Annotated in this window: 46 protein-coding genes, 2 tRNA genes, 3 rRNA genes, 1 pseudogene and 1 riboswitch (1 of these 53 cut by a window edge); of the genes and pseudogenes, 24 read left to right on the top strand and 28 right to left on the bottom strand. The window is 72.5% G+C overall.

The genetic code is table 11. From position 1 onward, the window contains the following. Nucleotides 1-100 precede the first annotated feature (100 nt). Nucleotides 101-880 carry an NRDE family protein gene (locus CRP52_RS14285; protein ID WP_097236741.1) on the bottom strand — a complete coding sequence of 260 codons (780 nt, stop codon included), beginning with the start codon at nt 878-880 and terminating at the stop codon, nt 101-103. Between the two features lie 129 nt (nt 881-1,009). Between CRP52_RS14285 and CRP52_RS14280 the strand changes: the two genes are divergently transcribed. Further along, the gene (locus tag CRP52_RS14280) at nt 1,010-1,522 is read left to right on the top strand and encodes a carboxymuconolactone decarboxylase family protein (RefSeq protein ID WP_097236740.1); all 513 of its coding nucleotides are present in this window, start codon (nt 1,010-1,012) and stop codon (nt 1,520-1,522) included. A gap of 11 nt (nt 1,523-1,533) precedes the next feature. Continuing rightward, complete coding sequence (locus tag CRP52_RS14275) at nt 1,534-2,343, top strand: isocitrate lyase/PEP mutase family protein (protein ID WP_097236739.1); 810 nt, start codon at nt 1,534-1,536, stop codon at nt 2,341-2,343. 92 nt (nt 2,344-2,435) lie between these two features. On the opposite strand, the gene CRP52_RS14270 is transcribed toward CRP52_RS14275, so the two are convergent. The 11 genes from CRP52_RS14270 to CRP52_RS14225 form a co-directional block, all read right to left on the bottom strand. Continuing rightward, entirely contained in the window at nt 2,436-2,750 is a 315-nt protein-coding gene (locus CRP52_RS14270; protein ID WP_097236738.1) for a hypothetical protein, read from the bottom strand. 30 nt (nt 2,751-2,780) lie between these two features. After that, entirely contained in the window at nt 2,781-3,914 is a 1,134-nt protein-coding gene (locus CRP52_RS14265) for a cytochrome P450 family protein (protein ID WP_257032475.1), read from the bottom strand. Further along, nucleotides 3,878-5,389, bottom strand: coding sequence for a cytochrome P450 (locus CRP52_RS39525; RefSeq protein ID WP_257032474.1), 1,512 nt, complete (start codon nt 5,387-5,389; stop codon nt 3,878-3,880). The genes CRP52_RS14265 and CRP52_RS39525 overlap by 37 nt, the downstream gene beginning before the upstream one ends. Next, complete coding sequence (locus CRP52_RS14260; RefSeq protein WP_257033065.1) at nt 5,386-5,955, bottom strand: GTP-binding protein; 570 nt, start codon at nt 5,953-5,955, stop codon at nt 5,386-5,388. Before CRP52_RS14260 ends, CRP52_RS39525 begins: the two co-directional genes overlap by 4 nt. A 73-nt stretch (nt 5,956-6,028) precedes the next feature. Continuing rightward, nucleotides 6,029-6,394: a DUF742 domain-containing protein gene (locus CRP52_RS14255; protein WP_097236735.1), complete on the bottom strand. Its 366-nt coding sequence runs from the start codon at nt 6,392-6,394 to the stop codon at nt 6,029-6,031. Next, nucleotides 6,391-6,804 carry a roadblock/LC7 domain-containing protein gene (locus CRP52_RS14250; RefSeq protein WP_097236734.1) on the bottom strand — a complete coding sequence of 138 codons (414 nt, stop codon included), beginning with the start codon at nt 6,802-6,804 and terminating at the stop codon, nt 6,391-6,393. Before CRP52_RS14250 ends, CRP52_RS14255 begins: the two co-directional genes overlap by 4 nt. Then, nucleotides 6,788-8,119: an ATP-binding protein gene (locus CRP52_RS14245; protein ID WP_097236733.1), complete on the bottom strand. Its 1,332-nt coding sequence runs from the start codon at nt 8,117-8,119 to the stop codon at nt 6,788-6,790. The genes CRP52_RS14250 and CRP52_RS14245 overlap by 17 nt, the downstream gene beginning before the upstream one ends. Nucleotides 8,120-8,389: 270 nt before the next feature. Then, nucleotides 8,390-9,517: a PP2C family protein-serine/threonine phosphatase gene (locus CRP52_RS14240; protein ID WP_143685738.1), complete on the bottom strand. Its 1,128-nt coding sequence runs from the start codon at nt 9,515-9,517 to the stop codon at nt 8,390-8,392. A gap of 521 nt (nt 9,518-10,038) precedes the next feature. Next, complete coding sequence (locus tag CRP52_RS14235; protein WP_097236731.1) at nt 10,039-10,605, bottom strand: TetR/AcrR family transcriptional regulator; 567 nt, start codon at nt 10,603-10,605, stop codon at nt 10,039-10,041. 55 nt (nt 10,606-10,660) lie between these two features. Beyond that, a complete protein-coding gene (locus CRP52_RS14230) occupies nt 10,661-11,488 on the bottom strand; it encodes an alpha/beta fold hydrolase (protein ID WP_097236730.1) in 828 nt (275 codons plus the stop codon). Between the two features lie 127 nt (nt 11,489-11,615). Continuing rightward, nucleotides 11,616-11,906: a YiaA/YiaB family inner membrane protein gene (locus tag CRP52_RS14225; RefSeq protein ID WP_097240085.1), complete on the bottom strand. Its 291-nt coding sequence runs from the start codon at nt 11,904-11,906 to the stop codon at nt 11,616-11,618. Nucleotides 11,907-12,116: 210 nt separating this feature from the next. Continuing rightward, a riboswitch (cyclic di-AMP (ydaO/yuaA leader) is annotated at nt 12,117-12,275 on the top strand. A gap of 12 nt (nt 12,276-12,287) precedes the next feature. On the opposite strand from CRP52_RS14225, the gene CRP52_RS14220 reads away from it, so the two are divergent. Next, nucleotides 12,288-13,121 carry a M23 family metallopeptidase gene (locus tag CRP52_RS14220; protein WP_257032473.1) on the top strand — a complete coding sequence of 278 codons (834 nt, stop codon included), beginning with the start codon at nt 12,288-12,290 and terminating at the stop codon, nt 13,119-13,121. A gap of 85 nt (nt 13,122-13,206) precedes the next feature. Here CRP52_RS14220 and CRP52_RS14215 read toward each other — a convergent pair whose 3' ends face one another. Further along, nucleotides 13,207-14,082 (bottom strand): hypothetical protein, encoded by an 876-nt coding sequence (locus CRP52_RS14215; protein WP_097236729.1) that lies wholly within the window; start codon nt 14,080-14,082, stop codon nt 13,207-13,209. Nucleotides 14,083-14,124: 42 nt separating this feature from the next. Between CRP52_RS14215 and CRP52_RS14210 the strand changes: the two genes are divergently transcribed. The 4 genes from CRP52_RS14210 (at nt 14,125) to CRP52_RS14195 (ending at nt 17,007) form a co-directional block, all read left to right on the top strand. After that, nucleotides 14,125-14,784 (top strand): GNAT family N-acetyltransferase, encoded by a 660-nt coding sequence (locus CRP52_RS14210; protein WP_097236728.1) that lies wholly within the window; start codon nt 14,125-14,127, stop codon nt 14,782-14,784. A 113-nt stretch (nt 14,785-14,897) separates the two neighbouring features. Then, entirely contained in the window at nt 14,898-15,641 is a 744-nt protein-coding gene (locus CRP52_RS14205; RefSeq protein ID WP_097236727.1) for a sensor domain-containing protein, read from the top strand. A 134-nt stretch (nt 15,642-15,775) separates the two neighbouring features. Then, on the top strand, nt 15,776-16,537 hold the full coding sequence (locus CRP52_RS14200) for a hypothetical protein (protein ID WP_097236726.1): 762 nt from the start codon (nt 15,776-15,778) through the stop codon (nt 16,535-16,537). Between the two features lie 26 nt (nt 16,538-16,563). Continuing rightward, nucleotides 16,564-17,007, top strand: a complete 444-nt coding sequence (locus CRP52_RS14195) for a GNAT family N-acetyltransferase (protein WP_097236725.1) — start codon at nt 16,564-16,566, stop codon at nt 17,005-17,007. Nucleotide 17,008: 1 nt separating this feature from the next. Here CRP52_RS14195 and CRP52_RS14190 read toward each other — a convergent pair whose 3' ends face one another. The 9 genes from CRP52_RS14190 to CRP52_RS14155 form a co-directional block, all read right to left on the bottom strand. Continuing rightward, nucleotides 17,009-18,133, bottom strand: coding sequence for a hypothetical protein (locus CRP52_RS14190; protein ID WP_097236724.1), 1,125 nt, complete (start codon nt 18,131-18,133; stop codon nt 17,009-17,011). Nucleotides 18,134-18,623: 490 nt separating this feature from the next. Beyond that, nucleotides 18,624-19,424: a hypothetical protein gene (locus CRP52_RS14185; RefSeq protein ID WP_097236723.1), complete on the bottom strand. Its 801-nt coding sequence runs from the start codon at nt 19,422-19,424 to the stop codon at nt 18,624-18,626. A gap of 199 nt (nt 19,425-19,623) precedes the next feature. Next, nucleotides 19,624-19,697: transfer RNA gene (locus CRP52_RS14180), tRNA-Met, on the bottom strand. Between the two features lie 97 nt (nt 19,698-19,794). Continuing rightward, nucleotides 19,795-20,898, bottom strand: coding sequence for a PrsW family intramembrane metalloprotease (locus tag CRP52_RS14175; RefSeq protein WP_179852796.1), 1,104 nt, complete (start codon nt 20,896-20,898; stop codon nt 19,795-19,797). 368 nt (nt 20,899-21,266) lie between these two features. Next, nucleotides 21,267-22,097, bottom strand: coding sequence for a tRNA (guanosine(46)-N7)-methyltransferase TrmB (gene trmB / locus CRP52_RS14170; RefSeq protein WP_257032472.1), 831 nt, complete (start codon nt 22,095-22,097; stop codon nt 21,267-21,269). A 98-nt stretch (nt 22,098-22,195) separates the two neighbouring features. Beyond that, a complete protein-coding gene (gene lhgO / locus CRP52_RS14165) occupies nt 22,196-23,431 on the bottom strand; it encodes an L-2-hydroxyglutarate oxidase (protein ID WP_097236721.1) in 1,236 nt (411 codons plus the stop codon). Nucleotides 23,432-23,655: 224 nt separating this feature from the next. Continuing rightward, nucleotides 23,656-25,245 (bottom strand): TROVE domain-containing protein, encoded by a 1,590-nt coding sequence (locus CRP52_RS14160; RefSeq protein ID WP_097236720.1) that lies wholly within the window; start codon nt 25,243-25,245, stop codon nt 23,656-23,658. 440 nt (nt 25,246-25,685) lie between these two features. Beyond that, nucleotides 25,686-25,786 (bottom strand) — tRNA-Ser (locus CRP52_RS38190). 64 nt (nt 25,787-25,850) lie between these two features. Beyond that, the gene (locus tag CRP52_RS14155; protein ID WP_097236719.1) at nt 25,851-27,278 is read right to left on the bottom strand and encodes an MFS transporter; all 1,428 of its coding nucleotides are present in this window, start codon (nt 27,276-27,278) and stop codon (nt 25,851-25,853) included. Between the two features lie 860 nt (nt 27,279-28,138). On the opposite strand from CRP52_RS14155, the gene CRP52_RS37380 reads away from it, so the two are divergent. The 3 genes from CRP52_RS37380 to CRP52_RS14140 all read left to right on the top strand — a co-directional run bounded on the left by CRP52_RS37380 (nt 28,139) and on the right by CRP52_RS14140 (nt 31,636). Further along, the gene (locus CRP52_RS37380; protein ID WP_257032471.1) at nt 28,139-30,151 is read left to right on the top strand and encodes an asparagine synthase-related protein; all 2,013 of its coding nucleotides are present in this window, start codon (nt 28,139-28,141) and stop codon (nt 30,149-30,151) included. A gap of 161 nt (nt 30,152-30,312) precedes the next feature. Beyond that, the gene (locus CRP52_RS14145) at nt 30,313-30,834 is read left to right on the top strand and encodes a universal stress protein (protein ID WP_179852795.1); all 522 of its coding nucleotides are present in this window, start codon (nt 30,313-30,315) and stop codon (nt 30,832-30,834) included. Between the two features lie 97 nt (nt 30,835-30,931). Further along, nucleotides 30,932-31,636 (top strand): DsbA family oxidoreductase, encoded by a 705-nt coding sequence (locus tag CRP52_RS14140; RefSeq protein ID WP_097236717.1) that lies wholly within the window; start codon nt 30,932-30,934, stop codon nt 31,634-31,636. Nucleotides 31,637-31,687: 51 nt separating this feature from the next. Here the strand turns inward: CRP52_RS14140 and CRP52_RS14135 are convergent, their stop codons facing one another. Both CRP52_RS14135 and CRP52_RS14130 read right to left on the bottom strand, forming a co-directional pair. Beyond that, the gene (locus CRP52_RS14135) at nt 31,688-33,742 is read right to left on the bottom strand and encodes a sigma-70 family RNA polymerase sigma factor (RefSeq protein WP_257032470.1); all 2,055 of its coding nucleotides are present in this window, start codon (nt 33,740-33,742) and stop codon (nt 31,688-31,690) included. Between the two features lie 559 nt (nt 33,743-34,301). Then, nucleotides 34,302-35,252 (bottom strand): TetR/AcrR family transcriptional regulator, encoded by a 951-nt coding sequence (locus CRP52_RS14130; RefSeq protein ID WP_306458861.1) that lies wholly within the window; start codon nt 35,250-35,252, stop codon nt 34,302-34,304. 478 nt (nt 35,253-35,730) lie between these two features. On the opposite strand from CRP52_RS14130, the gene CRP52_RS14125 reads away from it, so the two are divergent. From CRP52_RS14125 to pstB, 13 genes and pseudogenes are all read left to right on the top strand, one after another. Beyond that, the gene (locus CRP52_RS14125; protein WP_097240080.1) at nt 35,731-37,176 is read left to right on the top strand and encodes an NAD(P)/FAD-dependent oxidoreductase; all 1,446 of its coding nucleotides are present in this window, start codon (nt 35,731-35,733) and stop codon (nt 37,174-37,176) included. 190 nt (nt 37,177-37,366) lie between these two features. Then, a pseudogene (locus CRP52_RS14120) lies at nt 37,367-38,671 on the top strand (SpoIIE family protein phosphatase); the annotation flags it as partial. Nucleotides 38,672-39,237: 566 nt separating this feature from the next. Further along, nucleotides 39,238-40,761: ribosomal RNA gene (locus CRP52_RS14110) — 16S ribosomal RNA — on the top strand. Between the two features lie 258 nt (nt 40,762-41,019). Beyond that, nucleotides 41,020-44,140, top strand: a 23S ribosomal RNA gene (locus CRP52_RS14105). Between the two features lie 71 nt (nt 44,141-44,211). Further along, nucleotides 44,212-44,328 (top strand): 5S ribosomal RNA (gene rrf / locus CRP52_RS14100). The 16S, 23S and 5S rRNA genes sit together here, the layout of an rRNA operon. Nucleotides 44,329-44,400: 72 nt before the next feature. Then, entirely contained in the window at nt 44,401-45,414 is a 1,014-nt protein-coding gene (gene mshD / locus CRP52_RS14095; RefSeq protein ID WP_097236714.1) for a mycothiol synthase, read from the top strand. A gap of 364 nt (nt 45,415-45,778) precedes the next feature. Further along, nucleotides 45,779-47,956, top strand: coding sequence for an RNA degradosome polyphosphate kinase (locus tag CRP52_RS14090; protein ID WP_097236713.1), 2,178 nt, complete (start codon nt 45,779-45,781; stop codon nt 47,954-47,956). A gap of 121 nt (nt 47,957-48,077) precedes the next feature. Next, the gene (locus CRP52_RS14085) at nt 48,078-49,166 is read left to right on the top strand and encodes a CHAD domain-containing protein (RefSeq protein WP_097236712.1); all 1,089 of its coding nucleotides are present in this window, start codon (nt 48,078-48,080) and stop codon (nt 49,164-49,166) included. A gap of 37 nt (nt 49,167-49,203) precedes the next feature. Then, a complete protein-coding gene (locus tag CRP52_RS14080; protein WP_097240079.1) occupies nt 49,204-49,701 on the top strand; it encodes an NUDIX hydrolase in 498 nt (165 codons plus the stop codon). Between the two features lie 245 nt (nt 49,702-49,946). Next, nucleotides 49,947-51,086 carry a phosphate ABC transporter substrate-binding protein PstS gene (gene pstS / locus CRP52_RS14075; protein WP_179852794.1) on the top strand — a complete coding sequence of 380 codons (1,140 nt, stop codon included), beginning with the start codon at nt 49,947-49,949 and terminating at the stop codon, nt 51,084-51,086. A 151-nt stretch (nt 51,087-51,237) separates the two neighbouring features. Beyond that, nucleotides 51,238-52,215 carry a phosphate ABC transporter permease subunit PstC gene (gene pstC, locus CRP52_RS14070; protein ID WP_097236711.1) on the top strand — a complete coding sequence of 326 codons (978 nt, stop codon included), beginning with the start codon at nt 51,238-51,240 and terminating at the stop codon, nt 52,213-52,215. Next, nucleotides 52,212-53,279: a phosphate ABC transporter permease PstA gene (gene pstA / locus CRP52_RS14065; protein WP_097236710.1), complete on the top strand. Its 1,068-nt coding sequence runs from the start codon at nt 52,212-52,214 to the stop codon at nt 53,277-53,279. Before pstC ends, pstA begins: the two co-directional genes overlap by 4 nt. A 42-nt stretch (nt 53,280-53,321) precedes the next feature. Next, on the top strand, nt 53,322-54,098 hold the full coding sequence (pstB, locus tag CRP52_RS14060) for a phosphate ABC transporter ATP-binding protein PstB (RefSeq protein ID WP_097236709.1): 777 nt from the start codon (nt 53,322-53,324) through the stop codon (nt 54,096-54,098). Nucleotides 54,099-54,231: 133 nt separating this feature from the next. On the opposite strand, the gene CRP52_RS14055 is transcribed toward pstB, so the two are convergent. Both CRP52_RS14055 and CRP52_RS14050 read right to left on the bottom strand, forming a co-directional pair. Beyond that, entirely contained in the window at nt 54,232-55,227 is a 996-nt protein-coding gene (locus CRP52_RS14055) for an inorganic phosphate transporter (RefSeq protein WP_097236708.1), read from the bottom strand. Between the two features lie 5 nt (nt 55,228-55,232). Then, complete coding sequence (locus CRP52_RS14050) at nt 55,233-55,853, bottom strand: DUF47 domain-containing protein (RefSeq protein ID WP_030059626.1); 621 nt, start codon at nt 55,851-55,853, stop codon at nt 55,233-55,235. Nucleotides 55,854-56,213: 360 nt separating this feature from the next. Here CRP52_RS14050 and CRP52_RS14045 point away from each other — a divergent pair, with 360 nt between their 5' ends. Continuing rightward, nucleotides 56,214-56,606, top strand: a complete 393-nt coding sequence (locus CRP52_RS14045; RefSeq protein ID WP_097236707.1) for a metal-sensitive transcriptional regulator — start codon at nt 56,214-56,216, stop codon at nt 56,604-56,606. A gap of 66 nt (nt 56,607-56,672) precedes the next feature. Here CRP52_RS14045 and CRP52_RS14040 read toward each other — a convergent pair whose 3' ends face one another. Both CRP52_RS14040 and CRP52_RS14035 read right to left on the bottom strand, forming a co-directional pair. After that, the gene (locus tag CRP52_RS14040; RefSeq protein WP_373560490.1) at nt 56,673-56,861 is read right to left on the bottom strand and encodes a hypothetical protein; all 189 of its coding nucleotides are present in this window, start codon (nt 56,859-56,861) and stop codon (nt 56,673-56,675) included. A gap of 196 nt (nt 56,862-57,057) precedes the next feature. Continuing rightward, nucleotides 57,058-57,671, bottom strand: partial view of a hypothetical protein gene (locus CRP52_RS14035; protein ID WP_097236705.1) — the 3' portion only. The gene runs 286 nt beyond the window's last position; 614 of the gene's 900 nt are visible here — the last part of the coding sequence; its start codon lies off the right edge, out of view; it ends in the stop codon at nt 57,058-57,060.

Here is a 57,671-nt window from a genome sequence, read left to right as displayed (position 1 = left end):
CGGGCATGTAGACGTTCGGCAGGCCCGCTGTCAGAAGTTCACCGACCGTACGCCTGCGGGACACCGGGGCCCGGCTGTGCGACCGACGCCCCCGCTGGGGTCAGTCCGCCACCCGCCGCCAGCCCACCCCGTCCGCGCCCACCGGCGCCGCCGCGAAGTCGTAGCGCAGCCCGTCCGGCCCGAGCGCGAGCAGCGAGATCGAGGAGGAGCCCCAGATCCGCCCGTTGCCGAAGTCCCGCCGCTGGACCAGCGCGGCGTCCTCGTCCAGCGCCAGCCCGTCGCCGGTGACGATCGGCAGCCAGGCGCCCCAGGCCCGCTCGGCCGGCCCGTCGCCGGTCGGCTCAGGCCGGGGTGCGGCGGCGAAGCGGGCCCGGAAGTGGTCGGCGCGCGAGGCCATCAGGGCGCTGATCCGCTCGGAATCGGCCCGGTTGGCGGCCCGGCCCTCCAGCCCGTCGTTGAGCACCACGCTGAGCCCGGCGGGCAGTTCGCGCCGTTCCGCCCGCACGCCGTCCCAGCTGGTGACGGCGACGCCGTCCGGCCGGGCCAGCAGGAGGTGGAAGGGGTCGTACGGGGTGAGGTCGAGGTGGCCGGTGCCGCCCTCGGTGACGGCGGTGAGCGGAAGGCGGCCGCGGGTGCGGCGGGTGTCGGCGGGGGCGGCCGGGCCGAAGCCGTTGAGCAGGCAGGCGGCGGTGCGCCGGGCGGGGTCGACGGCCAGCCAGGTGCCGCCGGCCGCGAGGTCGAGCCCGCCGAGCAGTCCGGGCCGGTCCGGCCAGTGGCGGCCCGGCGGCAGCCAGGCGCGCCCCAGGTACTCGTCCCGGACGGAGAGCAGCAGCACCGGTACCGCCGCTGCGGGTTCGATGCTGACGAATGCCGTGCACACGAGCCTGTTCCCCCTGACCTCGTCCTGCCTGCGATCCTCGCACGGCTGTTCGTGCACCGGAAGTGGCCCAAGGAACCGGGTGCCGAATGCACCAGACCCCTGGTCCACCGGCTGCCTAGGCTGGCTGCCATGACGACGACGAACGAGACCGTGACGACGACGGACGGGACGGGAGCCCACCCCCACGCCCATGTGCCGGCCCCCGCCCTGCGCCTCCCGCTGGGGAAGCTGGCCCCCGCCTTCTACCGGGCCATGGTGGCCGTGGACGAGGCCGCCCGGACGGGCCTCGACCCGGTGATCGTCGAGCTGGTCAAGTTGCACGCGTCGGTGATCAACGGCTGCGCCTACTGCATCGACAAGCACTCCACCGACGCCCGCGAGCTGGGCGAGCGGGAGCACCGCCTGCTCTCCCTCCCGGCCTGGCGCGAGACCCCGTGGTTCACCGCCCGGGAGCGCGCCGCGCTGGCCCTCACCGAGTCGGTCACCCTGCTGACCCAGGGCCACGTGCCGGACGCGGTGTGGGCGGAGGCCGCCGAGCAGTTCGACGAGACGGAGCTGGCCCAGCTGGTCGCGCTGACCGCCACCATCAACGCCTGGAACCGGATCGGCGTGAGCACCCGCATGTCGCCGGCCGCGAAGTGAGGATCGCAGACATGACGACGCAGCAGGAGAAGGCCCGGCTGCTCCGGGAACTGCACCGCGCGGGCGATCCGCTGGTGCTGGCCAACGTGTGGGACGCGGCCTCCGCCCGGCTGGTGGCCGTCGCCGGGGCGCGGGCGGTGGCCACGGCCAGCGCGAGCGTCTGCTGGTCGCTCGGCAGCCCGGACGGCGGCGGCGCCGACCGCGAGCAGGTGCTGGCCCGGACCGCCGAGGTGGTCCGCGCCGTCGACCTGCCGGTCACCGCGGACCTGGAGCACGGCTACGCGGACACCGCAGCCGGCGTCGGCGAGACGGTCGCCGCGCTGCTCGCCACCGGCGCGGTCGGGGTGAACCTGGAGGACGAGGGCCGCCCGGTGGCGGAGGCCGCCGAGCGGATCGCGGCGGCCCGGGCGGCGGCGGACGCGGCCGGCGTCCCACTGTTCGTCAACGGGCGTACCGACGTGTTCCTGTACGGGCTCGGCGCCCCGGAGGAGCGGCTGGACGAGGCGGTCCGCCGGCTGCGGGCGTACGTCGAGGCGGGCGCGGACGGTGTGTTCGTTCCCGGCGTCGCGGACCCGGAGACCATCGCCGCGCTGGTCGCGGCCGTCCCGGTGCCGCTGAACGTGCTGGCCGGGCCCGGCTCCCCGTCGGTCGCCGAGCTGGCGAAGCTGGGCGTCGGCCGGATCAGCCTCGGCCCGGGCCTGGCCAAGGTGGCCTACGCGGCCGTCCGCCGGGCCGCCGAGGAGGTGTACGGGAGCGGCACGTACGCCGCCCTCGACGGCGGGCTGACCTACCCGGAGCTCAACGGGCTCTTCGCGGGCTGAGGCCGGGGCCCGAGGCCTGAGCCCGGGATCAGGCCTCGGGCTCAGGCCCGGGCGGCCGGTCGGACGGGGGTCGGCCGGCCGCCCGCCCGCCGTCAGCCGATCTGCCCGCTGAGCCCCGGGTGGCTCATCTGGTTGGTGCCGACGGCCTCCACCTCGTTGGCGGTGTGCCCGACCACCGGGAGCTTGCCCACGGTCTGCAGGGCGATGTCGGCGGGGGACAGGTTGAGGCCGTCGGTCAGGCCGCCGGTGGCGTCCGGCGAGGAGGCGACCTGGCTGGTGGCGGAGGCCGCCGGGGCGGCCATGGCGAGGCCCGCCATGGTGAGGGCGGCCAGGGTGGCGAGCTTCCGCCCGTGGCGGCGCAGGCCGGGGGTGTCCGCGCGGTGGGTGTTCGTGCCGTGGTTCGTCATGCACTGCCGAACGACCCGGCCGCCCTCAGGTCACCGGGTGGCGTCGACCGTCACCCACAGGGTCTTCACGCCGTTGCTGACGAACGAGGCGATCGGCTCGTTGCTCCGCCCCTCGGCCGCGGCCAGCCCGGGGAAGCGGTCGAACAGGTGCCGCAGCGCCGTCTCGGCCTCCAGCCGGGCCAGCCCGGAGCCCAGGCAGAAGTGCGGGCCGTGGCCGAGCGAGAGGTGCCGGGCAGGCTGCCGGGTGAGGTCGAAGCGGTCGGCGTCGGGGTGGTGCCCCGCGTCGCGCCCGGCCGCCGCGTACGACGCGAGCAGCGCCTCGCCGCGCCGGATCACGACGTCGCCGACCTCGATGTCCTCGATCGCGTAGCGCAGCGGGAACTGCCCGACCGGCGCGTCGTAGCGCAGCGTCTCCTCGACCACCGCCGACCACGGCACGACGCCGTCCAGGACGAGCCGCAGCTGGTCGGGGTGGGCGAGCAGGGCGCGCACCGCGTTGGTGATCAGGTTGAGCGTGGTCTCGTGCCCGGCGACCAGCATCAGCAGCAGGGTGCCGACGAGTTCGGCCTCGCTGAGCCGCTGCTGTCCGGGCCCGTGGCCGTCCTCGCGGGCGGCGATCAGGTCGGTGGTCAGGTCGTCGCCGGGCTCGGCCCGCTTGGCCGCCACCACCGAGGCGAGCAGGGCGTTCAGGTCCCGTTGGGCGGCCATCGCGGCCTGCGGGGTGGCCGAGCTGGAGACCAGGGTGTCGGACAGCTCGTGCAGCTCGTCCTGCTGCTCCACCGCGAGGCCGAGCAGTTCGCCGATCACCTGCATGGGCAGCGGGTAGGCGAAGTGCTGCTTCAGGTCGAACTCGCCCTCCAGCTTCGCGACGTCGTCCAGCAGGGCGATCGCCCGGGCCTCGATGGCGGGGGCCAGGGCGGCGATCCGGCGCGGGGTGAAGGCCTGGGAGACCAGTCCGCGCAGCCGCCGGTGGTCCTCGCCGTCGGCGGTGACCATGCCGGGGACGGCGATGAAGTTGAGCAGCGGCCAGCCCTCCGGCAGCCGGCCCTCGCGGAAGGTCGTCCACAGCCGGGCGTCCTTGCCGACCCGGGGGTCGGCCAGCACCGACTGGAGGGCGTCGTGGTGGGTTATCGCCCAGACCACCACCCCGCCAGGGAGCTCCACCAGGACCGCGGGGCCGGCCGCTCGGAGCCGGGCGTTCTCTCCGTGCTGGTCCTGTCCGAAGGGGTCGAGTCGGACGGGTTCGGGTCGGGCTCCGGGGCTGTCGACGGCGGTGTCCATGCGGGCCTCTCGGGGGCTGGCGGGCGGGGCGGGGTGAAGGCGCTGTACAACACGGGCAGGGCGGTCAGGGCCCGCGACCACGGGGACGGGCGCCAGGCCAGTTCGCCCGGGGGAACGGCGAGTTGGAGGTCGGGCAGGCGGTGCAGCAGGGTCTCGACGGCGGTCTCGACGATGATCCGGGCCGGGTGCTGGGCCGGGCAGACGTGCCGCCCGGCGCCCCAGGCGAGGTGCGCCCGGTTGCCGCCGAGCGAGCCCTGGGCGGCGGCGGAGACGCCCTGGGCGGCCGGGTCGGCGTTGGCCGCGGCCAGGCCGAGGACGAGCATGTCGCCGGCGCTGATGTACTGGCCGCCGAGCACGGTGTCGCCGGTGGCCCAGCGGCCGGGGAAGTTCTGCGTCGGCGGGTCGCGCCAGAGCACCTCCTCCAGCGCGTCGGAGACGGTGAGCCGGCCGCCGGTGAGGGTGGCCCGGAAGCGCCGGTCGGTGAGCAGCAGCCGCAGGCTGTTGCCGGTCCAGTTGATCGAGGTCTCGTTGCCCGCGACCATCAGCACCACCAGGTGGTGCACCGCCTCCTCGTCGGTCAGCCCGGCGGGGTGGGCGAGCAGCCAGGAGGTGAGGTCGGCGCTCGGCGCTTCGCGGCGGCGCCGGACGAGGTCGACCAGGATCGCCTGGAACTCGGCGCCGGCGCGCTGGGACTGCGCGCTGCTGTCCACGAAGTGGCTGATCAGCTCGACGAGTCGGGGCCCGGCCTCGGCGGGCAGGCCGACCAGCTGGGTGAAGACCAGCAGCGGCAGCGCCCGGGCGTACTGGGCGATCAGGTCGGCGGTGCCGTCCGGCCCCCAGCTGTCGATCAGGCCGTTGGCGGCGGCCTCGGTGGTGCCGCGCAGCTGGTGGTGGTCGATCTGGGCGAGGGTGTCCGAGACGGCGGAGCGCAGCCGCTGGTGCTCGGCGCCGTCCAGGTTGAGCAGGGTGGGCCGCCACGAGGTCATCGTCAGCAGCCGGGAGCCGGCCGACAGCCGGCCCTCGGCGGGCACCCGCCAGCGGCGCGAGTCCTTGGAGAACAGCGCCTCGTTGCGGGTGAGTTCGAGCAGTTCGGCGTAGCCGAGGACGAGCCAGGCCTCGACGCCGGGCTCCAGCTCGATCGGGGCGACCGGGCCGTAGTGCGCGCGCAGCCGGGCGTACAGGCCGTGCGGGTCCTCGGCGACGGCCGGGCCGTACAGCGGGGTCAGCGGGACGCCGACGGGCAGGCCGCCGCCGTGGCCGGGCCCGCCGACGGGCAGGCCGCCGCCGTGCGCGACGGGGCAGCCGGCCGGGGGGGTGGGGCCGGCCGGGCCGACGGGACCGGGGTCGGGGGCGCTCATCCCTGCAGCTCCAGGATCGAGTTGCGGTGCAGGTGGTCGACGAAGTCGATCAGCAGGTCGTAGGACTGTCGCCGGTCGCGCGCGTCGCAGAACAGGATCGGTACGTCCGGCAGCAGGTCCAGCGCCGAGCGCAGCTCCTCCTCCGGGTAACTCGGCGTGTCCGGGAAGGTGTTGACCGCCACCGCGAACGGGATGCGCTGCTCCTCCAGCCGGCCGAGGACGTCGAAGCTCTCGTCCGGGCGGCGCAGGTCGACCATGGCGATCGCACCGAGCGCGCCGCGCGACAGGTCGTCCCACAGCGGCCAGAACCGCTGCTGCCCGGGCGTGCCGAACAGGTACAGCGCGAGCCGCGGGTTGAGCGTGATCCGGCCGAAGTCCAGCGCGACCGTGGTGGTGGTCTTGCCACCGCGCCCGGTGAGGTCGTCGACGCCGCTGCTGGCGGCGGTCATGGTCTCCTCGGTGCGCAGCGGGGTGATCTCGCTGAGCGAGCCGACCAGGGTGGTCTTGCCGACCCCGAACGGGCCGGTGACCAGGATCTTGACCGCGCCCTGCACCGAGGACGGCAGGTACTGCGGCCCGTCGGCGGACCCGGCGGACCCGGGGGATCCGGCGGCGGACCCGGGGGCCCCGGGGGTGGCTTCAGCGGAGTTGGCGGAGGCCAACGAGCACCTCTTCCAGAAGGGTTGCGGGCAGGCGTTCGGCCTGCGGAACGGGCGGGAGCACCTGCACGGCGCCGAGGTCCCAGAGGTCCCCGACCAGCACCTTGACGACGCCGAGCGGCAGCCCCAGGTGGGCCGCCACCTCGGCGATGGACAGCAGGCTGTGGCAGAGCGCGAGGATGCGCCGGTGCTCCCGGTTCAGCAGCGCGTGCTCGGGCAGGACCGGCGGTTCGGGCAGTTCCGGTCGTCCGGGTAAGGCGCTGACCAGGCTCTCCACGGCCAGCTCGGCCCGGGTGGAGCGGCTGCGCCCACCGGTGATGACGTACGGGCGGACCGGCCCGCTCACCGGTGGCCCCCCGCCGCGTGGTCGACACGCGGCGGGCTGGTGAGGTGGCTGCCGATCCGCTCGACCAGGACCTGCATCTGGTACGCGACCAGGCCGGCGTCCACCGCCTCGCTGGTCACCACGGCCAGGTGCGCCCCGGCCCCGGCGGCGACGATGAAGAGGTAGCCGCCGCCGTACTCGATGATGATCTGCCGGGTGGCGCTGCCGGGGCCGCCGAAGCCCGTCGCGACGCCGCGGGCCAGCGACTGCAGTCCGGAGCAGGCGGCGGCGAGCCGTTCGGCGTCCTCGCGCGCGATGCCGGTGCTGCGGCCGATCTCCAGGCCGTCGTTGGAGACGACGACGGCGTGCTGGACCTGCGGGACGGCGATGATGTCGGCGAGCAGCCAGCCGAGATCAGGGGTGGTGGTCATGGAACTCTCCGGAGCGCTGGGGAAGTCGGGGGGACGGGGGAAGGGAAGGGTCGAACCGGGCCTGGGCCTGGAGCTGGGTGTGAGCCTGAAGCTGGGCCTGGGCCTGGGCCTGGACCTGGGCCTGGGCGTGGGCCTGGGCGGCCGATCGACCGCTGGCGGTCCCGGCCTGGAACATCGCCATGAACGCCTGGGCGTCCCGGGCCGAGCGGTACGGCGGCGCGGGAGGCGCTGGGGGAGCGGCGTGTTGGGCGGGGCGGTGGGCGCGGTCGCGCCGGTGGCTCCGACGGGGCAGTGGCGGCGGGGTGTCGCCGGTGACGGGGGGCCGGCCGGGCGGCGGGGTCTCCAGCAGCGGGTGCTCGGCAGGAGCGGCCGGTCGGGGGTGGGGGGTGAACGCCCGGTCGTCCGGCCCGAGGCCGGGAACGGTGGGCGGCAGCGGCTCGGTGAGCAGCGCGTTCGGCAGCAGCACGACCACGCGCACGCCGCCGTACGGTGAGGGGGCCGAGCTGAGGGTGACCCGGAAGCCGTACTGCTCGGCCAGCCGGCCGACCGCGGCGAGGCCCAACTGCGGTACCTCGCCCAGCCGGGAGACCTCCAGGGTGCTGCCGCCGGCCAGCGCGGCGGCCGCCTTGGCGATGGCCTGCTCGGGCATGCCGACGCCGCCGTCGTCGATCTCGATGACGGCGCCGTTGTGCACCGGCATCAGGGTGACGAACACCTGGGTGCTGGGCGGGGAGTAGCGGGTCGCGTTGTCCAGCAGCTCGGCGATGGCGTGGATCAGGGCCTCGGCCGCGGCGCCGACCACCGCGGTCTCGATCCGGCTGCGCACGACCACGCGCTGGAACGGCAGGATGCGGGACTGCGCGCCGCGGACGACGTCCTCCAGGGTGACCGGTTCCGGCCAGTGCCGGCCGGCCCGCGCGCCGCACAGCACGGCCAGGGTCTGGGCCAGTCGGGCCTGTTGGGCGGCCGCGTGGTCGGCCTTGAGCAGGCCCTCCAGCAACGCCGGGTCGTCGTGGGTGCGTTCCATCTCGTCCAGCAGCGCCTGCTGGTCGTGGGCCATCACCAGGATCCGGCGGGCGACGCTGAGGAAGGCCCGCTGGGTGGAGGCGGTGAGCTCCTGCTCCTGCTGGACGACGGCCAGTTCGGCGCCGCGGCGGCAGAGTTCGGCGTCGAGCCGCTCCTGGAGCCGGGCGAGCTCCTGCTGCATCCGGTCGGCGCGGCCGCGGTGGGTGACGGACACGGCGCGGTACCGCGCGGCGGCCACGAGGGCGAGGACGGCGAGCACGCCGGTTGCCGTTACGGACCACTGAGTCATCGTCACGCGGCGAATTCTAGGGTGATGATCCTACGAAGGTGTGAACGGATCTCGCCATGTGACCGGATCTCGTCAATATCGAGTCAATCCGGCCTCAAACCCGCCTCGTTCGACCCCAATCGCCGCACCTGACGAGGCCCCGGGTCGTCCGGCTTGGTCCGTTGTCGAACTTCCCCGCCACCCGTGGTGGCCGAAACACGTCCCGGGATGTGTGGGACGTGTGTGCAGGGTGTCGCGGAAGGGGCGCCGTCCGGTGCAGGGGCAGCCGACTCAGAACCCCGGCTCCCCAGAAGGCGGATGGTCGCCCAGCCGCCGCACCAGCACCAGGGTCCGGTCGTCCGCGACCTGCCCCGCCACCGCGTGCACCAGCCGCTGCGCCGCCCCCCGGTCCGGCCGCTGCTGCGTCCGGTGCGCGCGCACCACCGGCTCGGCGGCGGCCAGCAGCCGGCCCACCCCGTCGTCCAGGTCCCGGCCGGGCACCTCCACCAGCCCGTCGCTGAACAGCAGCAGCGAGTCCCCGCGCCCCAGCCGCCCGGCCACCGCCGGGTACCGCGCCCCCGGCACCAGGCCCAGCGCCGGGCCGCCGTGCTCGGACGCCTCCCAGCCGCCCCCGCGGCAGTACCGCACCGGCGACGGGTGGCCCGCGTTGAACAGCCGGTAGCGGCCGGTCGCCGGATGCAGCGCCAGGTGGACGGCGGTGGCGAAGTGGTCCTCCCAGCCCATCCGGACCAGGTGGTCGTTGGCGGCCGGCAGGAACGCCTCCGGCGGCACCCGGCCCAGCAGCATCGCGAACGCACCGGACAGATGGGTCGAACGGGCCGCCGCCCGGCTGCCCTTGCCCGACACGTCCACCAGCACCAGCTCCAGCAGGTCCTCCTCGGGGCGGTGGGCGCACAGCAGGAAGTCCCCGGAGAACGAGGCACCGCCGGCCGGGGCCAGTGCGCTGTCGAAGTGCCAGTCCAGCAGGCGCTCCGGCAGCCGGGCCAGCGTCCGGTTGTGCTCGGCCAGCTCCAGCAGCATCGAGTCGCCCTGCGTGCCGCGCAGCCCCAGCCGGTGCCGGAACCGGTTCGCCGTCAGCACCGTCGCCCCCGTAACGGCCAGCACCGCCGTCACCCCCAGCCGCACCCCGCGCGGGTCCTGCACCACCGCCCCCAGCACGCTGCCCGCCACTGCCGCGCCCACCAGCACCCGCAACTGCCCGCGCCGCAGCACCAGCCCGCCACCCACCACCGGCAGCACCAGCGCCGACGGCGGCCACCCGTACGGCATCAGGATCGGCAGCACGCTCAGCCCGGCGGTCCCCCCGAGCAGCACCCCCAACGCCACCCGCCCGGCCCGCACGTCCCCGTCCAGCAGCCGCCCGTACCACCGCCGCACCCTCGCTATCAGTGCGGGCACCTACGACCTCCGGCCAGGGGGCGGTCCCCGGTCATGACCACCAATCAGACCGGTCACACTAACCCCTCACCCCCCACCCCACCCCGCCCCCTCACCAGCACCGCCTCCCCCTCCACCACCCCGCCGGCCCCCTCGCCCACACGAGAAGTCGGCCCATCCGACTTCCTGCGCCTCCGCCTCCCGCGTCAGCCCCGCTCGCCGCCGAGCGTCCCCGCCCCCCGCTGCAGCGGACGCCGGAAGTCGGCAGATCCGACTTCCGGCGCGGCTTTCTCCGTCGCATTGCCCCACGTGCCTCGCCCGCGCCGTCCTTCCTGGCTGAGCTTCCCTCCTCCAGCCCCTTGCCCGCGCGAGAAGTCGGCCGGGCCGACTTCTCGCGCGGGCCTCCCGCGTCAGCTCGCTCGCCGCTTCCTTCGTGCCGGCGGCCAGCGTGGACAGCCCCTCCCGCTCAAGCTGCGCGAGAAGTCGGCGGGTCCGACTTCTCGTGAAGGGTCACTCCGTGAGGTGTCGGCTCGGCCGGCCCTCTAGGCCGGCCAGGTGCGGAGGCCGGTGGTGAGGGTGGTGATGAGGCGGTCGTGGGTGGTGGTGAGGTCTTCGGCGAGTTGGAAGGCGCCGGCGGTGGTGAGGGAGGCGAAGCCGTGGGCGAGGGAGCGGACGGTGCGGGCGGCGTGGATCGCCTCGGAGCCGTCGAGGCCGTACTCCCGCAGGACGGCGATGATCACGCCGACGAGTCGCCCGGCCGCCCGGGCCAGGTCGTCGTCGGGCTGCGGGGCCTGGGGGAGGGCGTTGTAGCGGTGCGGGTGTTCGGTGGCGTACGCGTGGTACGCCCGCAGGACGGCGGCGACGGCGTCGTCCCCGCTGCGGCCGACCGCGGCGTCGGCGAGCCGGCCGGCCAGTTCGTCGGTGACCCGGACGGCTATCAGCCGCCGCAGTTCGGCGAGCCCACCGCTGACGTGCTTGTACAGGGAGGGGGTGGCGACCCCGGCCCGGGCGGCGACGGCGGCCAGGGTGAGGGCGTCGGCCCCCTGTTCGTCGATGACAGCGAGGGCGTGGTCGACGACCTGGTCGGGGGTCAGTCCTACGCGGGGCATGGCTTCGGGTTCTCCGTGGGGAAGGTGGGGCGTCGGGCGGGCAGGAGCGCGGCGGTCAGCCGATCTCGGCGAGGAAGGGCAGCAGGGCGTCGGCGGTGGCCTGCGGGTTGTCGGCCATCGGGTAGTGCCCGGACCCTTCGATCATCGCCTTTCGCGCGTCGAGTGCCGCGGCCTGCCGGTCGGCGACGAGTTCGGGCTTCGGGAAGTCGGGGTCCTTGCTGCCCATGACGACCAGCGCCGGGCACCGTACGGCGGCGGTCCAGCCGGTCGGTGCCGAGTCCCCGGTGACGTACCCGCGGGTGGCGGTCTTGCGGCCGGGGGTGCGCAGTGCGGCGACCAGCCCGTTCACGTACTCGTCGAAGTCGGCGGGCTTGGCGCCGGGGAAGGCCATCCGGCGCAGGTAGAGGCCCCAGACGGCCGGCCAGTGGACGATCGCCGCGCCCATCAGCCCCATGACGCCGCGCATCAGGGCGTTCGGCCGCGGGCTCTCGACGAAGGCGTCGAGGAGGGCGATCCCGGCGACCCGTTCGGGCGCGTTGCCGGCGGCCTTGACGACGGTGGCCCCGGTGTACGAGCTGCCGACGAGGACGGCGCGGTCGATGCCGAGGTGGTCGAGCAGGGCGAGGACGTCGTCGGCGAGGGCGGCGGGGCCGTAGTCGTCCCAGGTGATGGAGGACTCGCCGAAGCCGCGCAGGTCCATGGTGACGACCCGGTGGCCGGCGGCGACGAGCAGCGGGCGGAGGTGCCGGTACGCGGCCCGGCTGTCGAGCATGCCGGGGAGCAGGACGACGGGGGTGCCGTCGCCCTGCCGGGTGTCGTCGAAGGCGATCCGCCCGCCGGGGACGGTGAGGTACTGGGTGTTCGGGGTGCCGGTGCCGTTCATGGTGGGCCCTCCTCGGTCCGCCGCTGCTGCGAGCTATCGGCGAGTGCTGCCGATAGCCATAAAGCTAAGGCTAATAGCCTTAGCCGTCAAGCGCGCCGGAGCCGGAATCCCAGGACCCTCGCCCGCCTCAGGCTCCCTCGACCCGGAACGGGTCGTGCTCGCTGAGCAACTTCTCCAGCCGGGCCTGGTCGACCCGGTTGACGATCTCGTTCGACTCGTGCCGGTCCCGGATCACCTTCGCCAGCGTGAACGCAGAGGTCACGGTGTAGAGGAGGCCGATCCCGAGGAAGGCCCGGGTCCAGCCGTCGACCGGCAGGTAGGCGATCCCCACGGCGAGGGCGGTGCCCGACAGGGCGAAGGAGAGGAGGGCCTGGACGTAGTACGCGGCCGTCGTGCGGTGCTGCATCGGTTGGCTCATGGCGTCAGGATGCGGCTGCCGGATCGGGTCGCACATGAGTAGGAGTACTCAGCTGGAGTGCTCAGGTGGAGTGCTCGCATTGAGGGGTCGTTCGTTGACGTCTGATCACCTGCTCCCCAGCGGTCCCGGACGGATGGCTTGGAATCAGAGCCTCCTAGGATTAACGTTTGATAACGCAGCGCGGTTGTCAACGCCGTACCCAGACGGCACCGTGCGCCGTCGCCTAATCCCGCCGGCCGGCCTCCGGGCAGGCCAGGGAGCCGGGGAACCACGTTCCTTGGGGTGAATCGGCGGGGCCCCGGCCCGGCCGTAGGAGACCTTCCTGCTCCGAACCCGTCAGCTAACCCGGTAGGCGCGAAGGAAGGAAAGGAGCGCGCCTCCGTGGCGTCGACGCACACCCCGGCACACCCGGCCGGCCCCGCAGCCGGTACCCAGCTCCTCGACCACCCCGGCGCGGACGGCCCCGAGGCCTACGGCCCGGAGGCCGAGACCAACCGCCACCGGATGCCGCGTCAGGCCCGCGGAGCCTCCCCGCTGCTCGGCGTCACCGCCGTCGCGGCCACCCTCGGCGCCACCGGCTTCGCCTCCGCCACCCCGGCCGCCGCCCCCGCCGTCGAGGCCCCGGACGAGGCGCCGGTCGTCCTCGCCGCCGACCCCGGCCTCGCGCTCGCCGCCCGCATCCAGCAGCAGGCTGACAGCCAGCGCACCGCCGCCGAGGAGAGCGCCCGCGTGCAGGCCGCGCAGGAGGCCGAGGCCAAGGCCGCCGCCAAGGAGGCCGAGGCCAAGCGCGCCGCCGAGGAGGCCGAGGCGAAGGCCGCCGCCGCCCTCACCCTCCCGGTGAAGGACTACCGGCTCTCCGCCCACTACGGCCAGAGCGCCCGCTACTGGGCCAACCTGCACACCGGCCTGGACTTCGCCGCCGACACCGGCACCCCGGTCTACGCGCTCGGCCAGGGCACCATCACCTCGGCCGGCTGGTCCGGCTCCTACGGCTACCGGATCGTCGAGACGCTGCCCGACGGCACCGAGATCTGGTACTGCCACCTCTCCTCGATCATCAAGGGCTCCGGCAAGGTCGCCTCCGGCCAGCAGATCGGCAAGGTCGGCGCGACCGGCAACGTCACCGGCCCGCACCTGCACCTGGAGGTCCGCCCCGGCGGCGGCGCCCCGGTCGACCCCGAGCCCTGGCTCGAACAGCGCGGCCTCACCCCCTGACACCGGGGACGCACGGGAGCCCCCGACCGCCGGCAACCGCCGTACGGCCGGGGGCTCCCGCCTCAGCGCCTCTCTCCACAGCGCCTCACTCCTCCGCGGGCAGCTGCGCCAGGTACGCCTCGATCTCCTCCCGGCCCGGCTCCGGCGCCAGCTCGGGGAACTCCTCCACCAGCAGCCGCGGCAGACCCGGCACCGTCCACTCGCCGAACAGGTCGAGCGCCGCCCCGGCCGCCGCCTCCTCGAACTGCCCGAAGTCCCCGGCCAGTTCGTCCGGCATCGGCCGCCCCTGCGCGGTCAGCTCGGCCAGGTTGCGGTAGCTGCGCCGCATCAGGCCCTGCTCCAGCAGCCGCCGCGCGCCGTCGGTGGCCATGCCGACCGACAGCAGCCGGCCCGGCCCCCAGCCCTCGGCGTCCGGCTCGTCCAGCCAGCCGGCCGGCACCAGCGCCTCGTACGCGGCCGTCCGCTCCTCCGGCGCCAGCTCGCCGAAGCCGGCCAGCCAGGCCCGCACCGCCTCCTCGTCGGCGACGTCCACCCCGTACGCGTGCAGCAGCAGCGCGTACAGCCGGGGCCAGGTCACCAGGTCGGCGCGGCGCAGCAGCCCGGCCGCGACCTCGCCCTGCCACTCGGCCTCCGCGTGCAGCCGCTCCTGGCGCTTGGCATTGAGCCGCCGGGAGGCCCGCTGGTGGTCGATCAGCAGCCGGACGGCGTCGCCGTACGCGAGCGGGTCCTCCCCGGGCGCCGGTTGGACGTACAGGTGGAGCCGCTCGTACAGCAGGTGCTCCACCGCGTTCGAGGTCAGTTCGGGCCAGCCGTCGTGCATCCTGCCCTCGCCCAGCTCCAGCAGCGCCAGCACCGTGCGCAGGGGGCCCTCGGCCACCGGCGCGCGGTCCTGCTCGGCCGCCCAGGCGAGCAGGTCGGCGGCCCTGGTGCGCGGGGCGAGCCGCAGGTCTTCGTCGTTCATAGTCCGAACGGTAGCCGCCGGGCGCGGGTAGGGTCGGCAGCCATGGTCCCCGTACGACTCCTCGGCCCCCGGCTGGCCATCCGCGAGTACCGCCACACCGAGGGCGACGTGGACGCGCTGCACGCGCTGTTCGGCGACCCCGAGGTCACCCGCTACCTGCCCTTCGGGCCGAGCGACCGCGAGACCTGCGCCGACCAGATCGAGCTCTACCTGGAGGAGGCGATGGCCGAGCAGCGGGACACCTACCGGCTCGCCGTCACCAGGCGCGCCGAGGCCGACACCGATGCCCACGCCGAGGCCGAGGCCGACACCTGCCCCGACCCCTACGACTGCGCCGACGACCCGCAGGACGCGACGCCGATCGCGCACGCCTCGCTCACCCTCGGCGAGTTCCGCTCCGCCTCGCTCGGCTACGTCCTGCGCCGCGACGTCTGGGGCCGCGGCTACGCGGGCGAGATCGTCGGCCTGCTCTGCGACTTCGCCTTCCGCACCCTGGACCTGCACCGGCTGGCCGCCCGCGTCGACGTGGACAACACGGCCTCCGCCCGGGTGCTGACCCGGCTCGGGTTCCGGCTGGAGGGGCGGGAGCGGCACGACCGGTTCAAGGCGGGCGTCTGGTCCGACTCGTACCGCTACTCGCTGCTCGCCGACGAGTGGCCGGGCGCGGCGGCCGACCGCCGCCGAGCGGGCGAGGGGGGTTAACCCCACCCCCGATCCGCCAGGCCTCCGGATCCCGCCGGACCGGCTCCCCGACCAGACTGGACGACGTCAACGAACGCGAACGACCGTCAGGACGAGGGACCGGGGGCCGGGACATGAGCAGCAGCCGAAGCACGCAGGACCACGAGTGGGACGTCCTGGGCGGTTACGGCGACGAGCCCCGCGCCGCCGCCCGGGCCCGCCGGACCGAGCAGCCGCCGCCGTCCTGGCTCGCCCCGCTCTCCCGGCACCACTTCCGCGAGATCGGCTACGTGCTCACCGGCCTGCCGGTGGCGATCGCCGGCTTCACCGTCGCGATCACCCTGTTCTGCCTCGGCCTCGGTACCTTCGTGACCGTCCTCGGCCTGCCCGTGCTGGCCGGTCTGACCACCGCGGCCCGCGGGCTCGGCCGGCTGGAGCGGGCCCGGGTGCGCGGCATGCTGGCCCTGGACATCCCGGGCCCGAAGCCGGTGCGCCAGGCCCGGCAGGGCACCTGGGGCGCGATCACCGCGCGGCTGGCGGACGGCTCGGGCTGGAAGGCCGCGCTGTACCAGGTGGTGATGTTCCCCTGGGCGGTCTTCAGCTTCGGCATGACGCTGGTGTTCCTGCTGCTCGGCTGGTCGATGGCGCTCTACCCGGTCTACCACTGGGTCTTCCCGACCTACACCTCCTGGCGTGGGTACCGGGTGTTCGACTTCACCGACAGCCACCACGTCCGGCACGTCTACTACATCGAGGGGACGTGGCAGATCGCCGCGTTCTCGGCGGTCGGGCTGCTGCTGGTGTTCCTCACCGCGCAGCTGGTCCACGGCCTGACCAACGTCAACCGGGCTGCCGCCCAGGGCCTGCTCGGCCGCTGACCGGGACCTCCCGCCGTCCGCGCCCGGCCCCGTCCGCCCCGCCCCAGTCCGGCCCCGTCCGGCCCCGTCCGCCCCCGTCCGCCCCCGTTCGCGCTCCGGGTGCGGGCGGGGCCGCCGCGTGTTCGGATGACCGGGTGGCCGCCCCCGGCATTCCCCCCGCACCCCCCGAGGTCCTCGTCACCTCCCGCCCGCTCGACGAGTACTGCGCGCTGTTCGGCCTCACCCGGGCCCGGTTCGCCGCCCTCTCCGGGCCGCTGCTGGACTGCCCCGGCGGCGCGGCCGGCCTGGCCGCCGAGGCGCGCGAACTGGGCTGCCGGGTGATCGCCGTCGACCCGGCGTACGCGCTGCCGCCGCCCGTGGTCGCGGCCCGCGCCCGGGCCGCCCGGGCGGCGATGGCCGCCGCGATGGCCGCCCGGCCGCACCTCTACCCGGCGCCCCGCCCGCACCGCGTCGACCGCTACCTGCGCAGCTGGGACCGCGCCCACCGGCTGTTCGCCGCCGACTCCGCCGCGCACCCGCAGCGGTACGTGGCCGCCGAGCTGCCTCGACTGCCCTTCGCGGACGGCACCTTCGCCCTCACCCTGAGCGGCCACCTGGTCTTCGCCTACCCCGAACTGTTCGGCCCGGAGCGCCAGTTGGCCGCCCTGGCCGAGCTGGTCCGGGTCACCTCCCCGGACGGCGAGGTCCGCGTCCAGCCGCTGTGCGACGGGTACGGCCGCCGCTGCGGCCACCTCGACCCGCTGCGGTACGCGCTCGGCGAGCGCCGGATCACCAGCGAGGTCCACCGCTACCCCGTGGCCGAGGGCGTCCGCACCCACCGCGTCCTGGTGCTGCGGGCCGCCGACCACCGCCGTCGGGCGGAGGCCCGGCAGGCACCACTCTGTAATGGTCACTGAGCTAGTTCACTCCTATACTCACCCGTATGACCGAGACGACGATCCGGCGTGCCGACGCGGCCGACGCCGACCGGCTCACCGAGCTGATCCAGGCCTCCGCCGCCTACCGCGGCGCGTACTTCGCGATGATCGACGGGTACCGGGTGACGCCCGACTACCTCGCACGGCACGAGGTGCGGCTGGCCGTGAGCGCCGACGACCGACTGCTCGGCTTCTACGCGCTGATCCGCGAACCGGCCGAACTGGACCTGATGTTCGTCGCCGACGAAGCCCAGGGCCTGGGCCTCGGACGGCTGCTGATCACGGACATGCTCGACCGCGCCCGGGAGGCCGGGATCGCCGCCGTCAAGGTCGTCTCGCACCCGCCCGCCGAACACTTCTACCTGCGGATGGGCGCCCGCCGCACCGGCACCCGGCCGCCGCAGGCCAGGACCCCCTGGGAACAGCCCGAGCTGCACTTCACCGTCTGACTCAGGAACCGCTCCCGGCCGACGGAGCCGGCGAACCGTTCGCGTCAGGAGCGGCGGGAGTGCCGGGCTGCGCCGGGAGGAAGGCCACCGCCTGCAGCCGGGACAGGATCTTCTCCGCCAGCCAGCTGCGGTCCGACCCGTACGGAATGCCCTGCGGGTCGACCAACTGCGCCGCCACCGCGTCCCGCAGCCGCTGCGCCTCGGCGGCCGGCAGCCGGGAGAGCAGCCCTCGGGCGGCCAACAGGGCGTGGTACTGCTCGAAGCCCGAGCGCGGGTGCAGGATCGCGTCCAGCACGCTCTCCAGGTCCGCCAGCGCCGGATCGCCCTGCATCAGGGCGAGCGCCTGGATCCGCCGCCCCTCCGAGCCGTCCGCGAACAGGGCCCGCACCTGGTCGGCGGTCAGCGCCGAGCGCTTCGCGGTCGAGCGGACCTCGGCCACCACCCCCTCCGGCCCGGACGGCGCACCCGAGGACGGCGGCAGCTGCGCGGCCAGTTCGGCGGGGTGGTCCGCGCTGCCGCCCAGTATCCCGAGCTGCTGCATGGCGCGGACCCGCAGGTCGTCCGCGCCCACCCGGTCCCCGTGCCGGTCGCGGTCCTGCCCGGCGAGGAAGAGGTCCAGCGCCTGGTCGGCGTCGTTGAGCACCCGCGGCAGCGCGAGCCTGGTCACCAGCCAGCCCGCCAGGAACCCGAAGACCAGGAAGTACAGCACCAGCGCCGCCGCGAACGGCACCGCGGCCTCGCCCCCGCCGAGCACGGGCGCCAGCGCCGCCCCGAGCTCGTGCAGCCGCTCGCCGAGCGAGCCGATCTGGGTCAGCCCGACGCCCAGCAGCACCTTGGTCAGCCAGTCCGAGACCTGCTCCAGATTGGTGTTCGGCGCGTACGAGCCCTGCGGTTCGCCCGAGCCGCCGCGCACCCGCGGCACCCCGAACAGGAAGCCCAGCCCGCCACCGAGCACTGTCGAGGCCCCGGCGATCACCAGTCCGCCGCCCAGCGCCTGCCAGGCCTGGTCCCGGCCGAGCGCGAACAGCAGCAGCCCGACCAGCCCCGTCCCGGCCGCCACCCCGGCGGCGCCCCACTGCGCCGTCCGCACCGTCGGCCCGCTGCCCGGCCGTCGCACCTTCGCCATCGCCTACCCCCTGTGCCCGCGCCGCTCCGCTCCGGAAACCCGCGCCGACTCTAGCGCCGGGCCCTCACCACGGAAACGCCCCGGGCCCGCCCCGGCTACGACACGGGGAGCCCGGTTCCGGGCAGAGACGGGGAGGCCGCACCTCACGGGGGAGGCCCCACCTCACGGGGGAGGCCCCACCTCACGGGGAAAAACGCAGACGGCCCGCAGGCTGCTCCTCCGCGCCGGCCCGTGCACTGGCCAGGCGCCGAGGCACCGGGGATGTACCGGTGAGCCTGCGGGCCGGGTGACTGCTATGGATTTCGCCTGCCGGAGGCCAGGGGCCTCACCCTGCGCAGGCAGGGGCGGCTCTAGCGAGCAGCCACCTCACGCATCCTGATGGAACTCAATTCAGGATCACCTCCTTTCAGTGTGCCGCCACTGTAGGCAGCCCACCGCGGGGAGGGCAACGGATTTATTCGCGGCCTCCGTCGGCGGCCGGCGCCGCCGTTCAGGCGGTCTTGATCTGGTCCTTGAACTTGGTGAAGTCGATCGTGTTGTCGGCCGACGGGGCCTGGATGGTCAGCGGCTTGTCGAAGTCGCTGAAGTCGATCTGGCCGTTGCCGTCCTTGGCGCCGGTGTGCTCGATCCGGACCGGGTACGGCTTGCCCTCGGTGGCGACGCTGATGGTCGACACCTCGCCCTTGTCGTCGGTGGCCTTGAGGCTGAAGGTCTTCACGCCGTTGACGTTGCCGGCGGTGCCCTTCTCGACCTTGCTGCTCTTGTTGTCGTCCTCGGTGATCTTCTTGCTGAAGTCGGCGAGGTTGCAGACGCTGGTGAGCGAGCTCATCGACGGGTCGCTCTCGAAGCCGGTCAGGTAGCGGCCCTTGAACAGCTCGGCGGCCTTGGCACCGTTCGGGCCGCCCATGTTGGTCCAGAACTCCTTGTCCGGCTTGACGTACGAGGTCTTGCCGTCGCTGATGATCTCGAAGCTGCCCATGCCCGGCATCGTCATGGTGCCGGTGCACTGGCTCTTGTTGTCCAGCGTCAGGTTCATCTGCATCTTGCCGTCGTCGCTGGCGATGGTGCCGGACATCTTGAGCGAGGTGGCGCTCGCCAGGGCGTCCTTGGCCTGCTTCTCGATGTCCTGGGCGCTGAGCTTGTCGGTGTCGAGCTTCTGCGGGGCGGCCGCCTTGCCGCCGTCGGTCTTCGCGTCGCTCGTGCCGCCGCCCTTGTTGTCGCCGCAAGCGGCGGTGCCGGCTGCCAGGACGAGGCAGATCGCGGCGGTGCTGACCAGGCGCTTCGACAGCATGTGGTGCTTCCTGTCCGGGGGCGGCCCGAGCCTCCCCCCAATGAGATGAATTTTTCCTCAGTATGGTTCAGGCGCCTGACAGCGGATCTTGGATTCGGTCGCTGTTACAGCTTCGTGGCAGGACCGTGTTGTTTCCCCGTACCCGGAAAACGCGAAAGGCCCGGAGGACGGATCCTCCGGGCCTTTCGTTGCTACTGAGTAGCGGGGACAGGATTTGAACCTGCGACCTCTGGGTTATGAGCCCAGCGAGCTACCGAGCTGCTCCACCCCGCGTCGGTGAACACAACAATACGTGGAAGTCACCGAGATGGGAAATCGGTTCTGCAGCAGCCCCCGCAGCAGCCTCCCGGTGGCCCCCGCAGCAGCCCCCTCAGCACCCCCGGCCCCGGGCCGCGTGCCGGGCCGAGCGGGCCCTCGCCCAGGCCGCGAAGCAGACCAGCGCGGCGAAGCAGGGCACCATCAGCACCCCGTACACCACCAGGAAGCCGTGCGTACCGAGGTCCGCGGCGGCGTTCCAGGTGCCGTGCAGCACCATCGCGAGCAGCAGCCCGGTCGGGGCGGCCAGCCGGGCGAGCCAGCGCCGCCCGGTGGTGAGGGTGACGGCCAGGCCGATCCCGGTGAGCGCGGTGAACAGCGGGTGGGCGAAGGGGGAGAGCAGGGCGCGCAGCACGAAGGTCTGCACGGTGCTGTCGAAGTCGCGCAGGCTGGGCGGGTCGCCGAGGCCGATGCTGTCCAGCCGCTGCCGCTGGTCGCTGGTGAAGGCCCGGCCCAGGTAGAGGGCGTTCTCGACGAAGGCGAAGCCGCAGGCGGCCATCCCGCCGAGGACGACTCCGGCGGCCAGGGTGCGCGGCCGGGAGCGGCGGTGCGGCCCGCCGCCGGTCGGCGGGGCCGGGCAGAGGTAGGGCAGCGGCCGCAGGTACGGGCGCAGCCGCAGCCGCCCCCGGGCGTGCGGTCCGGCGGGGCGGCGCTGGTAGGGGCGAGGGCGCCGGGGCGCGGGCGACCGGCGCAGCAGCGGCGCGCAGGGGCGCCCGGTGCGGCGGCCGTGGCAGCGCAGCCGTTGGCCGAGCGGCAGCAGCAGCACCAGCAGGGCGGTGGCCTTGGCGCTCTCCTCGATCACCGGGGTGGCGAGGCCGGCGCCGAGCAGCCGGCCGAGCTGGCCCTGGTGCCTGATCAGGTAGCCGGCCGTCCAGTTGTTGGCCAGGATGGCGACGGTGGTCGCGGCGCAGGCGCCCCAGCCGAGGCAGAACAGGGTGTGGCGCAGCGGCACCCGGGCGCTGAGGTTGAGCCAGGCCAGGCCGCCGAGTACGAACGGGAGCGGCACCATGGCCAGGCCCAAGCCGACCAGCAGGCCGACCGTGCCGGTCTGCCGCTGGATGAGGTGCAGGATCAGCACCCCACAGCCGATCAGGGTCAGGACGGCGGTCGCGGTGACCGAGGAGAGCGCCACCGAGCGGCTGCGGCCCGAAGGCGGCACGGGTACGGGCGCCGGCGCGGGTGGGAGCGGCGCGGATACGGGCGGCGCCGAGGGTGCGGAGGCCGCGGCCGTCCCGGCGCCCGGCGGCGTACTGCGGCCCGGCCGGGACAGCAGCCGGTGGGCCCGGCGCCTCCGGGGCCCCGGGATGGTCCGGGTGTCACCCGTGCGCGGGGCCGTCTCCGGTGCGTCGGCGGCGGCCTGAACGGTCCCCCGAACGGTCGGCCGGGGCCCGCCGCCGGACGGGCTGCCCATGCGGCACAGGGTAGGCCACGGCGGCCGCCCGCCGGGAGGACTCGGGACGAATCGTCCGTCCCGGCCCCGCCCGTGCGGTCAGCGCGCCCCCGCCCGTTCGAAGGGCTGACGGTCGGTCAGCGGCGGCGGAACAGCAGGTCGTGGACCACGTGGCCCTTGGCGATCCCGGCGCGTTCGAACTTGGTGACCGGCCGCCAGTCCGGTCGCGGCGCGTAGCCGGGGATGCTGCCGTCCGGGTGGTCCGCGGGCTCCAGCCAGCCCGTCCCGTCACCCTCGGGGTGCAGGTTCTCCAGCTCCGGCGAGGCGGACAGCACGGCGAGCATCTGCTCCGCGTACGGCTCCCAGTCGGTGGCGCAGTGCACCAGCGCGCCGGGGGCGAGCCGGGGCAGCACCAGGTCGAGGAAGGACGGCTGGACCAGCCGGCGCTTGTGGTGCTTGGGCTTGGGCCACGGGTCGGCGAAGTAGACCCGCAGTCCGGCCAGCGAGGCGTCCCGGAGCATGTCGCGCAGCAGGATCACCGCGTCCCCGGCGGCCGTACGGACGTTCGTGGAGCCGTCGCGCTCCAGCAGGCCGAGCAGGTTGCCGTGGCCGGGGGTGTGGACGTCGGCGGCGAGGATGCCCATGGTCGGGTCGGCGGCGGCCATCGCGGCGGTGGTCTCGCCCATGCCGAAGCCGATCTCCAGCGTCACCGGCAGCCCGCCGAACAGCTCCGGCAGGTCCAGCGGACTGCCGTCGATCGGTATGCCGTACGTCTCCCAGCTGCGGTCCAGGGCGCTCGCCTGGGCGTTGGTCATCCGGCCCCGGCGCGGCTGGAAGCTGCGGATGCGACGCTCGCGGTGCTGGGCCTCGGTGGCCTTGTGCGGGTACATCGGCGCGGGGTAGGCGGCCGGCGCGGCGGACAGCCGGGCGGACGGCGAGGACTGGGGGATCGGGGCGGTGGCAGTCACAATCACCCGAGTCTACGGGGCCGCCCGGGGCGCCCGTCGGGGTGTGTGACGCGGCTCATCCGGGGTGCACAGGGGTGCTCCGGGGTGCGTGGCGCGGCTCAGCCGCCCGCCTCCAGCGCCGCCAGGGCCCGGCGGGCGACCTCCCGGCCGATCGGCAGCGAGGCCGTCGCGGCGGGGGAGGGGGCGTTCAGCACGTGCACCGCCCGGCGCGGGGAGCGCGGGTCGTCCGGATCGAAGCCGGCGAAGGCGAAGTCGTCCAGCAGCGAGCCGTCCCGGGCCACCGCCTGGGCCCGTACCCCGGCGGCGGCCGGCACCAGGTCCTCGGCGCGGACGGCGGGCAGCAGCCGCCGTACGGCCGCGGTGAACGCCCGCTTGGACAGCGAGCGGTGCAACTCGCCCAGCTCGTACCGCCAGTGCCGGCGGGCGATCCGCCAGGCACCGGGGAAGGCCAGGGTGTCGGCCAGGTCGCGCGGGCGGACGGTGCGCCGGTCGTACCCCTCGCGGGCCAGCGCGGGCACCGCGTTCGGGCCGACGTGGACGTCCCCGTGGATGCCCCGGGTGAGGTGCACGCCGAGGAAGGGGAAGGCCGGGTCGGGCACCGGGTAGACCAGGCCGTGCACCAGGCCCCGGCGCTGCTCGGTCAGTTCGTAGTACTCGCCGCGGAACGGCACGATGCGCACGCCGGTGTCGTCCCCGGCCAGCCGGGCGATCCGGTCGCTGTGCAGTCCGGCGCAGTTCACCAGCACCCGGCAGCGCAGTTCGCCGCCGGTGGTGCCCACCGTCACGCCGTCCCGGCGCCGGGCCACCGCCCGTACCTCGGTGCCCGGCCGCAGCTCGGCCCCGGCCTCCCGGGCCAGCCGGGCGTAGACGGTGGCGACGGCCGGGAAGTCGCAGATGCCGGTGGTGCCGACGTGCAGCCCGGCCAGGCCGGTCACCTCCGGCTCGTGGCGGGCGATCCCGGCCCGGTCCAGCTCGGTGACCGGGATGCCGTTCGCCCGCCCGCGCTCGGCCAGCGCCGCCAGCCGGGGCAGCTCGGCGGCGTCGGTGGCCACGATCAGCTTGCCGGTCACCTCGTGCGGGACGCCGTGCTCGCGGCAGAACGCCACCAGCTCGGCGGCGCCCGCGACGGCGAACCGGGCCTTGTACGAGCCGGGGCGGTAGTAGACGCCGCTGTGGATCACCCCGCTGTTGCGCCCGGTCTGGTGCGCCGCGAAGCCGGGCTCCTTCTCCAGCAGCGCCAGCCGCAGCCCCGGCCGCTCCCGGGTCAGTGCGTACGCCGTGGCCAGGCCGACGATTCCGCCGCCCACCACCAGCACGTCGACCTCGTCCGCCACCGTCCGCTCCTCGCGTCGCCCGGCCGTCCCGCCGCCGATGCTGCCACGGTGCCCCGCACGGGTCGAGACCGCGCAACGGCCGGCCGGGCCGGGTTCGCGGGCCGGTCGGCCCCGTGAGGCTCCGGCCCGCGAACCCGGCCCGGCCTGGGCACGCCGACGCCGACGGCCGCCGTTCGCGAGCCCCCGGACCCGCGAACGGCGACAGCACGGCGCCTCAGGGCGTGTCAGACCACGTCCTGCTCCTCCCAGGGCCAGCCGGTGTCCGCCCCGGCTTCGAGGAGCGGGATCAGGCGGAAGGCCGCGTCGCTCAGGCCGCCGAAGGTGTGGCGGTGGGCGACGCCGCTGGGGCCGTGGCCGGGGGCGTAGCCGGCCAGGTTCCAGGTGTAGACCGGCACGTGGGCGGGGACGGCCGCGAGCGGGTCGCCGCCCCAGTGGCTCGGGCCGGTCTGCTCGTCGGTGACGATGACGACCCGGTCGTGGCCGCGGTAGTGGGTGCGGACCGCGTCGGCGGTGTTGGTGCCGCCCAGGCTGGAGAAGCGTCCCAGCACCCGCAGCACCGCCTCGCCCCGGCCGACCTCGACCACCCGGCTGGTGGTGCCGAACTCGACCAGGTCCGCCTCGGCGGCGCGGACCTTCAGCGCGGTGCCGAAGATCGCCGCCGAGTCGGCCCGGTTGAGCTCGGTCGGGCCGCCGGGCCGGTCGAACATCGAGCCCGAGCGGTCCACCAGGACCAGCGTCCGCCCCGGCAGCTCCGGCACGTTGGCCAGCGAGTGGCCGAGCGCCGTCTCCAGCGCGTGCCCCCAGCGCAGCGAGGGCGCGTGCCGGTACGCGGACAGGTAGCGGAACGGGAACTGGCGCGAGCGCCGTACCTCGCCCTTGTCGGAGATCCGCCGGGCCACCTCGGCCGCGACCTCGTCCGACACCCCGGCCTTGTCGAAGTTGCGCAGGTTCCGCACCAGCGCCATCGGCCCCATCGACGGGATGACCGCCTCCCAGGCGGCCGCGTCCAGCGGCCCCTGCAGCCAGCCGGCCAGTGCCTCCCAGGTCAGCCCGGCGGCGGCCAGCCGCTCGGCGCCGTCCTCGGCGGTCACCGCCGCGCGGCGCTCCTCGACGGGCAGCGCGAGCAGTTCGCGGTTGGCGGTCAGCAGCCGGTCGCCGGCGGGCGGGACGGCCTCCTCGGGCCGGTGCCTGCGGTCCAGCGCGTACGCGAACAGCGGGCCCTGCCACGGCTTGTCCGGGTCCGGCGAGGGGTGGGTCAGCTCGATGACGTCGCCGAAGCGGTAGCCCTTACCCGCGGTGTCGTACTTGAGCAGCGAGCGGGCGTCGTAGAGGCGGCGGAGGGCGTCCGCGATGCCGCGCTTGAGCGGCTTGGGCAGCGCCCGGCCGTAGCGCGAGGTCCAGTACCCGAGCAGTTCGCCGGGCTCGTCGGCGCGCCGCAGCACCGCTGCGACGGCCTGCCGGGAGTACCCGTGGGCGCCCGCGTCGAGCCGGGCGCGGGTGAACTCGGCGGCACCGACCAGCGCGGCGGTGCGCATCTGGGCGCCGTAGCGCAGCCAGCGCAGCAGCCCGAGGGTCCACTCCGGGTCGGCGACGGCGAGTTCGCGCACCAGCGCGGTGTAGCGGTCGTCGCGGTCGCCGCCGCGCTCGTGGAAGGTGTCCTTGCCGACCATGTTGGCGACCGCGAGCAGGAAAAGCTCCGACTTGCGGTCGCGGACGAAGCCGGTGCCGCCGTTGTGGTTGCGGGTGCGCTGCCCGGTCGTCGCCACCGGCGAACTCGGACTCGGCTTGGCCCTGCGGACGTTGAACCTGGACATGCGACAGCCCCCCTCGGCCTGTTGGTGTCAGTGCCTGTTGGTCACCGGGAGGGAGGCATGCCGCGGTGAGGGGTGCCCGAGATCGAGCCGGCCGTCGTCGAACGGCCGACGTCGGCGGAGGTATATGCCTTGTGCTCTACCGGATTGAGCTACCGGCCGCGCTCGCGCACGGCACGCCCGGGATTCGAACCCGGAACCGCAAGATCCGAAGTAACCCCCGCCTGCGCACCGGGCACTCCGAAGCGCGATGCCTCCCGAGATCGAAGCCGGCCGCGGTCGTTGGAGCTCAGCTTCACCGCGCCCCACCGGGGGCACTCGACCGAAGTAACCGCTGCCGTCGCACCGGGAGGTGCGGAAAAACTATTCACGTATGGGTGTCCGGAGTTCGAGGACGGCCGAGGTGACGAAGCTGCTCTGGCCACTGAGCTACACCGGCACGAAGCCGGTGACGGGATTCGAACCCGCGACCTGCCCATTGAGAGTGGAAGTAACCTCTGCCTGCGCACCCGGACGGGAGAGAACATAGCCAGCTCCCGCCGGCGGGCGCACCTCATTTACCGTCCGGTGTTCACGTCGGGCCCCGCCGTTCACGCCGTTCACGCCGTTCACGCCGGAGCAACGATCACCGCCCGCGCCCGCTCGGCCAACTCCCGTACCCGCCGTTCTCCTTGGAACGGCTCCAGGCGCCGCAGCATCTCCACCACGTACTCCCGGCTGCGCTGCGAGGAGATCCGGCCGGCCACCTCGACGGCGCGTTCGCCGGCGGCGACCGCGGCGTCCAGATTGCCCGCCTCCGCCTCGGCCATCGCGGAGACCACCAGCCGCAGGCCGTGCGAGCGGACGAAGCCCTCGGTGGGCGTGGCCAGCGCCTCGCGGGTGAACTGCCGGACCTTGGAGGGCACTCCGAGGTCGCGGAAGCACTCGGCGGCGTCGGCGGCGAGCCGGTCGTAGGCGTAGAAGTCGATCCACGCCGGATCGGGATCCCCGGCGCGTGCTCGTTCGAGCGCGCTCTCCGCCGCACCGAGCGCCGTCGCGCACGCCGCCGCGTTGCGGGCCTTGGCCTGGGCCCGCGCCTCCACCAGGTGGAAGAAGCTCATGGTGCGGGCGGTGGCCAGGCTCCGGTTGCGCTCCAGGGCGGCCTGCGCGAGGTCGACCGCCTCCTCGGCGAAGCCCCGGTAGCCGGCCTGCAGGCTCATCGAGGCCAGCACGTAGCCGCCGAGCGGCACGTCGGCGGCGGCCCGGGCCAGCCGCAGGGCCTGGATGTAGTACCGCTGCGCGGCCTCGTGCTGCCCGGTGTCGAAGGCCATCCACCCGGCCAGCCGGGTCAGTTCGGCGGTCGCGCCGAACAGCGCCCGGCCGACCGCGTCGCTGTACGAGGCCAGCAGAAGCGGTGCCGCCTCCACCCGCAGGCACTCCGGCACCATCGAGGAACGCCAGTCCCCGCCGCCGTACTTGGAGTCCCAGCGGCGGGCCTCCTGGGCGGCCTCGCGGAGCTTGGCGGCGTCCGAGTGGCCGACCCGGTAGGAGGAGGTGTCGCTGGGGGAGCGCGGCACCTCGCGGGCCACCGACCCGTCCGCCGGGGTGATCAGCCAGCGGGAGACGGGCGTCGCGTAGGCGGAGACCGAGAAGGTGCCGGCCAGGCTGTCGCTCCACCGGCCGCCGCCGGGCCCCCGGCGCAGGTCGAGGTCGACCCGCCACAGGTCGGTGGCGGAGCGGACGGCCTCGGAGACGTCGCGCGGGAAGGCCAGGCCGAGTTCGGGCGCCGGGTCGGTGTCGCCCAGGCCGATCTCCTCCAGCGGGACGGGCCGGCCGAGCTTGCCGCCGATCGCGGTGGCGATCAGGTGCGGGACGGGCCCCTGCGGGACCATGCCCTTGCTGACCCAGCGGGCCACCGAGGTCTTGTCGTACCGCAGCGTCAACCCGCGTTGCGCACCGAGGTCGTTGACCCTGCGGGCGAGTCCGGCGTTGCTGATCTGGGCGAGGGTCAGGAGCGTGCCGAGCCGTTCGTTCGGTCCTCGTGGGCTGACGGTCATGGTGGCGGCTGCACCTCCTGCGGCCTTGTGCGCGGGGCCCGGGCGGCACCGGGCCGTAGCTGCTGCACCTAGAGTAGTCGGACGCGTTCCGACGGTTAAGAGGTCGCATTCCGGATGGCGGGATCGCGCACTCGGCGGCGCCGTACGGCAGTTGGTCCGGACCGCTCGGATCCGGCCGATCCCGCCGCGCGCCGGAGCGTCGTGCTCCGGTCCCGTGTTCACGTGCGCCCGGCCGTGCCCCCTGGCCCGACCGGCTGGTCGGCGATTCGCTGGTGGTCGTGGGTCGGCCCGCCGTCGAGGACCCGGCGGGCCGGGGGATGCCGCCGCCTCAATCCCCGCGGGCGGCGGCGAAGTCCGGGAGGGCATGCGGATGCCCTCCCGGGCCGGGCGACACCTTTCGGCCATCTCGCGATGCCCATGCCAAAGGCGGCCCGAGGGCGGTCCGGGCCACGGAGGGGGAGGCCCGGCCCGCCCGACTCCACCGGGCACCGCCGCCGCGTTGACCGCGCCCCCCGCCAACCGGCCGCTCCTGCAAGCGGATCCCGCAACACCGGCCACGTCGACGCCCGGCGGTGGCACGATGTCCCCTGACGGCGCGCCGATCCACGGGGGCACGCCGGGACGCGCGCACGGGCCACCACGACACACCCCACCCGACCGCCCGCCCGGCGGCGGACGCGCCGCGCGGGTGCAGGTCCTCGTACGGTGGAGGCGCGATGCGGTGGCTGACGGGCTGGTGCACGGGAGCGCCCCGACCGGGCACCCCGGCGCACGGGACGCACGGGGCGTACGGACCCCCGGGCACGGTGGCACCGATCGCCGCGCGTCCCCTGTGGACCGGCCCAAACCCGCTCTGGGCCGTGGGCGACTGGCGCCCCGAGGAGATCCGCCTGGCCACCCTCCGCCCCGGCGCCCCCGCCGTGGTCACCACCGGCCCCACCGCCCCCGATCCGATCGAGGACACCCCCGCCACCACCCGGCTCGCCGTCCTCGGCCACTGCGGCGCCACCGACGCCGAACTCGCCGCCGGCCTCGCCGCCGCCCGCGGCGGCGCCGTCCGCCACCTCACCGCCTGGCCCGGCAGCTACACCGTGGTGCTGCGCACCGGCACCCGCTCCACCCTGCTGCTCACCGACCTCGCCGGTGCCCAGCCCGTCTTCCACACCCCCTGGGGCGACGGCACCGCGTACGCCACCGCCGCCCTCCCGCTGGCCGACCTGGTCGGCGCCCCGCTGGACACCGGCCACCTCGCCGCCCGCCTCGCCTGCCCCGAGGCCCCCGAGGCGCTCGGCACCGGCACCCCGTACCTGGGCGTCCAGCAGGTGCCGCCAGGCCACGTGCTCGGCATCCGCAGCGGCCGCCCGTACCTGTCCGGCTACGACGAACCGGCCGGCACCGAGCAGCCCCGGGACGAGGCGCCCGCCGTGCGCGAACTCACCCGCGCCCTGCTGGAATCCGTCCGCTCCCGGGTCCGCACCACCGCCCCGGCCGTTTCAGCCGTTTCAGCCGTACGGGCCCGGCTCGGCGTCGACCTCTCGTACGGCACAGCCTCCGCCACCGTCGCCCTGCTCGCCGCCGCCGTCCCGCTGCCCGCGGTGCCCTCCGGGCCCGCCCCGGCCCGGGCGGCCGCCGCAGCCAGGAGCGGCGCAGTGCGGGGCTCCTGGGCCCGGGCCGCCGCCCAGGAGCCCGCCGCCCCCGAACAGTTGGCCGCCGTCACGCTCGGCGAGACCGAATCGCCGGCCACCCTCGTGCTCGCCCCCGACACCCCGCGACTGCGGCACACCGTGCTCGACCCCGCCCCCGCCACCCTCCCGTACGCCGGACCGGGCGCCGACCCGCAGTCCGGCCGGCTCACCGACGAACCCGGGCCCGAACTCGTCGCCGCGGCCCGCGCCGAGGCCCGCTTCGGCGCCGGCGGCAGCGACCACCTCACCGGCTACGGCGCCCGCCAGGTCCTCGACGGCCACCCGGCCCGGCTCGCCGACCTCATCCGGGCCGGCCGTCCGCGCGAACTCCTGCCCCCCGTCGCTGCGTTGGCCGGCGTCGACCGGGCCGTGGCGGGCGTCCTGACCGGCGCACTGCGCACCCCGCTCACCGTCGTCCGGGCCGCCCACCGGCTCTCCCGGGTCCGCTACGCCGAGGCGCTGGACGAGGCCGCCGCCAAGCTGACCGCCCGCCACGTCCCGGACGGCGGCGGCACGGCGGGGGACCGCTCGGCCGCCGACCTCGCCTGGTGCGTGCCCGGCCCGGCCGCCCGCTGGCTCTCCGACGAGGCGCTCTCCTCGGTGGCCCTGCGGCTGCGTCTGGCGGCGCGCAGACCGGCGCCCGAGGAACACCCCGGCGCGCACCGGGCCCGGCACGCCCTCTACCGGCAGGCACGCTCCTTCCGCACGCTCGTGCACGCCGCCGAACAGCCCGGCCAGCGCCTGCACGCCCCCTTCCTCGACAACCAGGTGGTCCGCGCCGCCCGGCTGCTCCCCGACGACGTCCGGCTCCAGCCCGGCGCCCGACACGCCCTCCTGCACGCCGTCCTCACCGGTGCCGGCCGCACCGACCTGCCCCCCGACTGGGGCCGCGGCCCCCGCCCCGACCGCACCGCCCCCGCCCGCGCCGGCCTGCGCCTCGCCGCCGACGGCCTCGCCGAACTCTTCGACGCCCCCCTCCTCGCCGAAGCCGGCCTCATCGACCTCCCCGCCGTCCGCGCCGGCCTCGCCCACTCCGCCGACCCCGCCACCCCCCTCTCCCCGTCCGCGCTCGCCGGCCTCGCCGACCTCGTCTCCACCGAACTCTGGCTCCGCCGCCTCCGCGCCCGCCGCCACGGCGCCTGCTGGACCGGCCTCCCCCACCGCCAACCCCCCGCCCTCACCCCCTGACCCCCAGCGGCCCCGCCCCCGCCGTCTCGGCTTGCGGGGGCGGTGTCCTCCCGTCTCGGCCCCCTGGCCGCCCGGCTGCCGCCCGGCGCGGTTGCGGGGGCGGGGTCCCCCGGGCGGGCCATGATGGCGGGGTTGTGGATCCGGGGCGAGGAGGGTGTGCGGTGGCCGGTGGGAGCGCGGGGCGGGACGTGCCCGTGGTGCTGTCGGTGCTCGGGCGGCCGCCGACGGGGCGGCCCGCAGGGGTGCTGGCGGCGTGCGACGGGTCGGACGGGTCGCTGTGGGCGCTGGACCGGGCGATGACGGAGGCGGAGCTGTTCGGCCTGCCCTTGTACGTGCTGGCCGTGGTGAACCCGGCTCCGGCCGGCTATCCGCCGGGGATGGCGGAGCTGGTGCAGGAGAGCGTGGAGACGCTGGTCGAGAGCACGGCGGACGGGCTGCGCCGTTCGGTGACGGCCGTGCAGCGGCAGCGCCCCACGCCGTACGCGGGCGAGCTCTCGCTGCACGTGGTGCTGGGCAACGTGATCGAGGTGCTGCTGGAGGCGTCGAACCGGCAGCACACGCTGGTGGTCGGCACCCGGGGCAACGGGGGCTTCTCCCGGCTGCTGCTGGGCTCGGTGAGTTCTGCGGTAGTGCACCATGCGGCGTGCCCGGTGCTGGTGGTCCCGGCGCCGCCCGCGGGCTGAACCGGCAGCTCAGGGGGCTGCCGGGAATGTCCCGAGATGGTTCATCGTTCACCCATCTCGTACACATCTGACAAGACGCCCCCCTGGAGTCCCCCGCATGAAGGTCGAGATCTGGTCCGACATCGCCTGCCCTTGGTGCTACATCGGCAAGCGCCGCTTCGAGCAGGCCCTGGCGGACTTCCCGGGCAGGGAGCAGGTCGAGGTCGTCTACCGCCCGTACCAGCTGGTCCCGGACGCCCCCGAGACGGCGAGCCCGCACCGCGCCTGGCTGGCCGAGCGCTACGGCCCGCAGTCCGTGGCGATGGACGCGCACGTGGCGGAGCTGGGCCGCGCCGAGGGCATCACCTACGACTTCGACGCGGCGCTGCACGCCAACACCTTCCTGGGCCACCGCCTGCTGCACCTCGCCGAGGCCGAGTACGGCCCGGCCGTGCAGGGCCGGCTGAAGGAGGCGTTGCTCAAGGCCCACTTCACCGACGGCGTCGACGTCGGCGACCGCGCCGAACTGACCGACGTCGCCGTGTCGGTCGGCCTGGACCGGGAGCGGGTGGCCGCCTACCTGGCGGGCGACGAGGGCGCCGCCGAGGTCCACGCCCAGCTGGCCGAGGGTCGCGAGCTGGGCATCACCGCCGTGCCGACCTTCGTCTTCGAGGGCAAGTGGGCGGTCCAGGGCGGCCAGGAGGCCGAGACCTTCCGCAAGGTGTTGGACCAGGTCGCCGCCGAGATCGGCGAGCGCCGGCCGGTCCCGCTCCAGGTGGCCCCGGCCGGCGAGGCCTGCGCGGACGGCTCCTGCGCGATCTGACGCAGCACCGCCCGGACCCCGCTACCCCGAGCCCTAACCCCGAGGCCCGTTTCAGTCGCACCTGAAGCGGGCCTCGGCCCAGTCCGCGACGTTCAGCGCCGACCAGATCCCGTGCACCGGGGTGACCACCAGCCGGATCGACTTCTGCCCGGCCAGCGGCACGTGCACCGGCACCGCGTCGTCGCCGGCGGCGAGCGCGCGGGAGCGCCACAGGGGGCTGCCGTCGCCGCCCTCGACGGTGAAGACCACCCCGCCCGGGGAGAGCGTGGCGTCGTCCACCCCGGCGACCGCGTCGAAGGACGTGCAGCTGCGGTTGAGGTCGATCAGGGTGGTCGCCGGGGCGTGCACGGTGATGGCGTGCGGGTGGTAGTCGCCGCCGATCCAGCCGCCCGGGCGCTGCCAGAAGTTGTCGCTGCCCTTCTGCCGGATGCTCGGCCCGGGCGGCGGCACCCGGTGGTGGCCGGGCTTGACCACGGGCAGCGAGTCGCCCCAGAACTCGGCGGGCGCGGGCGGCGTGGGCGGGGTGATGGTCGGGGTCGGCACCGGCGGCAGGGTGGGTGTCGGGACGACGGGTACCTCGGGCGTGGGCACCGGCGGCACGGTGGGGGTGGGGATGGCGGGCACCGCGGGGACGGGCCTCGGGGCCGGCGGGCTGCTCGGCACGGGGGCCGTGGTCCTCGGCGCCTGGGTGGCGGCCGGGGGCTGCACGGCCTTGGGAGCCGGCGTGCTGCTGGGGCTCGGTGCCGGCTGCGCCGGGAGGGGCACGGCGCTGTTCGGCGCCGGGGTGGGTGCGGGCGCGGGGACGACCGGGGCCGGAGTCGGGGGCGCCGGGGCGGCCGGTGCGCTGGTGGCCGGGGGAGCGGCCACCGGGGGCTGCGGCTCGGGCGAGCCGGTGAGCGCGTACGCGGCGACGGCGGCCGCGGCCACCGCGACGGCGGCGGCGATCCCGGCCTTGGCCGCGGTGCCCAGGCCCTCGCCGGCCACGGCAGCGGCCCCGCTCCCGCCCCCACCGGAGGCACCGGCAGCCGTACCGCCCGCCGCACCGGCAGCAGCCCCCGAGGACCCGGCGGTCGCCGCCGCCGTCCCCGCCGCCGCGCCGCCGACCGCGGCGACCCCGCCCACGGCGGCCGCCGCTGCGCCGAACCCGCCGACCCCGATCCAGACGAGCACGCCGCCGGGCAGCAGCGCGCGCAGACCGGTGTTGATCTCGGTCAGTTCCAGGCAGGCGGCCGTGCAGCGGTCGCACTCCCTGAGGTGGCGGCCGACCTCGGCCGAGGCCCGCTTGCGCAGCGAGCCGCGCGCGTACGCCCCGAGCCGGTTGGCGTACGCCTCGCACGCGCTGTCCTGGCTGCCGGAGACGTGAGCCTGCAGGAACGCGGCGGCGAGCCGGTCGCGGGCCCGGTGGGCCTGGACGGCGGTGGCGTTGGCGGTCTTGCCGAGCATCACCGCGACGGTCTTGGGCGACTCCCGCTCGACCTCGGTGTGCCAGAGCACCACCCGGTCGTCCTCGGGGAGTTCGGCGTAGGCCTGCATGACCATCCGCTGGTCGGCCAGCGCCATCGCCCAGGCGTCGGCGCCCGGGTCGGCGAGGTCGAAGTCGACCACGGCGGCCGAGGTCTGGGCGAACACGCTGAAGTCGTCGACGAGTTGTTCGCGCCGCTCGCTGCGGTGCCAGGCGGCGGCGACGTTGCGCACGGCGGTCAGCAGGTACGCGCGGACGGCGAACTCGGGGCCCTTGCCCGCTCTGAGCGCCTGGAGGGTGCGGGCGAAGACCTCGCCGGCGAGGTCCTCGGCGGTGAAGCTGTCCCGGCAGCAGGTGCGCGCGTAGCGGCGCACCGAGTCGGCGTGCCGGCGGTAGATCTCCTCGTACGCGGTGTCGTCGCCGGCCCGCACCCGGGCGGTCAACTCGGCGTCGGAGGCGGGGCGCTCGCCGTCCACCGGGTCGGCGGGGGCGGGCACGGTGGGGCGGGCGTGCCGGCTGTCGCCGGTGTACGGCTCGCCGACGAACGCCTCGGGGGCGACGCCGCCCCGGCCCGCCGGGGCCTGGCCGGGCACCCGGCCCGGGGGCAGCGGGGCGGCGGCGGAGAGCGATTCGCGGCTGGGCATCCCGGCCTGGTCGGGGACGTGTCCGGCGGCCGAACCCGGTGCGGCACCCGGTACTTGGGCCGGCCCGACGGAGCCCCCGAGAGAACCCCCGACCGAGCCTCCGACGGAAGCACCGGCACCGCCGACACCACCGGGGGCCGGGTCGGCCCCGTCGGCGGTACTACCGGAGAGGCCTCCGAAGTCGAGGCCGTACCCGTAGTCGTTCTGTTCCTCGGCGCTCACAACGGACCCCAGATTCCACGACAGCCCCCGTAGTGTGGCAGGGCGCGCGGGAGTGCGTAGACGCACGGTTCCCCGGCGAACGGCGCCGACGGCGCGCGAAGGGCGCGCATCGGGACATTGGCTCCAACCACGGGCAAAGGATGGCATAGCGCAGGGACGGGCGGTAGCCGGACCGGCCGTTCCCCACTCTTCCGAGGGGTCGTCGCGGATGTGTTCGCCCAGCGTGCGGCGAAGGGTCGTGCGAGCCCCGCACCCGGCGCGCGCGCCCGTTTCGCGCGCCGGTGATCCGTCCAACTCCGTTGCCCGCCGGGCGGGCGGGCCGCACCCCTCGGGGGTGTCAGCGCGCCCGCAGACCGTCCAGCAGGATCTGCAGCAGCCGGTCCGACGGCCCGTCGGCCGGCTGACCGTCCGACTGCGGGGAGACCGGCGAGAAGCCGCTCGCCGCGGGCGTCGAGACCGACGGACGGCTGGCGTGCACCGGCACCGAAGCCGTCAGCACCAGCACCACGTCCGACACCGTGACGCCCGGCCGCAGTTCGCCCGCCGCCCCGGCCCGCGCCACCAGGGCGGCCAGCAGCTGCAGCAGCAGCCGCGGATCGGCGTCGGCGGCCGACGGCTCGGCCGTCGCGCCGGAGCGGGCCTCCTCGCCGCGCAGGTCGAAGCGGACGGCGGCGGGCGGTTGCGGTGCCCGCTGTTCGGGCACCCGGCCCAGCTCCTCCGCGTACCGGAACGCCTCCGGGGGCAGCAGCCGCCCGGCGCCGCTGCTCACCGCCCGGGCCAGGTACCCGGCCAGCGCCTCCCAGGCGCCGTCGCCGCCGTACAGCGACTCCCGCGCCTGCGCGGTCAGCCAGGCCACCTCCTCGGCAGCGATCCGCTGGACCAGCACCTCCTTGCTCGGGAAGCGCCGGTAGACCGTGCCCACCCCGACCCCGGCCCGGCGCGCGACCTCCTCCATCGGTGCGCCGTAACCGAATTCGCCGAACACCTCGCGGGCCGCCCGCAGCACGCTCTCCAGGTTCCGCCGGGCGTCCACCCGCAGCCGGGCCCCGGGCACCGGCACGGCGCCCGGCGCGGGCTCGGTCCGGTACGGGACGGCGGCCCGCGCCACCCCGGCCTGCGCCAGGCCGGCTTGTGCCATTCCCGCCTGTGCCGTGCCCACCGGCGCCAGTCCCACCGGCACGGTTCCTGCCTGCGTCGGCAGGTCCACCGGGCCGCGCTGCTCGGGCACCATGCCCGGTCCGGCCTGCGGTGCACCCGCCCGCCCCAACACCTGGTCCTGTTCCATCATCCCAACTCTCCCCCGCAGGCGTCCGAATCCGGACCCTGTCGTCGCCCGCCCCTGCACCCCCCGGTGCAGCTCAGCCCGTCAGAAATGACCTGATGCCCCATCGCTCGTGCCGCCCGTCCGGTTCCGGTGACCACGGTTCGTGCCGCCGGGCCGGGTCCACGTCCGGCTCGGCGCGTCGGCACCGTCCGGGGCCCTGTCCGGGAACTACCCTTCCCCGGATGACTGCCGCCCAGTCGGGTTCTCACGCCAACGCTGGAACTGGCCGTAGTGGCCGCTCCACGGTGCGTCGCCGCCGATTGTCATGGCGACGGCCGCTCCAGTACACAATCCGACCATAGTTCACGGCTCTTCGCGGCCGAAAGTGCGTCAGAAAGTCGCCTGGCAAGCACAACTGGCCACGACGGTCACTCGCGTCGCAACCCGCACCATACGGACTGTGGACAAGACCACCCCCGCCGGTCCTTCATAGGGGGGCGTGATGGGGGACACCCCCGGCCGCGGGGCCGGGACGAAACGTCACACCGGCAGGAGGTGCACCATCAGGATCCTGATCGTCGGCGGCGGCTGCGCCGGGACGGCCACCGCGCTCCACCTCCAGCGGGGCCTGCGGGAGCGGCTGCGGCGCGGCGAGGTGGAGATCACCGTCGTCGAGCCCCAGGCCTACTTCACCTACCATCCTCTGCTCGCCGAGGTCGCGGCCGGCTCGATCGACCCCAGGCACGTGGTCGTCCCGCTGCGCCGGGTCCTGCCGGACTGCCGGGTGCTCACCGCCCGGATCACCGCGATCGAGCACGCCGCCCGCCGCGCCCTGGCCGACGCCGCCGGCCCCGGCGAACCGCCCGCACCGGTCGAACTCCCCTACGACATCCTGGTGGTGGCCCCCGGCTCGGTCTCCCGCACGACCCCGGTGCCCGGCCTCGCCGAGCACGGCCTCGGCTTCTCCACCGTCGGCGAGGCGGTGAGCCTGCGCAACCACGTCCTGGAACAGCTCGACCTCGCCTCCGCCACCCGCGACCCCGCGCTGCGCCAGTCCGCGCTCACCTTCGTCTTCGTCGGCGCCGGCTACGCGGGCGTCGGCGCACTCGCGGAACTGGAGGACATGGCCCGCACCGCCGTACGGGGCTACCACAACGTCCGCGCCGAGGACCTGCGCTGGGTGCTGGTCGAGGCGACCGACCGGATCCTCGCCGAGGAGTCGCCCGAACTCGCTCGGCACACCCTCGGCGAGCTGCGCGAACGCGGCGTCGACATCCGACTGGGCACCACCCTGGAGTCCGCCGTCGACCGGGTCGTCGCACTGTCCGACGGCAGCCGCTTCGGCGCCCGCACCCTGGTCTGGACGGCGGGCATCCGGCCCTCCCCGTTGCTGCGCGACACCGACCTGCCGCTGGACACCGTCGGCCGGGTCCGCTGTCTGGCCACCCTGCAGGCAGTCGGGCCGGACGGGCGCGCCCTGCCCGGCGTCTGGGCGGCCGGCGACTGCGCCGGCGTACCCGACCCGAACGCGGACGGCGCCCCCTGCGCCCCCAACGCCCAGCACGCCTTCGCCCAGGCCGAACTGCTCGCCCGCAACATCGCGGTCGCCCTGGACGGCGGGCCGCACGCGCCGGGCCTGGCCCCGTACCGGCCCGGCCCGGCCGCCTGTTCGACCTCGCTCGGCCCGCGCCGCGCCGTCGCCCACACCCGGAGGGGCGGCACGCTCACCGGTCGGCGGGCCTGGTGGCTGCACCGGGCGCGGCACCTGCGGCGGCTGCCGAGCACCGAGCGGCGGGTGCGGGTGCTGATGGACTGGGTGCTGGGCGGGGTGTTCTCGCGCGAGGCGGTCTCGCTGGGTGCGATGGAGCACCCGCGTTCGGCCTTCGAGGGCGGGTTCGACCCGAAGCCCGGCCGTCCGTCCGACGACCGGCCGGATGCTCCGCGGTGACGCCGGATGCTCCGCGCTGACCACCCCGGCCGAGGCGCGCCGGAGAGCTCTCGGGCGGCCACGCCGGGCGCGCGACTTCCGGAATCGGGCCTCCGCCTGACAGGATCAGCCCGACCTTGTCATTACCCCGTGTGCCGGTGCGTACACAAAAAGTGATGATATGCCTGGAAAACGAGGAAGCAGCCGTCGTTTGAACCTCATGCGCTGGAGCGCCCGGCTCACCGGAGCCCCCTGGCGTGCCGCCCCACCCAACGGGACCGGCACCGACGAGGGCGCGCCCTCCGCCGACGGTGTCGTCGTCCCCAGCCCCCGCGACCCGATCAGCCCCACCACCCCCGCCGCCGAACTCCTCGACCCGCACAGACCGCAGAACCTGCGCGAGGTCCTGAACCGCATCCCGGCCCCGGTCGCCGTCACCTACGGCCCGCTCCACCAGCTCGGCTACGCCAACCGCGCCTACCGCGACCTCTTCGGCGAACGCCCCACCGGCCTGCCCGCCGGCGAGGCCCTACCGGAACTCGGCACCATGGGCGTCCTGCCCCTGATGGACCAGGTCATTCGCGGCGGCCGCCCGCGCAGCGTCAAGGCCCGGTGCATCCTCGGCCTCACCGGCAACCGCTACTACAACGTCTCCTGCGTCCCGCTCGGTCCCGGCGACACCACCGACACCCTCGCCGAAGGCCCGCCCTCCGGCGTCCTGATCTTCGCCGCCGAGGTGACCGACCAGGTCCTCGCCGCCGCGCGCCTGCGCGAAGCCGAACGCCGCCAGCGCGAAGCCGCCGTCACCCTCCAGCGCAGCCTGCTCCCGCAGAAGCTCGACCAGCCGGCGGACCTGCGGGTCGCCGCGACCTACCAGCCCGGCGGTGCCGAGGCCGCCGTCGGCGGCGACTGGTACGACGTCATCGCCATCGACGGCGGGCGGACGGCCCTGGTGATCGGCGACGTCATGGGCCGCGGTCTGCGGGCCGCCGCCGTGATGGGCCAGCTGCGCACCGCCGTCCGCGCCTACGCCCGCCTCGACCTGCCCCCGCACGAGGTGATGCGCCTGCTCGACGGCCTGGCCATGGAGATCGACGCCAACCAGATCGCCACCTGCACCTACGCCGTCTGGGACCCGCAGCGCCGCACCCTCTCCTACGCCTCCGCCGGCCACCTCCCGATGATGCTGCGCTGCCCCGACGGAACCATCCTGCGCAGCGAGGAGCAGAACGGCCCCCCGCTCGGCACCGGCGACGGCCTGCACGTCTCCCACACCCTGCGCCTGCTCCCCGGCACGACCGGCGTCCTCTATACGGACGGCCTGGTCGAACGCCGGGACGAGGACATCGACCAGGGCCTCGACCTCCTGGCCCGCACCCTCACCGGCGCCGTCGGCGCCCCCGAGGTGATCTGCGCCCGGCTGCTGCGGGCCATGGGGGTGACCTCGGAACACGACGACGACGTCGCCGTCCTGGCCTTCCACCTGCCGGCCGAGGAGAGCCCGGACCCAGGGCTTGACTCGGCCATCCCCGAGGTCTAGTGTTCTTCGAGCTGCCTGGCAGGGAGCACCGGACACGCATCGGCGCGGACGGTCCCGGGGCAGCCAATCCTTCGAAACACCACTTCCCGGCTCGGGCTGGGTCGTTTATGCGTTTTTACGCTCAGCGGCTCGGCGCTATTCGGCGTGTTCGTTTTATCGGGTTGCGGCTGGATTCGCTTTTCGAAGCGGGGATCGGCTAGAGTTTGAAACGTCGGACGGGGCGTCAAACCCCGGAAGACACCGGCGAGTTGGATGAACGAAGCCCCGGAAACGGAGCGGAAATCATCTGATAAGCTGGGAACACGAAAGAACGAAGCCCGGAGGGTCCGCTGGAAGGCGGTCCGAAGGAAGCGTCCGTTCCTTGAGAACTCAACAGCGTGCCAAAAGTCAACGCCAGATATGTTGACATCCCCGGCCTCAGGTTTCCTGGGGTTGGAGATTCCTTTTGAAATAACACTAGCGAGGACGCAGTGCGCGGGATCACCCTATTCCGGTGGTTGCCGTGCCGCTCAACGCGAGTGCCGCCCGATTACGGGTAGACATTCACGGAGAGTTTGATCCTGGCTCAGGACGAACGCTGGCGGCGTGCTTAACACATGCAAGTCGAACGGTGAAGCCCTTCGGGGTGGATCAGTGGCGAACGGGTGAGTAACACGTGGGCAATCTGCCCTGCACTCTGGGACAAGCCCTGGAAACGGGGTCTAATACCGGATATGACCTTCCTCCGCATGGGGGTTGGTGGAAAGCTCCGGCGGTGCAGGATGAGCCCGCGGCCTATCAGCTTGTTGGTGGGGTAATGGCCTACCAAGGCGACGACGGGTAGCCGGCCTGAGAGGGCGACCGGCCACACTGGGACTGAGACACGGCCCAGACTCCTACGGGAGGCAGCAGTGGGGAATATTGCACAATGGGCGAAAGCCTGATGCAGCGACGCCGCGTGAGGGATGACGGCCTTCGGGTTGTAAACCTCTTTCAGCAGGGAAGAAGCGCAAGTGACGGTACCTGCAGAAGAAGCACCGGCTAACTACGTGCCAGCAGCCGCGGTAATACGTAGGGTGCGAGCGTTGTCCGGAATTATTGGGCGTAAAGAGCTCGTAGGCGGCCTGTCGCGTCGGATGTGAAAGCCCGGGGCTTAACCCCGGGTCTGCATTCGATACGGGCAGGCTAGAGTGTGGTAGGGGAGATCGGAATTCCTGGTGTAGCGGTGAAATGCGCAGATATCAGGAGGAACACCGGTGGCGAAGGCGGATCTCTGGGCCATTACTGACGCTGAGGAGCGAAAGCGTGGGGAGCGAACAGGATTAGATACCCTGGTAGTCCACGCCGTAAACGTTGGGAACTAGGTGTTGGCGACATTCCACGTCGTCGGTGCCGCAGCTAACGCATTAAGTTCCCCGCCTGGGGAGTACGGCCGCAAGGCTAAAACTCAAAGGAATTGACGGGGGCCCGCACAAGCAGCGGAGCATGTGGCTTAATTCGACGCAACGCGAAGAACCTTACCAAGGCTTGACATATATCGGAAACGGCTAGAGATAGTCGCCCCCTTGTGGTCGGTATACAGGTGGTGCATGGTTGTCGTCAGCTCGTGTCGTGAGATGTTGGGTTAAGTCCCGCAACGAGCGCAACCCTTGTTCTGTGTTGCCAGCATGCCTTTCGGGGTGATGGGGACTCACAGGAGACTGCCGGGGTCAACTCGGAGGAAGGTGGGGACGACGTCAAATCATCATGCCCCTTATGTCTTGGGCTGCACACGTGCTACAATGGTCGGTACAAAGGGCTGCGATGCCGTGAGGCGGAGCGAATCCCAAAAAGCCGGCCTCAGTTCGGATTGGGGTCTGCAACTCGACCCCATGAAGTTGGAGTTGCTAGTAATCGCAGATCAGCATGCTGCGGTGAATACGTTCCCGGGCCTTGTACACACCGCCCGTCACGTCACGAAAGTCGGTAACACCCGAAGCCGGTGGCCTAACCCGTAAGGGGAGGAGCCGTCGAAGGTGGGACCAGCGATTGGGACGAAGTCGTAACAAGGTAGCCGTACCGGAAGGTGCGGCTGGATCACCTCCTTTCTAAGGAGCACATAGCAGCTTCGGGCGAATGTCCCGGAGTGCTCGCTCATGGGTGGAACGTTGACTATTCGGCACAGGAAGAGATCGGATTGCTAGTACTGCTTCGGCGTGGAACGCTTCTGGGATTGACTGTGTCGGGCACGTTGTTGGGTCCTGAGGGAACGGGTAACCGTTGTCTCAGTGGTTGCCGGTCCCATGCTTGTTCAGGTGGGTGACTGGTCGTTGTTTGAGAACTGCACAGTGGACGCGAGCATCTGTGGCCAAGTTTTTAAGGGCGCACGGTGGATGCCTTGGCACCAGGAACCGATGAAGGACGTGGGAGGCCACGATAGTCCCCGGGGAGCCGTCAACCAGGCTTTGATCCGGGGGTTTCCGAATGGGGAAACCCGGCAGTCGTCATGGGCTGTCACCCGCTGCTGAACACATAGGCAGTGTGGAGGGAACGCGGGGAAGTGAAACATCTCAGTACCCGCAGGAAGAGAAAACAACCGTGATTCCGGGAGTAGTGGCGAGCGAAACTGGATGAGGCTAAACCGTTTTGGTGTGAGACCCGGCAGGGGTTGCCATTGCGGGGTTGTGGGAATGAGCTTCAGTCGTCTGCCGGCGGCTGGGCGAGTCAGAAACCGTATGGGTAGTCGAAGGACATGCGAAAGGTCCGGCGTAGAGGGTAAGACCCCCGTAGACGAAATCTGTACGGCTTGCTTGCTCATCTCCCAAGTAGCACGGGGCCCGAGAAATCCCGTGTGAATCTGGCGGGACCACCCGCTAAGCCTAAATATTCCCTGGTGACCGATAGCGGATAGTACCGTGAGGGAATGGTGAAAAGTACCGCGGGAGCGGAGTGAAATAGTACCTGAAACCGTGTGCCTACAAGCCGTGGGAGCGTCGTCGTGGTCTTCGGATCACGGCCGTGACTGCGTGCCTTTTGAAGAATGAGCCTGCGAGTTTGCGGTGTGTAGCGAGGTTAACCCGTGTGGGGTAGCCGTAGCGAAAGCGAGTCCGAATAGGGCGTCTGAGTTGCATGCCCAAGACCCGAAGCGGAGTGATCTAGCCATGGGCAGGTTGAAGCGCGGGTAAGACCGTGTGGAGGACCGAACCCACCAGGGTTGAAAACCTGGGGGATGACCTGTGGTTAGGGGTGAAAGGCCAATCAAACTCCGTGATAGCTGGTTCTCCCCGAAATGCATTTAGGTGCAGCGTCACGTGTTTCTTGCCGGAGGTAGAGCACTGGATAGGCGATGGGCCTTACCGGGTTACTGACCTTAGCCAAACTCCGAATGCCGGTAAGTGAGAGCGTGGCAGTGAGACTGTGGGGGATAAGCTCCATGGTCGAGAGGGAAACAGCCCAGAACACCGACTAAGGTCCCTAAGCGTGTGCTAAGTGGGAAAGGATGTGGAGTCGCAGAGACAACCAGGAGGTTGGCTTAGAAGCAGCCACCCTTGAAAGAGTGCGTAATAGCTCACTGGTCAAGTGATTCCGCGCCGACAATGTAGCGGGGCTCAAGCACATCACCGAAGTCGTGTCATTGCAGCATTGAGGGCCAACGCCTGCTGTGATGGGTAGGGGAGCGTCGTGTGCCGGGTGAAGCGGCGGTGGAAACCAGTCGTGGACGGTATACGAGTGAGAATGCAGGCATGAGTAGCGATACAAGAGTGGGAAACTCTTGCGCCGATTGACCAAGGGTTCCTGGGTCAAGCTGATCTGCCCAGGGTAAGTCGGGACCTAAGGCGAGGCCGACAGGCGTAGTCGATGGACAACGGGTTGATATTCCCGTACCCGCTTTGAAGCGCCAACGCTGAACCAGGTGATGCTAAGGCCGTGAAGCCGGCCCGGAGTCTTCGGACAAAGGGACGTGGTGGAGCCGCCGATCCAAGTCTGCAGTAGGTGAGCGATGGGGTGACGCAGGAAGGTAGTCCAGCCCGGGCGGTGGTTGTCCCGGGGTAAGGGTGTAGGCCGTGAGGTAGGCAAATCCGCCTCACATTAAGGCTGAGACCTGATGCCGAGCCGATTGTGGTGAAGTGGATGATCCTATGCTGTCGAGAAAAGCCTCTAGCGAGTTTCATGGCGGCCCGTACCCCAAACCGACTCAGGTGGTCAGGTAGAGAATACCGAGGCGTTCGGGTGAACTATGGTTAAGGAACTCGGCAAAATGCCCCCGTAACTTCGGGAGAAGGGGGGCCATTCCTGGTGACGGGCCTTGCGCCTTGAGCTGGGGGTGGCCGCAGAGACCAGCGAGAAGCGACTGTTTACTAAAAACACAGGTCCGTGCGAAGCCGTAAGGCGATGTATACGGACTGACGCCTGCCCGGTGCTGGAACGTTAAGGGGACCGGTTAGCTTGGATTCGTCCAGGCGAAGCTGAGAACTTAAGCGCCAGTAAACGGCGGTGGTAACTATAACCATCCTAAGGTAGCGAAATTCCTTGTCGGGTAAGTTCCGACCTGCACGAATGGCGTAACGACTTCTCGACTGTCTCAACCATAGGCCCGGTGAAATTGCATTACGAGTAAAGATGCTCGTTTCGCGCAGCAGGACGGAAAGACCCCGGGACCTTTACTATAGCTTGATATTGGTGTTCGGTTCGGCTTGTGTAGGATAGGTGGGAGACTTTGAAGCGGCAACGCCAGTTGTTGTGGAGTCGTCGTTGAAATACCACTCTGGTCGTGCTGGATGTCTAACCTGGGTCCGTGATCCGGATCAGGGACAGTGTCTGGTGGGTAGTTTAACTGGGGCGGTTGCCTCCTAAAGGGTAACGGAGGCGCCCAAAGGTTCCCTCAGCCTGGTTGGCAATCAGGTGTTGAGTGTAAGTGCACAAGGGAGCTTGACTGTGAGACTGACGGGTCGAGCAGGTACGAAAGTAGGGACTAGTGATCCGGCGGTGGCTTGTGGAAGCGCCGTCGCTCAACGGATAAAAGGTACCCCGGGGATAACAGGCTGATCTTCCCCAAGAGTCCATATCGACGGGATGGTTTGGCACCTCGATGTCGGCTCGTCGCATCCTGGGGCTGGAGTAGGTCCCAAGGGTTGGGCTGTTCGCCCATTAAAGCGGTACGCGAGCTGGGTTTAGAACGTCGTGAGACAGTTCGGTCCCTATCCGCTGTGCGCGTAGGAGTGTTGAGAAGGGCTGTCCCTAGTACGAGAGGACCGGGACGGACGAACCTCTGGTGTGCCAGTTGTCCTGCCAAGGGCATGGCTGGTTGGCTACGTTCGGGAGGGATAACCGCTGAAAGCATCTAAGCGGGAAGCCTGCTTCGAGATGAGCACTCCCACCTCCTTGAGAGGGTAAGGCTCCCAGTAGACGACTGGGTTGATAGGCCGGATATGGAAGCCCTGTGAGGGGTGGAGTTGACCGGTACTAATAGGCCGAGGGCTTGTCCTCAGTTGCTCGCGTCCACTGTGTTGTTCTGAAACAACGACCGCCCTGCCGGCGGGTCGACAGTTTCATAGTGTTTCGGTGGTCATAGCGTGAGGGAAACGCCCGGTTACATTCCGAACCCGGAAGCTAAGCCTCACAGCGCCGATGGTACTGCAGGGGGGACCCTGTGGGAGAGTAGGACGCCGCCGAACAATTCTTCTGAAGAACCCCTGATCCATTCGGATCAGGGGTTCTTTGCATTTCCGGTGACGTATCGTCAGTGCATGGACGATCAGACAGCGGTCATTGCGAACGATGTGCTCCGGCCCGAGCAGCGCGACGGTGCTCTGCGTGTTCTGGCGGAGGCGCAGGCGGTGGACGGCCGGGCCGCCGTGTCCGAGCAGGGCCGGCTCCGGCTTCGGACCGCGGAGACACCGCGCCCGGGTGTCATCCACCTCGTCGAGACCGAGTCCGGCCCTGCCACCGACTCCACAACCGACTCCACAACCGACTCCGACGCCGTCCTCGGCTACGGCCAGCTCGAAGTCCCGCAGGCCCCGACCGCCAACCCCACCGCCGAGCTGGTGGTCGACCCGGCCGCCCGCGGCCGGGGCCTGGGCCGTCTGCTGGTGGACGCCATCCTGGCGGCGGCCCACGGCGCGGGCCGGGACGCGGTGGACTTCTGGGTGCACGGCGGCCACCCGGCGGCCCGGCACCTGGCCGAGTCGTACGGCGCCGAGCTGGTCCGCGAGCTGCGGCAGATGCGTCGCACCGGTCCGCAGACCGAGGAGGTGGTGGTCCCCGAGGGGATCGAGCTCCGCACCTTCCGTCCGGGGGAGGACGATGCCGAGTGGCTTCGGCTGAACGCGCTGGCCTTCGCGCACCACCCGGAGCAGGGGGCCTGGACCGAGCAGGACCTGGCCGAGCGGATCGCCGAGCCCTGGTTCGACCCGGCCGGCTTCTTCCTCGCCACCCGCGGCGGCAAGGTGGTCGGATTCCACTGGACGAAGGTGCACCCGGCCACCGCCACCGAGCCGCAGCTCGGCGAGGTGTACGTGGTCGGGGTGGACCCGGCCGAGCAGGGCAGCGGCCTCGGCCGCGCGCTGACCGCCGCGGGCCTGCGCCACCTGACCGGCTCCGGTCCGGGCGAGCGCGGGCTCGGCACCGTACTCCTCTACGTCGACGCCGACAATCCGGCCGCTGTGCGGGTATATGAACGACTGGGATTCACCATTCACGAGGTGGACCTCATGTACCGCGCCCGGTACCGGAGCAACCAGAGCAACCAGACCAACTAGGTCAACCGAGCTAACCAGACCAATCAGGCCAACCACGCGAACGGGGCGCTCTGAAACGGCCCCCGACGGAACCCCGAGCGGTCGCGGGCGAGGGACGGGACGGCAGCACCCCTTGCTCCGACCGACTCAGCTTTCCTCCTGGCCATGCGGTGTTTACCGTGGATTCAATTGCTGCCGCGAAGATCACAGGATGAAGTCCGTAGTGTCTCGCTCGTGCAGAGTCGACCGCCACACGCCGGCCGGTCCTGTACGGACCGCGCCCGGCGGATGGGCGCTGTTCCCGGGGTCGGTCCGGGGCGAGGGCGACGGCCCGCAGAGCCACACGCGTCCGGACACCGTCCTGCTGCTGGAGGAGCTGGAGCCCATGAGCATCCCCCGCCCCGTCTCTGCCCCGCTGTCGCCGCCGGCCAGGATGTCCAGTGCGCTGGGGGTCCCGCCGGAGCTGCCGACCGCGGACGAGCAGGAGTTCGAAGCCTTGCCGCAGGGCCGCTTCCTGGACCGCGAGCGCAGTTGGCTCGCGTTCAACGAGCGCGTCCTGGAGCTCGCCGAGGACCCGGGGATACCGCTGCTGGAGCGGGCCAAGTTCCTGGCGATCTTCGCGAGCAACCTGGACGAGTTCTTCATGGTCCGGGTGGCCGGCCTGAAGCGCCGGATCGCCACCGGCGTCGCCCAGCGCAGCTCATCGGGTCTTCAGCCGCGCGAGGTGCTGGACCTGATCTGGACCCGCTCGCGCGAGCTGATGGCCCGGCACGCCGCCGCCTTCCAGCAGGAGGTGCTGCCGGACCTCGCCACCGAGGGCATCGAGGTGGTCCGCTGGCCGGAGCTGGCGGAGAAGGAGCAGGCCCGGCTGCACACGCTGTTCCGGCAGAAGATCTTCCCGGTCCTGACCCCGCTGGCGGTCGACCCGGCGCACCCCTTCCCGTACATATCGGGACTCTCGCTCAACCTGGCCGTCGTGGTGCGAAACCCGGTCTCCGGGCACAAGCACTTCGCCCGGGTGAAGGTGCCGCAGTCGCTGGCCCGTTTCCTGGAGGCCTCGCCCCAGCGGTACGTCCCGCTGGAGGACGTCATGGGCGCGCACCTGGAGGAGCTGTTCCCGGGGATGGAGGTGCTGGCCCACCACGCCTTCCGCGTCACCCGCAACGAGGACCTGGAGGTGGAGGAGGACGACACCGAGAACATCCTCAAGGCCCTGGAGAAGGAGCTGATGCGGCGGCGCTTCGGCCCGCCGGTCCGGCTGGAGGTCGAGGAATCGATCGACCCCTACATCCTGGACCTGCTGGTGCGGGAGCTGAACATCACCGAGGCGGAGGTCTTCCCGCTGCCCGGGCCGCTGGACCTGACCGGGCTGTTCGGGATCGCCGAGCTGGACCGTCCGGAGCTCAAGTACCCCAAGTTCGTGGCGGGAACGGCCCGCGGGCTGACCGACGTCGAGTCGGCCTCCCAGCCGGACATCTTCGCGGCGATGCGCGAGCGCGACGTCCTGCTGCACCACCCGTACGACAGCTTCTCCACCTCGGTGCAGGCCTTCCTGGAGCAGGCCGCCGCCGACCCGGACGTCCTGGCGATCAAGCAGACGCTGTACCGGACCTCCGGTGACTCGCCGATCGTGGACGCGCTGATCGACGCGGCCGAGTCCGGCAAGCAGGTGCTGGTCCTGGTCGAGATCAAGGCGCGCTTCGACGAGCAGGCCAACATCAAGTGGGCCCGCAAGCTGGAGGAAGCCGGCTGCCACGTGGTCTACGGCCTGGTCGGGCTGAAGACGCACTGCAAGCTGTCGCTGGTGGTCCGCGAGGAGGGCGACACCCTGCGGCGCTACTCGCACGTGGGCACGGGCAACTACCACCCGAAGACGGCCCGGCTGTACGAGGACCTGGGCCTGCTCACCTCCGACCCGCAGGTCGGCGCTGACCTCTCGGACCTCTTCAACCGGCTCTCCGGCTACTCGCGCCGCGAGTCCTACCGCCGCCTGCTGACCGCCCCGCGCGGACTGCGCGACGGGCTGGTCTCGCGGATCCACAACGAGATCGCCCACCACCGGGCGGGCCGCCCGGCCTACGTGAAGCTCAAGGTCAACTCGATCGTCGACGAGGCCGTGATCGACGCGCTGTACCGGGCCTCGCAGGCCGGGGTGCCGGTGGACGTCTGGGTGCGCGGGATCTGCGCGATCCGTCCCGGTGTTCCGGGGCTGAGCGAGAACATCCGGGTCCGCAGCATCCTGGGCCGCTTCCTGGAGCACTCCCGGGTGTTCGTGTTCGGCAACAACGGCGATCCGGAGGTCTGGATCGGCAGCGCCGACATGATGCACCGCAACCTGGACCGCCGGATCGAGGCGCTGATGCGGATCACCGATCCGGCCCACCGCGCCGAGCTGTCCGGGCTGATCGACCTCGGGGTGTCGGACGAGACGCAGTCCTGGCACCTGGGGCCGGACGGCGCCTGGACCCGCCGCTCGCAGGACGCCGAGGGCCGGCCGCTGCGGCACGTCCAAGATCTGTTGATCGACTCGCGCCAGCGCCGCCGGGCCGCCACCTCGCGCTGACGCGTCCACTGATGCGAAGCCGCCGGGGCGGCGCGCCTGCCACACTCTCACGGGCAGCCACTCCGGCGGTCGGCCACCAGCTCCGGGGGACGGCCCCGGGGGAACGGGGATCTACCACGCCATGACCGATGCGCCGATGACGGCCCAGGCGGCCTCCACCGCGACCGCCGGGGACATCCTTTCCCGCCACCTCACCGCCCAGGCCGGCGCCTTCCTGCGCGCCCTGCCGCTGGCGGTGGGGGAGGTCGGCGCCAGACCCGGGACGGCCTCGGTCGTCCCGGCGGCGGGCACCTCGGACCTGCTGCGGGCCGTCCGGCGGATCGGTGGGCTGCTGCACACCTTCGGCGCGGTCTTCGAGCCTGCCTGGGCTCAGGAGTCGCGCACCGAGCTGCGCTGGCTGCTGAACCTGTTGGCGCTGGAGCCCGGGTACGTCCGCCGCTCGGCCCGGTTGCTGGGCGCGCTGGACTCGCTCAGCGGCACCGACCCGGACGGGGCTGGCATGCTGGCCGGCCACGCGGGCGCGCCCAAGGCGCGGGCGCTGCTGGACCGCCAGCTCACCCTGGCCAGGACCCGGGCGCACTCCACGGTGCTCCAGGAGCTCCGCTCGGCCCGGCTGCACGCGCTGGCGGACCGGATGACGCTGCTCGTCGGCGAGGCGCCGCTGCTGGAGTCGGCGGGCGGCCGGGCGCCGGCGGTGCTGCTGCCGCAGGCGGCCGCCGCCTTCGCGGCGCTGTCCGCGACCGCTGCGCAGCTGCCGCTGCACCGGGCCGCGACGCCGTACGGCGGGGACGGGCTGCGCCGGCTGGGCGCGGTGCCGGCGGCCCGCGGCGCAGTGGACGCGGATGCGGCGCTGGCGGCCGACGACGCGCCCTGGTCGCGGCTGCGGATCCTGGTCAAGCGCGCCCGGTACGCGCTGGAGGTGTGCGGCCGCCCGGCGTCCGAGCTGGACGAGCTGGACGCGGTGCTGGCCCGGCAGCAGGAGGCGGCGGACGCCGCGGTCACCGCCGCCACCGCGGCGCGCACCCCGCGGATCACCCCGGCGACGGCGTACGTGCTGGGCGTGGTGCACGCCGACCAGCGGCTGGAGGTGGAGTCGGCACGGTACGCCTTCGGCCGCCGGTGGCCCGACCTCCAGCCCGGCCCGGACGGCTGGCCGGACCTGTCCGCGGCGGAGGGCTGGGGGCACCCCGCCGTCCCGAGGACGGTCTGAGGTGGGCGAGCGCCCGGGCACCACGCCCACGGGCAGCATGCCCACGAGCACCACCACCGGCCCGTCCACGCCCCCGACCGGCCGCGCCCCGGTGATCCTGGCGGCGGGCGCGGTGCTGTGGGTGCCGGGCCGGCTGAAGAAGAGCGGCCGGCTGGGGCGGCCCCGGATCGCGCTGATCCACCGGCCGAAGTACGACGACTGGAGCCTGCCGAAGGGCAAGCTCGACCCCGGTGAGGGCGTGGCCGAGGCGGCGCTGCGCGAGGTGTGGGAGGAGACCGGGTTCCGCTGCCTGCTCGGCCCCGAGCTGCCGGCCCAGCACTACCAGGTGCAGGGCCGTCCGAAGGAGGTCCGGTACTGGGCGGCGGTGCCGTCGACGGGCGCCTTCCGGCCCAACCGCGAGGTGGACCGGCTGGAGTGGCTGCCGGCCGGGAAGGCCCGTGCGCGGCTCACGTACGACCACGACCGGTTGCTGGTCGACGCCCTGCTGGTGATGCTGGGGGCGAAGCCGGTGCGGACGGAGGGGTTCCGTCGGTGAAGGAACGGTGGAAGTGATCCCGCCGCGCTCTCGCCGTGACGCAACCGTTACTACCTGACGTAGTTTCCTGTCATCCTTTCGAGGTTCACTCGCCGTTCACTTGCGACCGGCTGTCGTGTCACTTACTCGGCCTAACTTCGGGACCACCGGAGGGCCGCACGGGCCCCGGACCACAGCAAAACCCGCTCTGCGCCGTACCTCGTACGGCCCCTGCACCGGGCAATGCCACAGAAAGGGACACCCCAGTGAAGCTCCAGCGGAACGGCCGCTCCAAGGCCCTCGCGATCGGTGCCATGGCGCTCGTCAGCTCGCTGTCGCTCGCCGCCTGCGGCTCGGACAACAACAACACCACCACCGCGTCCGGGTCCGGCTCCAGCGGCTCCGCCGCGGCCGGTGCCGCGATCAACTGTGGCAAGTCCGGTTCGCTGATCGCCGCCGGTTCGACCGCCCAGGGCACGGCGATCGACGTCTGGAAGACCAACTTCGGCGCCGCCTGCTCCGGCACCACCATCAACTACCAGGGTGTGGGCTCCGGCGCCGGCATCCAGCAGTTCACCCAGGGCAAGGTCCAGTTCGCCGGCTCCGACTCGGCTCTCAAGCCGGCCGAGGTCGACGCCACCAAGGCGGTCTGCACCGGCGGCCAGGGCATCGACCTGCCGATGGCCGGCGGTCTGATCTCGCTGGTCTACAACGTGGACAACGTCGACAACCTGGTCCTGGACGCCCCGACCGCCGCCAAGATCTTCGACTCGCAGATCACCAAGTGGAACGACCCGGCCATCGCCGCCCTCAACCCGGGCGCCAAGCTGCCGGACGCCGACATCCAGTCGTTCCACCGCTCGGACGACTCCGGCACCACCGACAACCTGACCAAGTACTTCGCCGCCGCCGGCCAGGGCGCCTGGGCCTACCCGTCCAGCAAGACCTGGGCGGCCAAGGGCGGTCAGTCGGCCAACGGCAGCGCCGGTGTCGCGGCCCAGGTGAAGCAGGTCAAGAACTCGATCAGCTACGTCGAGCTGGCCTACGCCCAGACCAACAGCCTGAAGAGCGCCGCCATCAACACCGGTGCCGCCAAGCCGGTCGAGGCCACCGCCGCCAACGCCGCCAACACCTTCGCCAAGGCGCAGGTCGCCGGCACCGGCAGCGACCTGGCGCTGAAGCTCGACTACGCGACCAAGGACGAGGGCTCGTACCCGCTGGTCCTGGTCACCTACGAGATCGTCTGCGACAAGGGCAACAAGGCCGACACCCTGGACACCCTGAAGTCCTTCCTGACCTACACCGCCAGCGACGCGGGTCAGAAGGCGGCCGGCGACAAGGGCTACGTCCCGCTGCCGAAGGAGCTGACCGGCAAGGTCAACGCCGTCATCCCGACCCTGGCCTGATCCGACGGGACCACCGGTGGAGCGGCCCCGTGAGCGAGGGGGGCCGGGGCCGCCCCACCGGAACACACCGAAACCCAGCACCACGTCCGGGGCACCGCCGCCAGGGTGCCGTCCCCCTTCCGGGGCGGCGCCACCAGACCGGAGTAGACCAATGACTTCATCCTCCCCTGCCGCCCCGCGAGGCAGGGAACGCCGACGGCGCGACAGCCGGGTCGGCGACAAGATCTTCATGAACCTCGCCCGTGGCTCGGGCATCCTGCTGCTGGTCATCATGGCCGCGATCGCCGGCTTCCTGGCCTGGCGCTCGGGCCTGGCCCTCAGCAAGAACGAGGGCAACTTCCTGACCTCCTTCGAGTGGGCGCCGGACGCCCCGAAGCCGGTCTTCGGCATCGCGGTGCTGGCCTTCGGCACCATCGTGAGCGCCGTGATCGCCATGGCGATCGCCGTCCCGGTGGCCATCGGGATCGCGCTGTTCATCTCGCACTACGCGCCGCGCCGGATCGCCCAGCCGTTCGCCTACCTGGTGGACCTGCTCGCGGCCGTCCCCAGCATCGTCTACGGCCTCTGGGGCGCGCTCTTCCTGGTGCCGCACATGGACGGCCTGACCAGCTGGCTCAACGAGTACCTGGGCTGGACGTACATCTTCGACCAGACCAAGACCGGCACCCCGCGCAACCTGTTCACCACCGGCATCCTGCTGGCGATCATGGTCCTGCCGATCATCACCGCGGTCTCCCGCGAGGTGTTCCGCCAGGTGCCGCGGATGCACGAGGAGGCGGCGCTCGCGCTCGGCGCGACCCGCTGGGAGATGATCCGCACCGCCGTGCTGCCGTTCGGCCGCCCGGGCATCATCTCGGCCTCGATGCTCGGCCTCGGCCGCGCGCTCGGCGAGACCATCGCGGTAGCGGTGGTGCTCTCCTCCAGCAACATCCTGTCGCTGCACATCCTCGACGCGGGCGGCGGCACCTTCGCGCAGAACATCGCGCTGAAGTTCGCCGAGGCCGGCGACAACGGCCGCAACGCGCTGATGGCCTCCGGCCTCGTCCTGTTCGTCATCACCCTGCTGGTGAACGGTGCCGCGCGACTGATCATCGCCCGCCGCAAGGAGTACTCGGGGGCCAACGCATGACCACCGCCGTCGTCGAGGACGCCCGCCCGCTGGGCCGTCCGCTGACCGCCAACCGCCTGCCCAAGTGGGCCCCGGCCGCCGTGGCCGCCGGCTCGATCGCCCTCGGCTGCGGGATCGGCGCGGTCGCCGGCCTCGCCAGCCACCTCCAGTGGGGCCTGATCTCGGCCGCGCTGTTCCTGCTGATCAGCTACGGCCTCTCGGCCCGGGTCGAGGGCCGCCGTCAGGCCAAGGACCGGTTCGCCACCTCGGTGGTCTGGGTCGCCTTCATCCTGGCCGTCGTCCCGCTGGTCGCCCTGACGGTCTACACCGTCCAGCAGGGCATCGCCGTGGTCGACGGGAACTTCCTGAGCCACTCGATGAAGGGCGTGCTCCAGTCCGGTCCCGGCGGTGGCATCTACCACGCGCTGATCGGCACCCTGGAGCAGGTCGCTCTGGCCACCGCGATCGCCGCCCCGATCGGTCTGCTGACCGCCGTCTACCTGGTCGAGTACGGCCGCGGCAAGCTCGCCAAGACGGTCACCTTCTTCGTCGACGTCATGACGGGCATCCCGTCGATCGTCGCCGGTCTGTTCGTCCTCTCGGTCTGGAACCTCGCGCTGGGCTTCGGCTACTCCGGCTTCTCGGGCAGCCTCGCGCTGGCGATCCTGATGATGCCGGTCGTGGTCCGCTCCACCGAGGAGATGCTCAAGCTCGTCCCGAACGAGCTGCGCGAGGCGTCGTACGCGCTCGGCGTGCCGAAGTGGAAGACCATCCTGCGGATCGTCCTGCCCACCGCGATCGGCGGCATCACCACCGGCGTGATGCTCGCGGTCGCCCGCATCACGGGCGAGACCGCCCCGGTGATGATGCTGGTGTTCGGCGCCGACTACATCAACAACAACCCCTTCGAGGGACCGCAGCAGTCGCTGCCGATGTACATCTGGACGCAGTACTCGCAGGTCAACAACGACTTCGGCTACGCCCGTGCCTGGGGCGCGGCGCTGGTGCTGATCGCCTTCGTGATGGGGCTCAACCTCATCGCGCGGGGCATCGCCCGCTGGCGCTCGCCCAAGGGCGGACGCTGACCGACCGACTGACGTACGAGACAGACGAGAGAAGCAACGATCATGGCCAAGCGCATCGACGTCAGCGGACTGTCGGCCTACTACGGCACCACCAAGGCCATCGAGGACATCTCGATGAGCATCGAGCCCCGCTCGGTGACCGCCTTCATCGGCCCCTCCGGCTGCGGCAAGTCCACCTTCCTGCGGACCCTGAACCGGATGCACGAGGTGATCCCCGGCGCCCGGGTCGAGGGCAAGGTCCTCCTGGACGACGAGAACCTGTACGCCTCCACCGTCGACCCGGTCGCCGTGCGCCGCTCGGTCGGCATGGTCTTCCAGCGCCCGAACCCGTTCCCGACCATGTCGATCTACGACAACGTGATCGCCGGCCTCCGGCTCGCGGGCGTGAAGAAGAAGTCCGTGCTGGACGAGGTCGTGGAGCGCTCGCTGAAGGGCGCCAACCTCTGGAAGGAGGTCCACAACCGGCTGAACAAGCCGGGGGCCGGCCTCTCCGGCGGTCAGCAGCAGCGCCTGTGCATCGCCCGCGCCATCGCGGTCGAGCCGCAGGTCCTGCTGATGGACGAGCCCTGCTCCGCGCTCGACCCGATCTCCACCCTCGCCATCGAGGACCTGATCGGTGAGCTCAAGGAGCAGTTCACCATCGTCATCGTGACCCACAACATGCAGCAGGCGGCCCGCGTCAGCGACCGCACCGCCTTCTTCAACCTGGCCGGCGTCGGCCAGCCGGGCAAGCTGGTCGAGCTGGACGACACCCAGCGGATCTTCTCCAACCCGTCGGTCCAGGCGACCGAGGACTACATCTCCGGCCGCTTCGGCTAGACCGGCACCGAGCTGCTCCACGGTGCTGCATGGCGGTGCCGCCGGGGAGCATGAGAAGGGCCCGCCCCCGAGATGTGGGGGCGGGCCCTGTCGCGTGCCGGACCGTCCGGGCTCAGCCCCGGACCACCGCGGCTCAGCCCCAGAACAGGTGGACGAACCAGTACACCAGCGCGGCGACGATCGCGGCCGCCGGCATCGTGATGAACCAGCCGAGCACGATGTTCTTGGCGACGCCCCAGCGCACCGCGCGGATCCGCTTGGTGGCCCCCACGCCCATGATCGCCGAGGTGATCACGTGGGTGGTGGAGATCGGCGCCTTGTAGACGAACGAGGTGATGTACATGACCGCCGAGGCGGTCGTCTCGGCCGCGAAGCCCTGCGGCGGGTCCAACTCGATGATCTTGCGGCCGAGGGTCCGCATGATCCGCCAGCCGCCCGCGTAGGTGCCCAGCGAGAGCATCGCGGCGCAGGAGATCTTCACCCAGACCGGGATGTCGTAGGTGGCCTGCTGGCCGGAGATGACCAGCGCCATCACCACGATGCCCATGGTCTTCTGGGCGTCCTGCAGACCGTGCGCCAGGGCCATCGCGGCGGCCGAGGCGGTCTGGGCGACCCGGAAGCTGCGCTTGGCCCGGTGCGGATTGGCCCGGCGGAAGATCCAGAGGATCGCCAGCATCACCAGGAAGCCGCCCACCAGGCCGACCACGGGCGAGACGACCATCGGGATGACGATCTTGTCGACGACACCGTCCCAGATCACCTCGGTGCCACCGGCCAGCGCCGCGCCCACCAGCCCGCCGAACAGGGCGTGCGAGGAGGAGGACGGCAGGCCGTAGTACCAGGTGACGAGGTTCCAGACGATCGCACCGATCAGGGCGGCGAACAGGATCGCCATCCCCTGGTCCCCCTTGGGGGTCTCGATGATCCCCTTGGAGACGGTGTGCGCCACACCGCTGCCGAGGAAGGCGCCGGCCAGGTTCATCACCGCGGCCATCGCCAGCGCGGCCCGGGGGGTGAGCGCCCGGGTCGACACCGAGGTGGCGATCGCGTTCGCCGAGTCGTGGAAGCCGTTGGTGTAGGTGAAGAAGAACGCAACGCCGATGACGACGATGAGTGCTGCCATGTCCACGGGGGTCAGGACTCCTTGACGGCGATGGTCTCCACCGTGTTGGCGACGTGCTCGAACGCGTCCGCCGCCTCCTCAAGGACGTCCACGACCTGCTTCAGCTTGAGCACCTCGATGGCGTCGTACTGACCGGAGAACAGGTGGGCGAGCAGCTTGCGGTGGATCTGGTCGGCCTGGTTCTCCAGCCGGTTGACCTCGATCCAGTACTCGGTGAGGTTCGACATGCTCCGCAGGTTCGGCATCGCCTCGGCGGTCAGCTCGGCGGCCCGCGCCAGGACCTCGATCTGCTGCTCGATCCCCTTCGGGAGGGTCTGGATGTCGTAGAGGACGACCAGGTCGACGGCCTCCTCCATGAAGTCCATGATGTCGTCCAGCGACGAGGCGAGGCTGTAGATGTCCTCGCGGTCGAAGGGCGTGATGAAGGACGAGTTCAGCTGGTGGAAGACGGCATGGGTGGTGTCGTCCCCGGCGTGCTCGGCGGCGCGCATGCGCTCGACGATCTCCGCACGGGCCGACACGTCTGATCCCAGCAGCTCCAGCAGGAGCTTCGATCCGACGACGAGGTTCTCCGCCGCGGCGGCGAACATGTCGTAGAAGCTCGTCTCCTTCGGGGTCAGGCTAAAACGCACGGAAATCTCCGATGTGCGGGGTAGGGACTGAACGATGCTAGGTGCAACCAAGCGCGATCACGCAAACGGGGGGCCGAGGAAGGAGTCGGAACCTCCCCTTCCGTTCGGCTGCCGCACCGGCCGATTTCCGACCGCACCGCCACGTGCCGACGCGAGCCCCCAGTCTGACGGAACCTCGCCCGGATTGTCCTCGTCGTGCGTGCGCGGGACCGGGGCGCCGCTCAGACGGGTGAACCGCCGGACGTCCCGGGCCGGACGCTTCGGCACATGCCGCGTCGGCCGTCGGAACACCACGTAGCGCCCGGGTGTTGGACACTGGTGGCCGACGCAGCCACCAGGCATCCAGACGAAGGCGGGCCGATGACCACGACGCAAGCGCGCACCGAGCCGGACCACGTGCCGGGCGCCGACCCGCACGCCGGCCACGCCGCCGACCCCGCGGCCGCCGCCGGACACCAGGGCGGGCACGGCCCGCACGGCTACAGCGCGCAGAAGGACGCCCACCTCAAGCGGCTGCGCCGGATCGAGGGCCAGATCCGCGGCCTCCAGCGGATGGTCGACGAGGACGTCTACTGCATCGACGTGCTCACCCAGGTCTCGGCCAGCACCAAGGCGCTGCAGTCCTTCGCGCTCTCCCTGCTGGAGGAGCATCTGCGGCACTGCGTCGCCGCGGCCGCCGAGCAGGGCGGCGCCGAGCTGGACGCCAAGGTGGCGGAGGCCACCGCCGCGATCAGCCGGCTGCTGCGCAGCTGACCCTCCGGCGCGTCGGCTGATCCGGATCCCGCGGACTCCCCCGGCCCGTCGGCTCCTTCGGCCGGGTCAGCCGTCGCCCTCCCGGTCGGCCTGCCCCGGCTCCGCCCGGTCGAGCAGCACCTCGTCGATCCGTTCGGTCGGCAGCCGGTCGCCGGAGCTGGCCGTCGCGGCGATCATCAGCTCGCCGGCCAGCTCGATCTCGTCGAGGGCCGCGTCGTCGTGGCCGCCGCTGCGGCCGCCCGTGGACGACACCACCTGCACCACCCCTTCAGTGCCTCGCCAGCCCGGGCGGCAGCCACCCGACGTCCAGCCTAGGCACTCCGGGGCCCGTCCACATGGCACGGACGGGCCATCTCGGCGCCGCCGAAACGGGTGGCCGCCGCTCCCCGGACGGCCACCCGCTCCGGCTGCGCCCGGTCTCTCCCCGGCGCCGGAGCGCTGCCCCGGCGGCCTACTTGGGACTCTCCGTGGGCTTCATCTGGTAGATGTCCGCAGCCGCCGGCTCGGCCGCCTCGACCGGCTTGCCGAAGTCCGTCAGCGAGACGGTCGAGGTCACCTTCACCTGGTCCTTGGGCTCCTTGGAGCCCGCCACCCCGGCGAAGGTGAACACCTCGACCACCTTGCGCAACCGGCCCTGGTCGTCCAGCCAGGCGTCGTACGGGACCTCCTTGACGGTGAAGGTCTGCGCACCCATCCGCAGGCCGTCCCCGCCCCGGCCGCCGGTCGCGTCGGCCGCCTTGGCCAGGTCCAGGGTGCCGCGGTAGTGGTGCAGCGCGACCCCGTCGGCGGTCTCGGTGCCGACCGCCTCCGCCTTCTGCGCCCCGCGCAGCGCCCCCGCCGCCGAGGCCGGGTCGGTCGCGCCGCTGCTGACCAGGTTGCCGTCCGGCAGCTGCCGCACGTCCAGCTTGACCCACTTGCCCTCGGGCACCTTGGCGCCGCTGTTCTGCAGGTAGACGGTGCCCGGCAGGACCACCTCGACGATCTTCCCGGTGGTCGCCGCGCCCGGCGGCACCTGGACCTCCAACCGGCCGATCCGCTTCACGTAGTCGTAGCCGCCGGTGCCGC

It is taken from the genome of Streptomyces sp. 1331.2 (assembly GCF_900199205.1).
Taxonomy (GTDB): Bacteria; Actinomycetota; Actinomycetes; order Streptomycetales; family Streptomycetaceae; genus Kitasatospora.
Note: the sequence above shows the minus strand (reverse complement) of the source record. Positions and strands in the feature narration are given on the sequence as shown.

Bases quoted from the DNA above. Each gene is read 5' to 3' on its own strand.
- mshD (WP_097236714.1), top strand. From the start codon at position 44,401: ATGGACGATCAGACAGCGGTCATTGCGAACGATGTGCTCCGGCCCGAG.
- pstB (WP_097236709.1), top strand. From the start codon at position 53,322: ATGGCCAAGCGCATCGACGTCAGCGGACTGTCGGCCTACTACGGCACC.
- CRP52_RS14190 (WP_097236724.1), bottom strand. From the start codon at position 18,133: ATGGCGAAGGTGCGACGGCCGGGCAGCGGGCCGACGGTGCGGACGGCG.
- pstC (WP_097236711.1), top strand. From the start codon at position 51,238: ATGACTTCATCCTCCCCTGCCGCCCCGCGAGGCAGGGAACGCCGACGG.
- CRP52_RS14230 (WP_097236730.1), bottom strand. From the start codon at position 11,488: ATGAACGGCACCGGCACCCCGAACACCCAGTACCTCACCGTCCCCGGC.
- CRP52_RS14155 (WP_097236719.1), bottom strand. From the start codon at position 27,278: ATGACCGTCAGCCCACGAGGACCGAACGAACGGCTCGGCACGCTCCTG.
- CRP52_RS14135 (WP_257032470.1), bottom strand. From the start codon at position 33,742: ATGCCCAGCCGCGAATCGCTCTCCGCCGCCGCCCCGCTGCCCCCGGGC.
- CRP52_RS14090 (WP_097236713.1), top strand. From the start codon at position 45,779: ATGAGCATCCCCCGCCCCGTCTCTGCCCCGCTGTCGCCGCCGGCCAGG.
- CRP52_RS14140 (WP_097236717.1), top strand. From the start codon at position 30,932: ATGAAGGTCGAGATCTGGTCCGACATCGCCTGCCCTTGGTGCTACATC.
- CRP52_RS14130 (WP_306458861.1), bottom strand. From the start codon at position 35,252: ATGATGGAACAGGACCAGGTGTTGGGGCGGGCGGGTGCACCGCAGGCC.
- CRP52_RS14225 (WP_097240085.1), bottom strand. From the start codon at position 11,906: ATGAGCCAACCGATGCAGCACCGCACGACGGCCGCGTACTACGTCCAG.
- CRP52_RS14275 (WP_097236739.1), top strand. From the start codon at position 1,534: ATGACGACGCAGCAGGAGAAGGCCCGGCTGCTCCGGGAACTGCACCGC.
- CRP52_RS14280 (WP_097236740.1), top strand. From the start codon at position 1,010: ATGACGACGACGAACGAGACCGTGACGACGACGGACGGGACGGGAGCC.
- pstA (WP_097236710.1), top strand. From the start codon at position 52,212: ATGACCACCGCCGTCGTCGAGGACGCCCGCCCGCTGGGCCGTCCGCTG.
- CRP52_RS14160 (WP_097236720.1), bottom strand. From the start codon at position 25,245: ATGTCCAGGTTCAACGTCCGCAGGGCCAAGCCGAGTCCGAGTTCGCCG.
- CRP52_RS14250 (WP_097236734.1), bottom strand. From the start codon at position 6,804: ATGACCACCACCCCTGATCTCGGCTGGCTGCTCGCCGACATCATCGCC.
- CRP52_RS14215 (WP_097236729.1), bottom strand. From the start codon at position 14,082: ATGAACGACGAAGACCTGCGGCTCGCCCCGCGCACCAGGGCCGCCGAC.
- CRP52_RS14125 (WP_097240080.1), top strand. From the start codon at position 35,731: ATGGGGGACACCCCCGGCCGCGGGGCCGGGACGAAACGTCACACCGGC.
- CRP52_RS14245 (WP_097236733.1), bottom strand. From the start codon at position 8,119: ATGACTCAGTGGTCCGTAACGGCAACCGGCGTGCTCGCCGTCCTCGCC.
- CRP52_RS14270 (WP_097236738.1), bottom strand. From the start codon at position 2,750: ATGACGAACCACGGCACGAACACCCACCGCGCGGACACCCCCGGCCTG.
- CRP52_RS14185 (WP_097236723.1), bottom strand. From the start codon at position 19,424: ATGCTGTCGAAGCGCCTGGTCAGCACCGCCGCGATCTGCCTCGTCCTG.
- CRP52_RS39525 (WP_257032474.1), bottom strand. From the start codon at position 5,389: ATGAGCGCCCCCGACCCCGGTCCCGTCGGCCCGGCCGGCCCCACCCCC.
- CRP52_RS14085 (WP_097236712.1), top strand. From the start codon at position 48,078: ATGACCGATGCGCCGATGACGGCCCAGGCGGCCTCCACCGCGACCGCC.
- CRP52_RS14080 (WP_097240079.1), top strand. From the start codon at position 49,204: ATGCCCACGAGCACCACCACCGGCCCGTCCACGCCCCCGACCGGCCGC.
- CRP52_RS14205 (WP_097236727.1), top strand. From the start codon at position 14,898: ATGAGCAGCAGCCGAAGCACGCAGGACCACGAGTGGGACGTCCTGGGC.
- CRP52_RS14235 (WP_097236731.1), bottom strand. From the start codon at position 10,605: ATGCCCCGCGTAGGACTGACCCCCGACCAGGTCGTCGACCACGCCCTC.
- CRP52_RS14045 (WP_097236707.1), top strand. From the start codon at position 56,214: ATGACCACGACGCAAGCGCGCACCGAGCCGGACCACGTGCCGGGCGCC.
- CRP52_RS14195 (WP_097236725.1), top strand. From the start codon at position 16,564: ATGACCGAGACGACGATCCGGCGTGCCGACGCGGCCGACGCCGACCGG.
- CRP52_RS14210 (WP_097236728.1), top strand. From the start codon at position 14,125: ATGGTCCCCGTACGACTCCTCGGCCCCCGGCTGGCCATCCGCGAGTAC.